The organism is Streptomyces sp. NPDC088747, from assembly GCF_044751025.1.
Lineage (GTDB): Bacteria > Actinomycetota > Actinomycetes > Streptomycetales > Streptomycetaceae > Streptomyces.
Genome location: NZ_JBIVKZ010000007.1, coordinates 260,982 through 317,742, shown reverse-complemented (window position 1 = coordinate 317,742; position 56,761 = coordinate 260,982). Strand labels below are relative to the sequence as shown.

Below are 56,761 nucleotides of genomic sequence, written 5' to 3'. Positions count from 1 at the left end.
GGGTGGTGCGCAGCCGGTGATAGGCGTCCAGGGCCTCGCCACGCCTGCCCGAGCGGTGCAGCGCCAGCATGAACTGGGCGTGCAGGTTCTCGTGGGTGCGGTAACGGCTGGTCAGCACGGTGAGCTCGGCGAGGAGTTCACGGTGGCGGCCCAGCCGCAGGTCGGCCTCGATGCGCTGGTCCAGCGCGCACAGCCGGCTCTCCTCCAGCCGCATGGCCTCCATCTGCAGCCGTGCGCCGGCCTGTACGTCGGCGAAGGCCGCGCCGCCCCACAGGGCCAGCGCCTCGCGCAGCAGACGGGCGGCGTCCTTGACGTCCCCCGCGTCCAGCGCCCGGTAGCCCATCCCGGCGAGCCGGTCGAACTCCCGCACGTCACTGCTCCCGCCGCCGGAGACCAGCATGTAGCCGCCCGGCGCGGTCACCAGCACGTCCTTCGCGCTGCGCCGCCCGGCAGCAGCCGCCGCGGACACGGCGGGAACGGCCGCGGAGACGGGGGCGGGGGCGGGGGGTGTGTCCTGTTCGAGCGCGAGGGTGATGAGGTCGCGCAGCTGCAGGACGTAGGTCTGCAGGGTGGTGCGTCCGCTGCGCGGCGGGCGCCCGGCCCACAGCTCGTCGATGAGAGCGGAGACCGGCACCACCTGGTCGGCGTGCAGCGCCAGAAGCGCGAGCACCTGCCGGGGTTTCGGCGCGGACGGAGCGATGCACACCCCGTTCTCCCTGACGTCCAATATGCCCAGTACGTCGATCTGCACGCCGCTGCCCCCTAGATGAGTGTGCACGTGGTGTCCGGCACTTCACGAGTACAAAACAGGCCGGACGGTTTGTCAACAGCAAACCAGCCATGCTGTTTTGGTGCACCGTACAGCCGTGCGAGCCCCGTCTCCGTGTACCCGTCGTTGACGTGGGGATTCCTTCTTCTCCTGTCGTGGGGGCGGAATTCAGGGGACGGATCTCCGCCGCTTACGCCGGGAGATCCACCCCGGGAAACGGGCACCGGAAGCGGTGAATCGGGTGGGCGGGGGGCTGGTAACAGAACCGGTGTGCGGTTGAGTTGACGGGTGGCGGGGTGTTGACGGGGCGGCGGCACACCGCGGGTACGGCGGCTGCGGATACGGCACGCGGGGCGGCGTACGGGCGCGGGTGCGGCGCGGGGCCGGTCACAGGCGCGGGCGGGCGGGAGTCCGGCACGGGGGTGGGCTCTGTGCGGGCAGTTGGGGCTGCGGGGGTTGGCCGGGGGCGTGCTCGCGGGCCGCGGAACGGGGCAGGGGCGGGGTGGGGGCGCCGTACCCGCCGGGCGGGCGTGCAGCCGGGTGGCCGGGACCGGCGGGCCGCTGCCGGTGCCGTGATTCCCGCGCGTACAGCCCTGGTTGGCCGTTCCGGGCCGCATCTGGCCGTTTCGGGCTGGGGGTCCGTGTTCGCCGGCCGTCCCCGGCGGGGCCGGGGCGCAGGGAGGCGGCGGCGGCCAGGGGCGGGAGAGGCTGCCGGGCTCATGGAGGTGCCGGCCGGAGGGGACATCACCCAGGGCGGCGCCGGGCCGATGGCGCAGCGGTGCAAGGTCCTGGACCTTCGCAGCCGGGGGTGCCCTGCCGCGCGAGGGCGTCTCCGTGCGGGCGGGGCGCGTCGGTGGGGCAGTGCGTTGCCGTGTGCCTGCCCCGCCGGCGCGGAGCGGGTCTTCTCGTTGCCCGGGCAACCGACAGTCCGGTTGGCCACGGCCGACGGGCGGGGGCGAGGCGAGGCGAGGCGAGGCGAGGGTGGGGTACCGGTTCCAGGCCTCGACGGCTCGGGCGGTCGTGGGGACTTCTCCGTCGGGCCTCCGCGCCGGCCACCCCCGGCCGGCCCCCTGTCCGTGCCTGGAGGCAGGGACAGGGGGCCGCGTTCCCTCGTAGACCTTCGAGCGGACTGCGGGCGGCCGGGAGCTCCCGCCCCTCCCCCGCGTCCGCGTCCGCGATCCGCCCCGGGGGTGTGGCGTGCGGCCGGGAGCCGTACCGGGCCGGCGGCCGGTACGGCTCCCGCAGGGCGTGCGGGCCGCTCAGTTCACGCCCAGGGCGTGCAGGAGCGCCGCGGAGACATGGTCGGCGGCGTTCCGGTGGCCCTGGGCGTTGGGGTGCACGAAGGCCACGTCGTTCGGGAAGGCGGTGAAGACGCCCTCCGCCCACTTGCCCGCGTCACAGACGCTGTGGCTGCGGGAGGAGTCGGTGAGGCCGACGAAGGTGTCCCCGTGCTCGCCGGCCGCCTTCGCGATGGTGGAGTTGAGCGGGTTCAGGACGTCGTCGCGGAGCCAGTCCAGGTCTCCCGGGGTGATCGAGGCGAACTGCTCCCAGTCGTTGTAGCGGCACTTGGAGGTGTCCTGGGGGATGACCGTGGGGTAGCCGACGTTCACGACCTTGGCGTGCGGGGCGCGTTCGTGGAGGGCGCCGAGCATGTCGCCGTAGTCGCGGCCCACCTTGGCCAGCCGGGCGGGGATGTCGTCGGCGAGGCCGTCCCGGCAGGGGGTGCCCACCCCGCCGCTGCCGTCGCCCAGTTGCAGGCAGGTGAAGAGGATGCCGGCGAACCCGAGGGTGTTGCCGCCCGCGCCGACGGTGATCACGTCGGTGCCGGGGCCGACCGCCTCGGACTGCGGGGGCACCGGCGGGAAGGGGTAGTCCGGATCCTCGGACAGCGGGGGCAGGTGGCGGCCGATCGGCTGCTGGGCGCTGAAGGCGATGTCCTCGACGGTGGCGGCCCCGCAGCTGACGTTGGTGAGCTCGATCAGGGAGCTGAGGTCGCGGTCGATGACCTGGGGGTAGGACCGGTCGGTGCGCTCACAGCCGTCCCGGGGCACTTCGAACGTCTCCCCCGCCGCCGGGATGACCCCGGCGGTGTAGGAGTCGCCCAGCGCGACCCAGTCGTAGGCCGGCCCGGCCGCCGCGGCGGCCGCGGGCGTTGCGCCGGCGAACTGCGCGGGGACGAGAGCGGCGGCGGCCAGAGCTGCGGCGGAACCGAGCACGGCCAGTCGAGTACGCACGTTTGCCACGAATCCTCCAGAGATACGGTGTTGACGGCGCTATGACCGTACGAAGAGAGTCACTCACTGCACTAGATCCAATACGGACAGTTACTTTGCGTGGAGCCTCCCCGGGTTCCCCGCACCCCCGGCGGCCCGTTCCGAACAGACCCGCCCGCCATAGCGATCACACCCGACCGCCTCCCGGCCAATCCGCCACCACCTCTGACCACCCCACCCCGCCTCCCCGCCCGGCCCGCCGGCACCGCACACCGCGCACCCCTCACCCCGCTGTCCTGTTCACGCCCGTCCACCACACCCGCCCCCGCCCAGCGGCCCACGGCAACAGCCCACGGGTCACTGCGGCAACTCACGGCCCACAGCGGCGGTACACGGCCCGCAACGCCGCGCCCGGACACCGGGCACCGCGCCCGGCCGGCCGGGCCCTTGCGTGCGGCACGGCCACGGCAGCCTCACCGCGGGCGGGCGCTCACCGGGGGACGCCGCCGGCGGCGCCGGGGAACGGACCGCCACCGGCCGGGCGCCGCCTCCGCAGCACGGCGGCGCGGCTGACCGCCGCGGCGACGGCCTGCTGTCACCGTGGCGGAGGCCTGCTCCAGAGTGCGGGATCCGCCCGAGAGCCGGTGAAACCGGTGAAGCCGTGGGCGGCTTGACGGTCTGCCGGCCCTCCACGGGGCCGGCGGCCCGCGCGGCTGCCGACGGCTCCCCCCGAGAAGCCCGGGCCGCAGCGCCGCTCCCCTGGGCGGGACACCGGCGGCCCAGCTGCCAGGAGCCCGTGGCCAGTTGCCAGTTGCCAGTTGCCAGTTGCCAGTTGCCGAGATCCGACACCCCTCGGTCCTGGCAACTCCCGGTGGGGCAAGGCAAACCGGGAACCCTCCAGCCTCAGTCCGCAACCGCGCGGGCCTGCATGCAGCGCGGCCCGTGAGAGGCGGGGGCCGTGGAGGGGCCGCTGGGGCCTGCTTCAGACCGGGGTGTCCACGGGACCGGCGGCAGGACGACGACGAGGAGGAGGGGAGGGGAGGGTGCGAGCCCGAGGGCTTCGGCCGTGATCTCGGCGTCGAGCTTGTGCCGGGGTGCCGGCGCCGTATCCCAGGAGGTCGTAGCCGTCGTCCAGTCAGGCCGGCCGCACGGCCAGGGGCAGCCCGTACCCGAACCGCCGGCGGACCCGCACCGCCGGCTCACGCGGCGTCAGCTCGCCGGCCACCATCCGGCCCGCCAGCGCCCGCACCACGGCCTCCTGCCCGGCCGCACCACCCGCCGGCCACAGGAGGAGACCCAGGTCCTCCCGCGCGGGCGGAAGCAGATCGGGAACGCCGTAGTCCGCTCTCCGCGCGCGTGCACGCCGCCAGGATCCGCAGAGCGGGACCGTCCAGGCCCGCCACCAGGGCATCACAGGCCGCAGCGACGACATCGGCCGCACGGCACTCACCCGCCCCCCACAGGACGGCACGGTCCCCGGACGCGCGGACGGCCACTTCCCCGGCGGCCTCGACTGCGACTGCCGCGGCGGCGGCTGCTCCGGCTGCGGCTGCTGTCCGGGCTGCTGCGGCGGCTGTCCGCGCTGACGGCATCCGCCCATGACCGCGCCCGGAGGGTGAGCAGGCCCAGCGGATTTCCCCGCCCTCCCACCACCACCCCCGTTCCTTTCCTTCCCCTCCCGCCGGCTCCTGCGGAAAAACATCCGGGCGGGGCGGGGAGCCACGCAGCACCCGGCGCACCCCGGCGTCCGGGCCGCCCCGGGCCAGGGCGGAGCGGGACGCCGCCGGCGCCGGCAGCGCCGGGCGGAGGACGCCTGCGGGCAGTTCCCGCCCAAGACGCCCTGCCCGCGGGCGTGGCGGGGCGGGGCGGGTCCTGGCCGGGGTGTACGGGGCTCACGGCACGGGCGTACCGCTGCCGGGGTGCGGATGCGGGGCTCACGGCGGGCCGGCGGGGCGGAGATGCCCCGGCGGTACGCCGAAAGCACAGCCGTAGGCGCAGCCGGGAGCCGCCCGGCTCTATTGCGGGGGGTTGCCGTGTTTGCGGGAGGGCAGGTCGGCGTGTTTGGTGTGGAGCATCTCCAGGGAGCGGATGAGGACCTCGCGGGTCTCGGCCGGGTCGATGACGTCGTCGACCAGCCCGCGTTCGGCCGCGTAGTAGGGGTGCATCAGCTCCGCCTTGTACTCCTTGACCAGCCGGGCCCGCATCGCCTCGGGATCTTCCGCCTCGGCGATCTGCCGGCGGAAGATGACCCCGGCCGCGCCCTCCGCGCCCATCACCGCGATCTCGTTCGCCGGCCACGCGTAGGTGAGGTCCGCACCGATGGACTGACTGTCCATCACGATGTAGGCGCCCCCGTACGCCTTGCGCAGGACCACCGAGATCCGCGGCACCGTCGCACTGCAGTAGGCGTAGAGCAGTTTCGCCCCGTGCCGGATGATCCCGCCGTGCTCCTGGTCGACCCCCGGCAGGAACCCCGGCACGTCCAGGAACGTGACGATCGGGATGTTGAACGCGTCGCACATCTGCACGAAGCGGGCCGCCTTCTCCGAGGCCTCGATGTCCAGCACCCCCGCCAGCGCCTGCGGCTGGTTGGCGACGATCCCCACCACCCGCCCGTCCAGCCGCGCCAGCGCACAGATGATGTTGCGCGCCCACCGCTCGTGGACCTCCAGGAACTCCCCGTCGTCCACCACCTCACCGATCACCGCGGCCATGTCGTAGGGGCGGGAGCCGTCCACCGGAACCTGCTCCAGCAGCACCTCACCACGCCGGTCCACCGGATCCCCCGACCGCACCCGCGGCGCGGCCTCCCGGTTGTTCTGCGGCAGCATCGACAACAGGTAACGGACCTCCGCCAGGCACGTCTCCTCGTCGTCATAGGCGAAATGCGCCACCCCCGACGTCTGCGCATGCACATCCGCACCGCCCAGACCGTCCTGCGAGATCTCCTCCCCCGTCACCGCCCGCACCACATCCGGCCCCGTGATGAACATCTGCGACGTCCGACGCACCATGAACACGAAATCCGTCAGCGCCGGACTGTAGGCAGCGCCCCCCGCACACGGGCCGAGCATCACACTGATCTGCGGAATCACCCCCGACGCCCGGCAGTTGCGCTGAAAAATCCCCCCGTACCCCGCCAGCGCCGACACCCCCTCCTGAATACGCGCCCCCGCACCGTCGTTCAACGACACCAGCGGCGCACCCGCCGCGATCGCCATGTCCATCACCTTATGGATCTTCTCCGCATGCGCCTCCCCCAGCGCCCCGCCGAAAATCCGGAAATCATGCGCATACACGAACACCGTCCGGCCCTCGACCGTCCCCCACCCCGTCACCACCCCGTCGGTGTACGGCCGCTTCGCCTCCAGCCCGAACCCACTGGCCCGGTGCCGCCGCAACTGCTCCACCTCACAGAACGACCCCTCATCCACCAACAACGCGATCCGCTCCCGCGCCGTCAGCTTCCCCTTCCCATGCTGAACAGCAGTCGCCCGCTCCCCCGGCCCCGCCACCGCCACCCCCCGCACCGCCCCCAACTCCGCCACCCGCCGCCCCAACCCACCCGACCCGGCCCCCGCAGACGCCGGCACCGGCCGGGGCGCGGGCGCGGGTGACACCGGCGCCGGCACGGGTGCGGATGTGGGTGCGGGCCCACTCGCCGTGGACGGCGTGGACCCGGACGGCGTGAGCACCGGGGGCACCTCAGCAGGCGCCGCCGCGGCCGGCGCCGGTCCACCCGGGCCTGCGCCCGGGGAAGTCGCTGCCCCAGGCTCTGCCACGGGCACCGTCGGCACCCCGGGCGCAGAACCCGCCGGCGCAGAGGAAAGGGAACCGGGCGACGCGGACGGGGACGTCGTAGCCATGGACACAGTCAACGCGGGCTCCGTAAGCCTGGACGGCGGGGATGCGGGAGTCGTGGGTGCGGGAGTCGTGGGTGCGGGAGTCGTGGGTGCGGGCACCGGCGCAGTCGCCGTCACCACGGCCGCAGGCTCTGCTCCCGCGGACAGCGTGGACATGCGCGGCGCGACCGCCTCAGCAGACGCCGCCGCGACAGGCAAAGGAGGAACGGAGGCCGTGTCCGCAGGAGCTGTCACCGCGGGCGCCACCTCCCCCGGCGCCCCGGCCGCAGACACCGGCCCCGCGGGCACCGGCTGCGCCGCCCGCCCTGCGGACGCCGTGCGGCCGGCCGTTCCTGCCGGGCCCGTCACCGCAACGGCCGCCGGGGCCGCCCCAGCAGACGCCGCCGCGTCAGGCACCGGCCCAACGGCAACCGTGCCCGCGGGAGTTGCCACCGCGGACGTCACCTCGCCGGGCACCACAGTTTCGGACACCGGCCCCGCAGGCACTGCCGGCCCCGCGGACGCAGCCTGGCCGGCCGTTCCTGCCGGGTCCGCCGCCGCAGCAGCCGCGGCCTGCGCGGGAACCGCCCTCATCGCCGTCGCCATCACTGGGCCCCTTCCCGAACACGGCCGGGGCGGTTCCCCGACTCCCTCAACAACATATGCAAACCGCCTATACGGTTTTCTTCATGGTGGTGGAAGGCGTCCGGAGCCGTCCCGGGGGCCTCACCCGGCGCCCGGCCGGATCACCGCCAGCTGTCCGGCGGCGCGTACCCGTGCGGGCGCCGCCACCAGTTCCACCCCAGCCGCGGCCCCGCCGCGCCAGGCCCGCCCACCGGCCCCGCGCCGCGGGCGCGCAGCGCCAGCAGCACCGCCGCCAGCGCGGCGAGTTCCTCCTCGCCGGCCGTCCCGCGTTCCACCCGCAGCACCGCCTGAGCCCTCTCCATCAACACCCCTCCCTCCTCACAGCACTGAGCCAGGGTCGGCGCCGCCACTCGAGAAGCACTGAGGGATCGCTGGAGAACCACCTCACATCCCCCGGCGCGCCGCAGCGGGAGCGGCAGTACTGCACGCGCAGGATCGGGGTAGACGCACCCCGCACACCCCTACCCCGCGACACCCCCCACACCGTCCCGCCAGCACCGCCCCGCGCCACCGCCCCAGCAGCACCGGGCACCGGGACCGCCGGCCGGGAACAGCCGGGGAACGGGCGGTTCCGCAAAACGTGCCGGCGGAAGGCCGCATACCGCTAGATAATAAACCGGGTGGTATGTATCTTCACTGGCCTGAGAAACCCACCACCCTTTCACGCCAACGCCGCTCAGGGGGACCAGCCATGTCTGCGAGCACGTTCCGCGTCACCCACCCGACACCCGCCACCCGCCACCCCGCACCCCACACACCCACCCCACCCGCCACCCCGCACACCGGGAACCACGCACACACCGGCAACAACGGGGCCAGCCCCGCACCCACCACCTCACCGCACCCCCGCACCACCACCCCGGCACCCGTCACCGCCTCCACAGCCACCGCCCCGGCCACGGCGGTCACATCCCCGACGGTCACCACCCCGGCACCGGCCACGGCAGCCCCCGCCCCCGCAGCCACCACACCGGCCCCGACCACCACACCGGTCCCGGCCCCACCCCCCACCCCCGCCACCCCGACAGCCTCACCCCACTACCACCCCACCCTCACCACCACCGTCCCCACCGAATACGTCCACCGCGCCAGCATCGCCGAAGTCCTCCTCACCGGCTGGCAACGCCTCAGCGACCACACCTTCCACGTCACCGCCCAATGGCCCCGCGGACACGCCTTCTACACCCACATCAACGGCTGCCACGACCCCCTCATCGCCGCCGAAACGATCCGCCAGGCCGGCATCCTCCTCACCCACACCGAATACCACGTCCCCCTCGACACCCACCTCCTCATCACCCACCTCAACGTCACCACCCACCCCAGGCACCTCCAAGCCACCCACACCCCCGCCAACCTCCAACTCCACGTCACCTACACCCACATCAAACAACGCCGCAACACCCTCACCGGCGCCACCATCAACGTCACCATCACCCGCAACGGCCACACCGCCGCCACCGGCAACGGCACCTTCACCTGCATCACCCCCACCATCTACCAACGCCTCCGCACCCCCCACCTCACCCCCACCCCACCCGGCACCGGCACCCCCACCACACCCGGCACCGGCATGACCAGCACAACCACCGGCATACCCAGCACCCCCGGCACCCCCAACACACTCACCCTCCCCCCCACCACACCCGTCCCACCCCACACCGTCGGACGCACCCACCCCACCGACGTCGTCCTCGCCCACCACCCCCACCCCCACACCTGGAACCTCCACATCAACCCCCACCACCCCACCCTCTTCGACCACCCCCAAGACCACGTCCCCGGCATGCTCCTCATCGAAGCCGCCCGCCAAGCCACCACCGCCACCCACCACCACCACACCCTCCCCACCACCATCACCACCCACTTCACCCAATACACCGAACTCCACACCCCCACCACCATCACCACCACCACCCACGACCCCAGCACTGGCAGCACCAGCGACGGCGAAGACAACAACAACAGCGCTGGCAGCACCAGCGACCACGGCGACCACGGCGACCACGGCGCCAGCAACAGGAACAGCACTAGGCACAACAACAACCACAACAACGGAAGCAACAACACCCGACCCCACAACGACACCAACCGCAGCAACACCCGCCAACCCCACACCCGCACCACCCACATCACCGCCCACCAAAACAACACCCCCACCTTCCACGCCACCATCACCACCCCCACCACCTAAGAGGACGTTCTCTTTCCGAATCTCGTGTGCGGATTCCGCTGGTCAGACATGGGATTGCGGCTGTTGCGGAAGCCTCGACTCGTTGCTGAGCGAGTTGCGGTGGAGGTGGCGGATGCCGTCGATGCGGGCGGTATTGGAAGCGCGGCGGAAGGCTGCAACGGTGCGAGTGGAGGAACTCGAAGCCGAACTGGTGCGGGTGCGGACGGACTTGGCGGACGCGGAAGAGGTACTCAGGCGTCGGGTGATCGGCCTGGAGCAGTATCTGGAGGCGCTGGCCGAGGATCGAGCGCCCGCCATGGTGGCTGTCGGGTCGTCGTCCCGGAGGAAAGCGGTCGGGCCGCGACGCACGGTGCCGCACCGGGAGAACGCGGCCGGGGTGGAGGACCTGTCGGTGGACCACCAGGTGTTGATGGCCGCCGCCTTGGACGCCAGAGCAGATGCGCTGGGTGCCCGGCGTGCGGCGGTGGTGCTGGGCTGGGACAGCGCGTCGGTCTCCCGCGTCGAGGGCGCGAGGGCCCGGCTGAAGAGGCTGGTGGAACGGGGCTGGCTGGTCGAGGAGAGGCCGGGCAGGTTCATGCCGTCCGCGCTGGAGCAGGACGCTGCTGATGCTGGGCGGCCAGACGGCGGCTCATGAGTGCGGTCATCGACCACCGGATGACGGCTTCGCTGGTGTCGGTGCGCCGTTCGTAGTCACGGACCAGCCGCCGACTGCTCAGGAACCAGGCAAAGAATCTTTCCACGACCCAACGAGCAGGGGCGGGTGCTGCCTGGGTCGGTGTGGCGGCCAACATGCCGCTCGCCAGAGCAGCGGTCAATGCGAGTGCCATCCGGGTTTTTGCGGGTGACGCTGCCGCAGCGTCCTTCTTCTTGATCATTGGGCTGTTCTCCATTCTCCTGGAAACACAGATCGATACGGCCGTTGTCACTGCAGGAGGCCCGCACCGCGCCGCCGCCGGGCACACGACACGGTGCGGGGCGGTGTGCACGAGACGCAGAACTCTGCTGGGCCCTCACGCGGCTGCGGCTGCGGCTGACGGTGTGCTCGCAGGCCACCAACTGACCGCCCCAGCCGGGGGTAGCGGGTCGGCGTGGCCTACCACCAGGCGGAGCACCTGGCCGGCGGGTCCGTGGCCAGCGAGCCACAGACCCGGAACTGGTACGCGGGGTCGGTACTGGTCCGCCGGAAAGGCGTGGTCAGACTCTGCCCCGCGGACCGGACGGTAAAGGGACCGCACTGGAGCCAGGGAGACACCGAGTCGGCGTTGTCCCAGCCCTCTGCCCGCCAGTCCATCCACACCTTGTCGCCCGGTCGGGTCTGACCGCTGATCTTGCCGAAGCCGATCTGCGTGCTGCCGTAGACACCCTTCTCGAGCGTGAAGTGGACGTTGCCGACCCAGAACTCCCGCGGCTTCACTGAATCGCCCGACGCGTTGTCCGGATGGTCGCGGAAGCCGCGCTTGCCTCCCACGCAGTCGGAGGCCGCGGCCGCCGCGGGCTGCGGGGGCTGAGCAAGGACGACACCGGTGGCGACCGTACACAGCACCGCGACCGTGGCGAGGGTGGAACGTAACAGGCGCATGAGAGTCGCCTCTTCCCATCTGTGGAAGGACCCCCGAGATGAGGCCGGGGCCTGGAGAACGACTCGAACTGTAGGCAGGCGGAAGAGCCCGCGGAACCTCAGAACACACAGGGTGGCCCTACGCCGGGTGGCCGCACGCCGCCCAGACCGACACGAAGACCGTGAAGGCGCATCCGCTGCCTGACACCGGTCCCGGAGAAGCGTTCATGCAAGCGCCACGCTTCCGGAAGGGCCCATTCGACTGCCCGACCGCCCGCGGGGACGAACTGTTCGGCCTCGCCGACGCGTTGCTGTGCGCCGACGGCCCGGTGACGACGCCGGTAGACCTGACCACCGCGACGAAAAAGACGGCCACCAAGGCAGCGGGGTCCGCCCCACCAAGGTCAACTTCCGCTGCTGGAGGGGACCGACACTTCTGGTCATGGACCACGCAGTCATCGAGGAACTACGCACCTCGGCCGGCGAGCCCACCGAGCCGAAACGGCGCCTCTACCTCGACGGCGCGGACGTCCACAACCCCTTCGCGGACGCCTACCACAGCGTTCAAGACCTGCGTGGAGGTCATCGAACACGGTGCTGCCGGGCACCTTCCGTAGCTCCCGAAGCGGCCGACAGGATCACGTCCACGAGTCGGTCGGCCGCATCCGGACGGCCCTGCGCCCGGGCCCGCTCCGCCATCGCCTGCCGTAGGTGGGCATCGGCAAGGAGCGGCCCCAACGCGTCCCGCATCCGCTGCGCGGAGACCTCGCCCTCCAGCGCGACCGCAGCACCGGAGTCCTGCAAGTGGCGCGCGTTGTGCACCTGCTCGTTGCCCGCCGAGGTGGCCAGTGGGATGAACACGGCCGCCTTGCCCAGCGCGGTCAGCTCGGCGAGCGTGCCCGCTCCGCAGCGCGAGACCACCACGTCCGCGAGCGCCAGGACGTCCGGCAGCTCTGCGCCGACGAACCCGCTCACGTAGTAGCGGCCGGTACTCTCGGCCGGCAGCGATGCCGCCCGCTCACGCAACGCCTCGAGATGGTCGGGCCCGCACCGGTGGACGACGTTCGCGTGCTCCAGCAGCCACGGCAGTACCTCGGCCACGACCTCGTTGATCTGCTGGGAGCCCTGGGCGCCACCGGTGACGTACACAGTGGACCGACGGCCGTCGAACCCCCGCAGCCCCAGCGCCTCGATCGCCTTCTTCCGTTGCCCCGACAGCATTTGCGGCCGTACCGGATTCCCGGTCACCACGGCGATGGAGCGCGCCTCCGCGGACAGCAGCGGCAGCGTCGACTCCGAAAAGACCGCAATCCTCGTCGCCGACCCGGCCGGCTGACGGTTGGTGACTACTTGGTGAAGGTGGTGGAGGCGACCGGCGAGGTATTGCCGTTGGCGTCGACGGCCGTGAACTCCGCGGTGTACGGGCGACCGGCCACGGCGGACGCGACGGGCACGGCCAGGGTGTTGGTGCGGGGCATGAAGTGGTACTCGGAAGAGACCTTGGTGGAGAAGACCTGAGCCCCGGTGGCCGCGTCCGTGACGGTCACGTCGTAGCGGTGCACCATCTGGTCGTCGGTCGCCTGGGCGATACGCAGGGCGGTGCCGCCTGCGGGGGTGGTGACGCTTTCAGTGGCTACCGGGCGGTGAAGGCCGGGGCGACCTTGTTGTGCGCGGCGGCGGTGTAGGTGAAGCTCTGCCTGATCTCGTCAGCAGTGTCGCCGTCGAGGCGGACGGTCCAGGTGGGTACGGCGAGGGGGCCGCCGCCGAGGTCCGCAGCACGGGGATCACAACCACCAGCGGGAGCAGCTCTGGGCCTAGTAGCAGTGGGGCTCTATGGACGTGAACGGTGATGGTCCCCATGTCCTCTGTCACGGATAACGGCGGCCGGGGGTACCCGCCTGAGCGCCGGACGCCCCCGGTGCCAGTCGCATGGATCTCAGATCTGGTTCACTCCGCCATCGACGTAGATGTTGGCACCGACGATGTAGCTGCTCTGTTCGGACGCGAGGAAGGCCACGGTTGCGGCGACCTCCTCAGGATGGCCTTCACGGCCCTTCGCCACGATCGGGACGATTTGCTTCTTGAAGGCGGCATACGCCTCCTCGCCACCCGCCAGGTCGACGGCCCCGGGAGTCTCGATGACGCCCGGCGAGACCACGTTGACCCGGATGCCGCGGCCTTTCAACTCGTTCGACCACGTCCGCGCGAACGATCGGACGGCGGCCTTGGAGGCCGCGTAGGTAGTGAACGCATGCATGCCTTTGTCGGCCGCGGTGGAACCGGTCAGGATGACCGAGGCGCCGTCATTCAGGAGCGGAAGCGCCTTTTGCACGGTGAACAGCATGCCCCGGACGTTGACCCCGAAGACCTGGTCGTGATGCTCTTCAGTGATCTCCTCCAGCGGCACGAACGCAGCGACGGCCGCGTTCGCGAAGAGCACGTCCAAACCTCGGCCTCGGGCGCGTACCGCGTCGTACAGCCGGTCAAGGTCGGCCATGACGGTGATGTCGCCAGCCACCGCTGTGGCCATGGTCGCGCCGATGGTATCGACGGCGGCATCCAACTCGGTCTTGCGTCGACCTGTGATGAATACGTGTGCGCCCTCAGTCGCCAGCCGCACGGCGGTGGCCAGCCCGATTCCGGTGCCGCCTCCGGTGACCACCGCAGTCTTGCCCTCAAGCTGCCCCATTTGAATACCTCCATAGATGCCGTACTGACTTGCCTCGACAGCAATCCTGCAGCACTGGGCGGTACGATGCATTAGGCAACATCCGTGATTCGTTACGCATCGTCCGAGAGTGGTGGCCAGTGCTCGGCTCCAAGGATTTGATCGCAGACGCCATCGGCCTGCTGCGCCCCCGCACCGTGGTCGAACCCGGCCTCCATGCCGCAGGGGAATGGGCCCTGCGTTTCGATCGGTTTCCGCATGTGAGGCTCGGAGCAGTCGTGCGCGGCGAATGCTGGTTGGTCCTCGACGGGCATGAACCCGTACTACTGGAAGAGGGCGACCTGTACCTTCTGGGCAACCCTCCCCCCTATGTCCTGACCAGCACGCTCACCGCGTCACCGCGTACTGCGAAGTCGGTGTGGGAGAGCGCTACGAACGGCGCTGTCCACATCGGATCGGGGGCTGAGGAAGACACATACCTCTGCGGTGGGTACTTCCTGTGCGAGGGGGCGGGCGCGTCAGTCCTCACTGAGGTTCTGCCGCTGTTCGTGCGTGTACCTGCCTCAGACCCTCGCGGCAGGCTCTTGGCACAGTTGAGTGAACTCCTGGTCGCCGAGCTTGAAGCCGCTGCCATCGGTAGCTCTCTGGTCATGGAGCATCTCGCACAGATGATATTCGTCCACATGCTGCGCGCCCACGCCGACCAGGCCGATCGCCCCAGCGGCTGGCTGGGGGCACTCAGCAACGACGGTATCGGTGCCGCATTGCGCGCCATGCACGCGGACGTGGCCCACTCTTGGACACTCAAAGAGCTTGCAGATGTCAGCCGCATGTCACGTTCCTCGTTCGCCTCGTCTTTCAAGAAGCAGGTCGGAACCGCGCCACTGGATTATTTGATCCAGTGGCGAATCAGCCTTGCCCGCGATGCCCTGAGTCGCGGAACAGGATCAATCTCCGAACTCGCATTCGCGACCGGCTATAAATCTGAGAGTGCGTTCAGCACCGCGTTCCGCCGCGTGACCGGCCTCTCACCCAAACATTTTCGGGAGGCGTCAAACCGTGCGGGTTGACACCGGGCTCCACCAGCGCGGCAACGCACTTGGACACCAGACGCCGTGGGGACCTCGGCCAGGATGGTGCCGAACATTCTCACCGTGCCCACTGCACCGCCCGTCCCATCACCATCGCCGGACGGCGTCTCGCCCGCGCCTGGCTCAGGTTCTTGTTATCGGAACGGCAGAACTGTTCCAGCTCCCCGGGTGACGATTCCGTAGCCAACCGACCATGCGGGTCTATCGGACGGCAGACAGGTACTCACCGAGCATGCCGAGGACCTAGTTCTAGAGCCCGTTGAACAGGAAACTGAAAACCGAAGCGGAACCAAGATTCGGTTGGCATTGCGTGGAAGTTGGGGAAGTACGACAGGACTTCAGGTTGCGACGCCGCGTTCGACCGGTGGCCGTGCTGCGACCAGGGCCCGCATGCGAGTCGTCTCGGTGAGGCTGATTTCCTGCGGTGGCCTGATGTTTGATGCCAGTGGTCACCCAGGGGCCGCCGCCCTGGTAGGCGAGGTCGTCCAGGATGGGTACGTCCGGGCACTCGCAGATGCGGATGATCCGGTGGGTGCAGACTGCGGTCAGGTCGTGGGTCCCACCCGGGAGTACGGATGAGAGCCACAGCAGTCGGCCTCCCGGATCGGTGACCCTTGCACGTTCACCCCGTACCGGCGGTGTTTGTGGGAGTGATCGGGGCCCGTCCGTCACCGGACCGGTCGCATTCGGTGAGCGTGCCGTCCAGCAGGACGAGGCTCGCGTCGGCCTCACGCAAAACCTTCAGTAGACACGGCGCCCGTTCGGCAAGCAGGTGCATGATCCTGCTGGTGTAGGCGTGGGCTGCGGGCTCGCGGATCCCGAACCCGGCGGCGATCTTCGACAGGGCGGTGTGTTCACGCAGGTACACCAGCGCCATCGCATGCTGGGACGGGCGGAGCTTGCAGCGCTGGTTGCCCTCGCGGGTGACGACGAGCATGGTGACCCACTCCAAGATCGCATGGGGCAGGTCGAGTGCGGCAGGACAGATGGCCAACGAGGCCCCAAGCGGCGTGGTTTAGACGTCAGACATCTCGATCAACAGTCGAGGGCCTCGCTCGTCACACTTCCTGGACTGTCGCCTGATCAGTGGCCCGACTCGAAGAAACTCAGTGAGGCTTTTCCATCGTCAGTCCGAACCAGCCAGAGGCACAGAACCGGAGCTCACGGAGGAGTCGCCAGGCCTTGAGGATGCCATGGCCCGCTCGACGAGGGCACGGATCTTGGCGCGGGTACGGTCCACCACCTGCTGGCCGGTGAACAGGATCTGCTCGGTCGTCCCGGAAGGTCGTGACCCTACGCCGGAACAACTACGAGCTTGCCGCTCAGGTGACCGGACTGGCTCACTGCCAGTGCCTCCCCAGCCTTCTCTAGGGGGTAGGCACCCGCGATGGGCATCTGGAGCCGTCCAGCCTCGATGAGGTCGCTGATGTCACCGAGCGCCTTGGGACTCCCTGCTCCCAGCTGGGTCACGTGCACCTGGATTCCGGTGTTCGCGGCATCGAAGGCCACGAGCGAGAGGACGCGTGCCGGCCCGCCGGCGAGTTCGATCGAGTCCGGGATCTCACCCCGACCCGAGGCGTCGAGGACCGCGTCGACTCCGTGGGGGGAAATCGCGCGTACGCGGTCGACCAGACCCTCGCCGTAGGTGATCGGCTCCACACCGAAAGAGCGGAGCCGTTCATGGTTACGCTCGCTCGCGGTCCCGATGACACGCACACCGCGGGCAACGGCCAGCTGCACAGCGAAAGTTCCCACACCACCGGCCGCGGCATGGACCAGCAGCGTCTCCCCCGCAGAGATCTTCAACTCGTTGAGAACCTCCCAGGCGGTGATACCCGTACCGGCTAGGGTCGCGGCCACCTCCCACGGAACGGAGGGGGGCTTGGAAACCAGTGAAGCGGGGTCAGCAAGCGCCGACTGGGCGTAGGAGGGGGTGAGGGACGCCCCCAGCACCTCGTCACCGACACTGAAGGCGGTCACGCCCTCGCCGACCTGCTCGACCACACCGGCCACGTCAGAGCCGAGGCCGCCCGGAAGATCGATGGGCATCACCTGGCGCATGTAGCCGTGCAGGATCTTCCAGTCGATCGGATTGACACCTGCGGCCCGTACCGTGAGCCGTACCTGCCCCGGGCCCGCGGTGAGCGGCGGAACATCGACGACACGTAGCACATCAGGGGTGCCGTACTCGGCGAACTGCACTGCAAGGGGCATCTGTTCGGCTCCAGATCTTGGGTGCTGCATGCACGGAAGCAGGCACGGCCGCGTCACTGACCGCAGGGCCCCGCGTGGTCGCAGTACGGCTGGCGGCGGCTCTGTCCGCAGCCGCACAGCATGACCCTGGTCTCGGCGCGCCGGCCTTGCTCCGTCTCCAGACTCAGCTCCCCGCGTACGGTCAGCTGTCCGGCGGAACTGCGGGCAATCGTGGTGGGCCGGTCAGGCGTTTCCGTCCCGCTGTCCACGAGTTCGTATTGCAGCGCGCCCGAGGGACAGCGCCGCACCACCTCAGCCAGGCGATCGGCCGAAGCCTTGTCCGGCCGGATCCACGGGCGCTTAGTCGTGTCAAACACCTCGGGGAGCCCATGGACGCATTCGGCGGCGTGAAGGCAGCGCCTGGCCTCGAAGGTCACGGTGATGGACTCCGTCTGGTATGCCTTCTGCTCGGATTCGCCGCTCATGTCTGCCTCCGTCACTGCCTTGCTCGGCTTATCAGTCACTGACCTTGCTGCGGGACTGGTACAGCAGGTCTCGGTACTCGGGGTGTCGGCCGATCCAGCCCGCGAAGAAGGGGCAGGTGGCCAGCACCCGCAGGTTCGCTCCACGCGCCTCGTCAAGGGCAGTGCGGGCCAGCGCGGACCCGACGCCCTTGCCCTCGCACTCCGGCTCGACCTCGGTGTGCACGAACGCGATGAGCTCCGTCGTACGAATGTATTCCGCGATGCCCGCCACCTTCGTCTCTCCATCGACGCGGGCCTCATAGCGCTTCGCCTCGGGCACGTCGCTCACTTCGACCGTCATGTGTCCTCCTCGTAGGGTGCGATCCCGCTCAACTCGGCAGAATCTCGGCAGCCGTCGCATCAGCCTAACCCCATAAGGTTGATGTATCAACTTAACCCTCAGTGAGGGCATACGCAGCACAGAACGAGCACAGGACGCCGGCCTCCGAGCCTGCAGGAGACACGGCTCGCCCCGCTCACTCCGCCCTTGTGGACGCACAGCCGCGCTGGCTCGACGCCGAAAAGAAGGGGCCTCCTGGGGCAGCTGCATCCGAACGCAGGAGACGCTCATCGGACGGCTGCCCGACCACGTCCAGGCCGAGTCCGGCATTCGCTTTCGAGATCTGGCCAAACTCGTGGAGTGGAAAAAATCCGGATGTCCCACCTGGTCACGCGGATGGCGAAACGCGGGTTCCTGACCGAGGAGAAGTGCCCGATGGCGGACGCGGAGCATTCATCCTCGCCACCCTGGACGGCTACAGGACAAGCGAAGAGTCCGCACCCCATCAGGTCGAGCACGTCCGCCGCCTCTTCACCGATGCCCTGACCCCGAACCACCTCAGCACACTCGGCCGGATCTCCAAGCATGTCCTGAACCAGCATGTCCTGGACCGCATGGAGAAGCGGCCGGACCGACCGGGCAGGGGGCGCGACTGCCTGGATCCCGACGGGTCAGCCCCGTGCCGACCGGAAGGGGCATCCTGGTGCGCGGGGCCGCCGGCCGATTTCGCGACAGACTCCCCGACTGCCGAACCACCCGGTTCATGGCATCGAGAAAGGCCGCCGCCATGGCTTACGCAGTCGCGCAGTTGATCGGTAGTGACGGCGGTCGCTGTCGGCGGCCGCCGCGGCCGCCGACAAGCCGGCCCAACCGCGTCGGCCCCCCGGACCACAGGCTTCGTACCCAACTCGATGCTCGGCCGTCACCGCCAGTCAGAGCACTCCCTGCCGCGGCGTACCGGCCGCGTGGGGTCGCAGGACCTGTCCGTCCAGCTCGCCGACGATCTTCCCCTCGAGCTCCTTCAGGAGTTGGCCCACTGCGGGTCCTTTGAGGTGCGCGTCCAGCGCCTCGGGACTGGACCACTTCTCGATCTCGACAAGGCGGTCCTGGCCCTCGTGCAACGCGTAGAGGAGACAGCCCTCATCTTCGACGTGAGCGCGGGTGATCGCCCGTTCGAGGGCAGTGATCACTGCTGATCTGTGCTCCGGGACCGGGATGATCGTCACCACAACCACGACTGCGCTCATGGTCTCTCCTTCGCATGCTTGCTGGTTCGATGGGCCGGCCGCAAGGGATCCGTTCGCTCTTGCCGAGTAGCCATGTCAGCTCAGCATTGGATTCCCGCTGGCGGTCTGGTCGTCCGGCACGTACGGCTGGAGGATGTCCCAGTGCTCGGCTATGCGGCCGTTCTCGAAGCGGAAGACGTCTGCCACAGCGGCATCGCCTCCAGGAAGGAAGCCGCTGACTATGGCGAGCGCGATGACATGGTCGCCGTCCTCGAACGTTCGCAGCATCGTGTAATGAAAATGGTCAGGGAGAGTTGGCACGATCGCCCGAAGGCCTTCAGGGCCGTCGGCAATCGCCGGGTTGTGCTGAATGTAGTTCTGGGTGAAGTGTCGATCCAATGCCGTCAAGTCCCGGTGGTTGAGTAGTTCGTCCATGGCCTTGCGCGCGGTTTCTTTGTTGGTCGACATACGAGGTCTCCATTCTCTGGCGCTCCCCGCGGCGACAAGGCCTGTCTCGGGCGGCGCCTCGGGGTCTACACCATTGTGTTGCCGTTGACAGATTCTTCGGGAGAGACGATGTCCTGGACGACGTCCCAGTGTTCGACGATGCGTCCGCCGTCCAGCCGGAAGATATCGACGATGACCACCGGGTTCGGGGCCCAGCCGTGGACGATGCTGTGGGTGAAGACCAGATCACCCTGGGCGGCGATCCGCTGCGGCTCCCAGGAGAAGCCCTCCAGGCTGGGAACGACATTGCGCAGGGTGTCGAGCCCATTGGGCATCTGCGGACTGTGCTGAATGTAGGGTTCAGCCCAGTATCGATCTATCGCGGTGAGGTCCTTGTCGGCGAACAACTCCCGCATCGCGGTGAGCACGATGTCGACGTTGCTTTTCTCCTGATCGCCCTGGGCGGCGGTGTTCTGGGTCATGATCAGGCCTCCTTAATCGTTCCGGTGAAGTGGTAGAGCTTGCCGTCGACGGTCACGTTGGAATACACCGTCCCGTTCTCAAAGTCCTCCAGGTGCGTCACCGTGGCCCCGCTCTCCTCGGTCCAGGAATTCAGATAGACACCTTTGCGGATCTCTCGCAGGTTCAGAGCCACTGTTTCGGCGTGACCGTCAGGGGCGAGCCCCGCACCGTGCACGACCACGAAGCTGCCCTGGGTCGGCGAATCGAACGTGAACCGCACCTTCAGATCACCTAGGTCGAACCGGTAGCTGCGCCCGGTCAGTTGCTTGGTCATGCCATGTCCTCCAGATAAAAGATCACATCCCCGATTGTGAGTTGAAGTCTCAACTCACAATCGGTGTTTGCACAAGTCGTCTGAGACGTGGAACACACTCAAGCGCTTGTCGAGCCGCTCACATCAGACGGTGAACCACGCAGCGAGCGACTTCGACCCGGTCGGCAATCGTCAGACCCTTCCCGCCGCCAGGGTGCGTGACGTGGCAATCGCGGGGCGAGGGCACGAACGGCGGCTGGCGGTGCTCGCCGGTCGCGAAACGTCCAGGCCGACCTCCTCCGCCTTCAGTGCGATGGCGACCATGACCTTGATCCGCACATGCTCGGTCGGCGTACGGCCCGTGGCCGGGCCCAGTGTGACGTGACGCCGCCCATGGTGGTGATCCCGAACTGCATGGTCGTACACCCTTCCATGTAGTTGATGTATCACCATTGTAGCGAACGGGACCCGCGCCGCATCCATTCCCTCCACACGGCGGCCAGGCCTGGGGTACAGCCGGCGATCACCACGGCGACTCGGCCTTTGTTTTGCCGAAGTGCCTCCTCCCGGCCAACGCTCGGACTTATCCCTGGATGGCATCCGGCCCGCCGCACCTGCATCGGGTGCCGGCCACCTGGACCGCGATGGACCCTCCACCCGGAAGGCTGCGGCTTCCACCGATCTTGCCGCAGGTCCGGGCTATGGCTGTCACCCGGAGCGCGGCAAGGAACTGACCGATCAGGGCGGCGAGTTCACCCAGGCGACGATTAGGCGGGCTCGGTCAGGAGTCAGATCCTGGTGAGGTGGAAGATCCGGATGGTCCGCTGCGGGGCGCGCTCGGCGTACTTCTCGTACGCCGGCCAGTGGGCGACGAGCGCCGCCCATGCCTCCGCGCGTTCCGGGTCCCCGAGCAGCCGTGCCCGCACTGACCACGTGCTGCCGGCATGGGTGACCGTTGCCCGCGGCTCTGCCAGCAAATTGGCCGACCATCCCGGATGCCGCTGCCCACCCCAGTTCGTGGCGACCACCACCAGGCCACCACCGTGGCGGACGTACAGCAGGGGAACTTGCCGCGGCTGTCCGCTACTCCGGCCCGTCGTCGTCAGCAGCACTGTGCTCATCCCGGCCGCTGTTCCCACCCCGAGGCGCCCCCGCGTCACTTTCAGAAGGACGCGGTCCGCAGGCGCCAGGAAACGTCCCACCGCAGACCATGCGCGGGTCGCTCCCAGCCTCCGGACTGCCCTCTGGAACGTCGACATACCGCCTCCTCAGATATTTCATTCAGTTCGTCGGTTCAATTGACCTGCCGTGTCGTCGATTGGCGCCAGGCACACGTACACCGCCCCCCTCTCGGACTTGGACGAATGCCGTGTAATTCGCCTCGCCGTCGTCCGCGCAGACCTGGGCATAAGGGATTGCGCCAGCGCTCGTGAAATCGCCGGTGACACGAAACGCCGGACCTCGGTGAAGAGAGCGACGGTCTCAGGGGCGAGGAATGTTCCGCAGGTTGGCACGGGCCAGGTCGAGCATCTTGCCGACGCCTCCGTCGAGCACTGTCCTGCCCGCGGCGAAGGCGAACCCCTTGACCTGGGCGACCGAGATGTGTGGCGGAATCGACAGCGCATTAGGGTCGGTCACCAGGTCGACCAGGAACGATCCGTCATGGGCGAGCGCTTGCTTGAGCCCCTCGACGACATCCCCGGGGCACTCAATGCGGATCGCCTCGATGCCTGCGCCGCGGGCGATCGCCGCATAGTCCACCGGCTCGTGGTCGGTCTCGTGCTCAGGCAGCCCCTCGACCAGCATCTCCAACTTCACCATGCCCAAAGAGGAGTTGTTGAAGACGATCGTCTTCACCGGCAGATCGTGCAGCTTCACGGTGAGCAACTCGCCCATCAGCATGCCTAGTCCACCGTCACCCGACATCGAGATCACCTGACGGCCGGGGTAGGCGAACTGCGCGCCGATGGCGTGCGGCAGCGCGTTGGCCATCGTGCCGTGCAGGAACGAACCGATCACCCGGCGCCGCCCATTGGGGGTCAGATAACGCGCCGCCCACACGTTGGACATACCGGTGTCCACTGTGAACACGGCCTCGTCGGAAGCAAGTTCGTCCAGAACCGAGGCCGCGTACTCGGGATGGATCGGGGTGCGGCGCCCCACGTCGTGGGTATAGGCCGAGACCACCGTCTCCAGCGACTTAGCATGCTTGTGCAGCGCCCGGTCCAGGTAGGTACGGTCCCGCTTCGCCTCGACCAACGGCAGCACACCCCGCAACGTCTCCCGGACATCACCGTGCACCCCGAGTTCCAGAAGGGTGCGACGGCCGAGGCGGCCGGCATCGTGGTCGATCTGCACGGTCCGTTCCTGCGGGAGGAAGTCGTTGTACGGGAAGTCGGTGCCGAGCAGGACGACCAGGTCAGCCTCGTGCATCGCGTCGAAGCAGGCACCGTAGCCCAGCAGGCCGCTCATGCCCACGTCGTACGGGTTGTCGAACTGAATCCACTCCTTGCCCCGCAGGGTGTGCCCGATGGGGGCGGCAGCCTTCTCAGCGAGGGCCATGACCTCGGCGTGCGCGTCCCGCACTCCCGCACCACAGAACAGCATCACCTTCCGAGCCGCGTTCAGCTTCTCGGCCAGCCCCCGAATCTGTGTGTCCGGCGCGATGACCCGGCCGCGCTCAGTAACCAAGTCGCTGCTTCCCGTCGGGTGAGTCGCCTCGCCGTGCGCGACATCGCCAGGTATCACCAGGACCGACACCGCGCTGTTGCCAAGAGCCCGCTGCATGGCGATCCGTAGAACCCGGGGCATCTGCCCGGGGGTGCTGATCATCTCGCAGTAATCGCTGCATTCGGTGAACAGCCGTTCCGGGTGGGTCTCTTGGAAGAAGCCGGTACCGATCTGGTGAGACGGGATGTGCGAGGCGAGTGCCAGCACGGGCGCACCAGAGCGGTGCGCGTCGTACAGTCCCTGGATCAGATGCGTGTTTCCGGGGCCGCAGCTTCCGGCACATACCGCGAGTCTGCCGGTCAGCTGTGCCTCCGCTGCCGCAGCGAAGGCGGCGGCCTCCTCGTTCCGCACATGCACCCACTCGATGCCGTCGGTACGGCGCACCGCGTCGACCACCGAGTTCAGGCTGTCCCCCACCACACCGTAGATCCGCTCCACGCCCGCTTGGCGCAAGATGTCCACCATCTGCTGAGCGACGGTCAGATTCCGCATCGTCGGACTTCTCCCCTCAGGCTGCACGCCTGTCCCCTATGACTTTCAACGACCTCAATATAGTTGATGCATCCACTTTCAAAGCATGGGCGTCGGGTCGTCGTGGTCTCGGCACTTCGTGACGGGCCGACGAGCCCTAGTACGTCGAACTTCGGCCGCGTGCATGGGAGGCCTCCCGTACACGGAACCGCTGGTCTGACAACGCGTCGCGTCGGCTTGCGACTGAGTGCCCGCTGGAGGGCCTCGCCGCTCCGGCCGCCGGCCGGGTGCGCGTCCCCGCACACGCACGTACGCAGAGCCCCCGGCACAGGGGTCGTGCTCCAAAAGGGCGGTTTCCCTTCCGAGCTGACCGTCACCGAGACCGTGCTGATGTGGGCGGGGTGTGTGGGCAGCGCTCGCCCGTCGGCGGACGTGCTGGGGCCGGTCGGTGCCAGGTCGAGGCGGCGCCCGACAACTGCTTCACGCGGGTGTCGGTCTTTCACTCCAGGCCCACTGGCGTCCCTCCATCGATGGCCCACTTCTGGACCGACCGATGCCGGAGATCAACGCATCCGCGGAACAGCTGGAAGTGCCGACCCCCTCGGCACCAACGGGGACAAGGCTTCGCTCGCTCTGGTCAGACCTCCGACCACCGACGTGGCCAAGTATCAGCAGTCGGTACGCAAGACGCACGGCCCGGACGCGGAGCGCTTACTGCGCCTATACCCCGGCAACAATCAGGACCAACTGCTGGGGTCCCTCCCACAGGCCGACACCGACAAGATCATAACTCGCGCCATGCGCTGCTGGGCCACCGCCAGACGCAGCCGGGCGAGTCGGCCGCGTACTCTACCGGTTACCGACTCGCTGTACGGCTCCTGCGCCCCCTGGCCCGCGACCGTCAGGGCACGTGCCACCTGCGTGGCGGCCTCCGGCCCTACTCAGACACCGGTCAACCACCGCGGCATCTGCCGCGGGATACAGCGCGCTGACGCCTCAGGAAGGCGGGAGAAGCGACTTATCGATCTTGGTTACTTCGCGGCCCACCGAGGCGAGGAAGTACCGTCCCACCGGAAGGGGTCGTCTTCCAGCGCGGAACGGTCCCATTGTCCGCGCACTGCGGCGGCTTCATAGGTCGTGTGGAGAAAATCGGCCACAGCGCGGTCAGGGTCAGGCGCGGCGCGGACGGCCTCGTAGGGCAGAAGAAACTGCTTGAACTCAGAGCTGAAGTAGGCGCCCTTGGGGCCGACCGGGTAGTCGGCGAACCTGTCGGGTTCGGGGTAGGCGTAGGCGTAGAAGGCACCTTCCTCTCCACCGCCGGGCCAGAACCCGCAGCTGGACAGTTCCCGGGAGTAGCCCTCGACCATGACCCAGTCCCCACAGTTGGGTGCGCCGCCGGGGTGCGGAGGTGCCGACCGCCCGGAGAAACGGGTGCAGGCGAGATCCATCGCACCCCAGAAGAAGTGCACCCCGGGCTGACCTTGCCGACGAAGTGCGACCGGAACTCGCCCATGACCCGGTTCGCCTGCAGCAACTGTCGCCAGAACAGGGCCGCCGCCTCACCGTCGTAGGAGGCGTGGTCGTGGTCCTCGGCAAAGGGGATCGCCGGCTCGACCTCGTTGGGGTGCGGATGGATCGGGGCCTCGATCCCGAGCTCATCGAGCGCGTGCAGGATCCGGGCGTAGAACTCCGCGACCGGCATGGGCCGGAGCGGGAAGCTTCGCGCTCCGGCGTCGCTGCTGCGGATTTCGAGCTGGTGGCCGACGAAGTCGAATTCGATCTCGAATGCCCCGGCGCGGTACGGGATGGTCGACGTCGTCAACCCGCGGGGGCTGACGTACAAGGTCACCTGCCACCAGTGGTTGATCAGGGGTGCGTGGGCCATGCGGATCTTGCCCACGATCTGGGTCCACATGTGCAGAGTGTCGCGGGTGGCGGTCCAGTCCGAGACCCGGAGGCTCGGCCAGTTCGTCGCTGACGCGGTCATCGCTTCTCACATCCTTGGCAACGCTTTGGAAGGGTGTCGGACGCTGAGACATGTAAATGTCAATCGTTGCCGGGCAGTAGCCATCGCCCCGGACCGAGCACTGATTCGACGCGAGGTGGAGCAGGTGGTGAACGGGAACAGCAACGTCAGCCGCCACCACGTAGATGATTCATCACCTACGTTAACATCGACACTTGACGCGTCAACTAGATGTCTATTCGCACTCGCCGAGCCTCTCAACGCCACGCTCAAGCACGCAGTGGGTCAGGGCCCACTCGGTCACCCTCCGGCGCATCAGCCACAGCGGCCGGCTGCGATGGGGGCACCGCCCCGGCCGGCTGCGGCGGGCACCGCCTTCTGTACGCCCGACGGGACATAGGTGGCCCAGGCCCGACTGGCACAGTGCCTTGCCCCGAGGGCCGTCGGGTCACTCCCCCAGAGCGTCCAGGTTTGCAGTGATCTTTTCGGCGATAGTGCGCAGTTGCGTGACCTCCGTCGCGGTAAGGCCGGAGAGCACTGTGTCGCGGGCGAAGACGTCCTGCAGCGGTAGCACTCGCTCCACGAGGTCGAGACCACGTCGTGTGAGGACGGCCTGGTAGGCACGGCCCTTTTCGGGAGTGTCCTCGCGGCGGAGCAATCCGGCGGCCTCGAGTGAGCCGAGTGCATGTGACAGCCGGCTCTTGTGGAACCGTAGTGCCCGGCTCAGGCGGGTGAGGCCCATCGTGTGCAGATCCGCGCCGGCGAGCAACGCGAGGATCTTGAAGTGGCTGTGCGGGATACCGGCATCGCACTGCGTCTTTCGCTCGAGCTCGGCTTCGACCCTGTGCGCGAGAATCACCAACGCCTGCCAGTTCTCCCGCTGCTCCTGCGGCACCCGGGGCGTGGCGTCCTCCACGGCGTCGGCGAAAGAGCGGTCCCGCTCCCGCCCGCCGGGCCACGGCGATGTGAGATCAGACAATCGGTCATCCACCTCTCCCGGCTTGCCGAACGGCGAAGCCTGCGAACTCAGAGCCCTCCGTGAGTTAGTGGTTCAACTCATGGGGACAACCACCCTGCCGAGAGAAGTCTCGTCCTGCCAACTTAGCTGTCCCGTGACCGCAACAGCGCACCGCGATCCCAAAGCAGCGCGCAGGTGACCTAACCACGATGGGAACGCGGGTTTCGAAGCGGCCGCAGACCAGACCAGGCGTTACTGGGCCGAGGGCCCCTGCCCGGACTCACCGGGCGGACAGCCACCGTCCACCCACCACGGCCGGGCTCACTCGGATGGACCCCGTCAGTGCGGGGCGATGCCCGTGCCCAAGGAACGGAGGGCCTCATTGAGAAGGCCCGCCCCAGGGCCTGCCAGCCAGCGGTCGAAGCGCAGCAGGAAGGGGAACTCCGTGCGCAACGTGTCGAGGTTCGCGTTTCCCGCCAGCCTGCCGTCGTCTACAAGTGCTTCCAGCTTGCCGAGAACCTCGTCCTGTGCCGGAAGCGTCGTCGACAGACGGCTGTAGCCGATCGTCTGGCCTGCGGCCCGGTCAGATTCGCGGCCAGGGCATTACCGGTGATCGCATCACCGGCAACCTCGATGGTGCGACCGGCATAGCGATCGGGTGAGCCGAAGACAGCGGCGACGATGCGGCCGATGTCGCGTACCGCGATGAACTGCATGGCCTGGTCCGGGCGCATCAGAAAGGACAGGTGTCCCCCGTGGATGCCCGTCTCTGGGGTCACCAGGAGCTCCATGAACGTGGCAGGCCGAATGCTGGTGCTGGCGATGTCCAGATTCCGGACATGGGTCTCGATACGGCTCTTGGTGTCGAGATGGTCCACGCCCGTTGTCGAACCCGCGGTGATCGCCGAGCTGTAGACGAGGTGGGCGACGCCGCACCGTTCGGCGATCTCGGCCACCGTCGCGCCGAAGCGGACCTCGTCCTCGTTGGTCACGTCGGTGCCGGCCTGGCCGGAGTTCGGCTGAACGCTGAAGACGCCGTGCGCGTCGGAGAAGGCCGCGCGGAGCGACTCCGGATCGCCCAGGTCAGCGCGGACGGTTTCGACGCCGGCGGCGGAGAGAAGCCGGGCCCGGCGACCTGCCGGATCCCTCACGACCGCGCGCCCCCCCAGCCGTCGGCCCGCAGCGCCGCGGCGACCGATCCTCCCTGCTGCCCCGTGGCGCCCAAGACGACGACTGTTTTGTTGATGTCGGTCATGCCGACCACACTGCGTTCTCGGTGATCACGACAGTGATCCTGAGAAGCATCGCCGTTTTCCCCTGAGGCCTTGAGAAGTGAGCCGGAGACGTGCTGGTCATAGGCGTGCTCCAAAGTTCGGACGGGATGGTTCCCTTCGGTGTCCGTTACGCTAAAACCTGACGTCAACGTCAGGTGCAAGCGGGACATGGAGCCAAGTCAGGAGGTCGCGATGCGGATCGGGGAGGTCGCCGCGAAAGCGGGCGTCAGCGTCAGGGCCCTGCGCTACTACGAGCAGCAGGACTTGCTCCACTCATCCCGGAATCCGGGTGGCCAGCGTTGGTATCCGGACGGTGCGGTCGAACGGGTCCGGCTGATTCAACAGCTCTATTCCGTGGGCTTGACCAGCAGAACCATTCGCAAGGTGTTGCCGTTCGCTGACTCCGATGGGGCGTCACCAGAACTGCTGGAGCTGCTCGGCGCCGAACGCGACCGCCTCGACCGCCAGATGACGGACCTGAAAGACGTACGCAAGGGGCTCCACGACTGCATCACCAAGGCGCGCGATGCTGGCGGAACAGGAGGTTCATCCTGAAGCGGGCGGCGGCCCGAGTGGGCAGTTGATACGTCGGCGACACCGGGGACGTGCCTGGGAGGCGACCACTTCCCCTACCGGCTGAGGAGAAGCGGTCACGGGTGCGACGGAGTTCCGTTCGACGACTTCCACAGCCGCGCACGCCGGTCTCCGGGCGCCCACTGGCGCTGTGACCACACGGGTTGGCTGGTATGGATGCCTACAGATTGTTGACGTAGAAGTTGGCGAGCCGTTCAACGGCCGCGTCGACGTACTCCGGTTCGTCGTACATCTCATAGTGGCCGGCGTCTTCGATCACCATGAGGTCGACCGGGTTGGGGGCCATCTTCCACAGTTGCATGCCGGACTCGTACTGGCCGGTGTTGCCGACACGTCCGGCGAGGATGACCTGCAGTGGTTGGGTCATGAGCTGGTCGACCAGGTGGAACGCGTCGTACCCCAGCAGGAGCGAGTCGCTGCGTGCGAGGCGGCGGTTGGTGGAGTGCTCGTTACCGCCCCGCTCGGTGCGGTAGTAGGTGATCGCCTGCGTCGTGTCGATGTCGGTCACACCGGCTGCCGCGGCGTCCTCCAGGGAGTCGGGCAGCCATTTCATGCGGGTCATCTCGCCGGAGCGGGCCTCTTCGATGCGCGCGTCAGCGAGGGCGTCCAGTGCTGCGGCCGGGCCGTCGGGCTGGAAGCTGCGGAACGAGGTGCCCATGTTGCCGGGGACTACGGTTCCGACCGCCTTGATGCGATGGTCCGTGCGAGCGGTGTGCACGGCGTAGCCGCCGCCGGCGCAGATGCCGAGGACGCCGATGCGCTGCGGGTCGATGCCGTCGGTCGTGGTGAGTGCGTCGATAGCGTAGGAGATGTCCTCACCGCGGCGGTAGGGGTCTTCGAGGTCGCGGGGTTCGCCTCCGCTCTGACCTTGGTGGGCGGGATCGAACACGAGGGCCGCGATGCCGCGGGCGGCAAGGCGGGAAGCGTAATTCGCGCCGATCTGCTCCTTCACGCTGCTGCCTGGCGTGGAGAGCACCACGGCACGCAGCGGGGCGGCGCTGTCGACAGTGTCGGGCAGGTGAAGGTCGGCGGCGAGTCCGATCGGCCCGCGCGGGATGATGATGTGCTGTATCACGGTTAGCGCCCTTCGAGACCGGTTGTTCCATTGACGGCTAGTACAGGATGCCTGCTGGTACAGTTTGAAACTAATACAGAACCGTACCACTTGCAGACAGGGGACACACATGACTGTTGACGGGGCGCGGTTGTGGACACTGAACCAGCGGTTGCTGAGCGTGGTGATGGATGCCTGCGCGCAGGAACTGGCCGAACTCGGTTTGGAGACGAAGGAGTTCTTCGTCCTGGCCGAGGTGGAGGCTTCGCCGTACCCCGCCGAGGTCGCGACAGCGCTGCTGCTCCCCAAGGCGACCGTGACGGTCTACGTCCGCAACCTCGTCGCCAAAGGGTTCATTCGGCGCGAGATCGACGATGCGGACCTGCGGCGTCACCGGCTCGCACTGACCACGGAAGGTGTGGAGGCGCGGGATCGCGCACTTGCAGCCCTCGCCTCGGAATACGACCGCAGGCTGGCGAGGATCACTCCACAGGACCGCACCGAACTGCAGCGCATCCTTCAGGAGATGCTCACCTTGCCCACCTGAGGCCGTTCTTCCCGGCCGGGGTGACAGCGATGGCGGGTGGCTGCCCCTGCCGATGTCCAGGCCGAGGAAAGCGCGTGTCTACGGCTTCTTGTGCGCACAGCCGTCCGTCAGACGCTGAGACCTCAGGCTCATACGTCAAGCCCCTTCCCTTCCCTTTGCGCCCGGTCCTGCGCTAAGCCACCCTGTGCGGCGGAATCATGGCTTGATCCACATTGTCCACAACGATGACTCGGCCGCCATCGCCGGGATCGGGATTGGGCACGATCGATTCCGGGTCGACGAGGTAGACCTCATGACCATCCAGCGTCAGCCGACGTGCGACCTCCAGCAGCACGCGCCGTGCCACGTCGTCGATCGAATGCACCCTCGTGAGGTCCAGAACCACCCTCACTTCCGCGGGCGAGGTGTCCACAGCTTCCCGAACGATTCTCTCGGCGCCGGCAAAGCCGATGCCGCCTTGCAACTGGAAGACCCGGAGCGCGTTCGGTCCGCTGCCGACGACATGGTTGGATCGCACAACCGCAGACGCAGTGGCAGGGACCTCCATCACATGCAGACCCATGTCTGAAGAGAGTCGCTCGAACAATGACACCCCGCGAACACTGTTTCCGTGGCTATCCAGTCGTGGCGAAAACGTGGCAATGCCGATTTGTCCGGGGAGCGCGCCGATCAGTCCCCCAGCCACCCCGCTCTTAGCCGGAATACCGACCTGGGTCGCCCAGTCACCAGCCGCGTCGTACATTCCACAGCTGAACATGACGCTCAGCACCTGACGCACCACGGGTTCCGGCACCACCTGCTCACCCGAGAGGGGATTCACTCCATGGTTGGCCAACGTCGCGGCCATCATGGCCAGATCTCGCGTGGTGACGAGCACGGAACACTGCCGGGTGTAGCCGTCGACGACGGCCCGCGGGTCCTCGGTAAGAATGTTGTGACTGCGAAGCATGTGCGCAATGGCGAGATTGCGGTGCGCGTGCTCCATCTCCGACGCGCACACCGCCTCATCCATCGTCAGTCGACGACCAGCGAAGGCCGAGAGGCCGTGAACCACGCGTTCCACGCGCTCGGTCGAATTCAGATCCTCCGCGCCGGCCAGCGAGTGAACGGTGATCGCACCGGCGTTGATCATTGGATTGAGAGGGCGCCCGGTATTGCTTTCGAGGGAGATCTCGTTGAAAGCCTCCCCGGACGGCTCGACACCGACTTTGGCAAGCACAGGATCAAATCCACGATCGGCCAGGGCCAGCGCATACGTAAACGGCTTGGAGATCGACTGGATCGTGAACTCGACATCGATGTCACCGACACCGTAGACCTGTCCGTCAACCATGGCAAAGGCAACGCCGAGGCGCTCGGGGTCCGCCGCTGCCAGCTCAGGGATGTATCCCGCCGGCTCTCCGGACGTGTCCGACTTCACGTCTCCCAGTATCTCGGTCAGATAGTCGGGAATGACTGGCTGCATTCGTCCTCCTCCATACAGAATTGCATCCTCTGCGTCGCGACCTCAGCACTGTCTCTACTATAGTGCGAGGCTTCTTCTGGCGACTCCTCACCGCACCATTTTGTCGATGCACCAGGGAGACTATCGCGAGCCTCCCTCGGCGCAGAGGATGTGATCAATTTGATGTCAGCAGGAATCGACTGGGTGAATTTTTCAAGAATGCTGCCTGAAAGGGATTCCCGCACCAGCAGTGCGGCCAGACCACGTCCACCGAACTCCTGGAATATCGCAGGAGGGAAGGATATCGATTCTCTGCTTACGCCGGGAGAGACGAAAGATTCGGCCGTGTCGATTGGAGTTCAATCGGCATGACAATCAGGACGTGCGAGCCGATCAAGCTGGCGGCGCCGTAACGGATGCGCCGCTATTTTCTCTAAATTCGGGAGCACCGGCCAAAGTAAGCGTGCGAAGCTGCTCGGCGTCGACATTGGCTCCGAAGGCGGGGGTGCCGGGCTCGAGCCGGATGCCCGCGGCGAGGTCACCGATGGGAAGAGGGTCGAAGCCGAGCGTGTCGATCAGTGCATACACGATGGCAAGATCCTCCGGCGAGTCACCAGCGATCGCGATCGCCTTGCGCCCGAGGCTGCCTGTCGGACGAGCCCCGTCTTCGAGGTCGTGGTAGCCCATGTGGTTGAGAGCTTTCACGACACGCGCGCCCGTCAGGAACCGCTGAACGACTTCGCTCGAAGAGATACCGGCCGGGAGGATCGCGTCGCGGGGACCATCGACCTCCCACCAGTGGTTCATCGCATCGATGACCAGCTTTCCCTCCAAGTTCGGAACTGGGAGGTCGCGGTGTCTGCCGAGCGGCAGAGCCAGGACCACCACGTCGGCAGCATCCGCGGCCTGAGCCGGCCACACAGCGGTCGCTCCAGGGGTGAGGACTTTGGTGGTCAGCGCGATCTTGGCGGGATCACCGGACCCGGAGACCAAGACCCGATACCCGGAAGCGACCGCCAAACGCGCCAGGACGGTGCCGATTTTCCCGGCTCCCAGAATCCCGATCGTGGTGACGGGGGCGGTCATCGTGTCACCCGTACAGCAGCCACGGGCTGCTCGGCCAGAAGCTCACGGACCCGAGGAATGACCTGGGTGCCGTACAGCTCGACCGAACGCAGCCGTGCCGAGGCTGAAACGGTGCCGGCGGCGGAGTAGATCATGTCGAACCGCCCCGCATCGAGTACCCGGACAGCATGAGCGATCTTGGTCGCGACCGTCTCGACTGAACCGACATACAGTGACCCACGGTTCACTTCGGCGTCGAATTCCTCCCGGCGGAGCGGCGGCCAACCGCGCTGCGACCCGATCCGGTCGCGGATCTCTCTGTATCCGGGGTAGAAGAGATCCTTGGCTTCTTCGTCAGTAGGGGCGACGAAACCGGGCGAGTGCATCCCGACGGGCTGAGCGGTCGTGCCGAACTCCTTGCTCGCTTTCTGGTACAGGTCCACATAGGGAGCGAACCGATCAGGGGCGCCACCGATGATGGCGAGCATGAGCCGGAAGCCATACTGAGCGGTACGCAGTACGGAATTCGGTGTCCCGCCAACTCCCACTCAGGTGTTGAGACGTCCCGAATCGGTCTTCGGGTACACGTCCGCATCGTGTAGAGCGGCGCGCGTGGTGCCCTCCCAAGTGACTGGCTTCTCGTCCAGGAGCCGATGGAAGAGCTCGACCTTCTCCTCGAACAACACCTCGTAGTCCTTCAGTTCGTACCCGAACAGGGGGAACGACTCGGTAAAGGAACCGCGTCCGAGGATTACCTCAGCGCGGCCGTTGGAGAGCGCATCGACCGTAGCGAACCGCTGGAACACTCGCACCGGATCGTCCGAGGACAGCACCGTCACGCCCGAGGCGAGCCGGATGCGCTTCGTGGCTGTCGCGATGCCCGCCAGCACCGTCTCAGGGCTGGAGATCGCGTACTCAGGCCGGTGGTGCTCGCCCAGCGCGACCACGTCGATACCGACCTCGTCGGCTAGAACCGCTTCAGTCACCGCGGCCCTGATCGCCTCCGCGTGGGAGACGATCTCTCCCCGGTCGTTGCGAGGCCGATCTCCGAAGCTGTCGATACCGAACTCGATTTGCGAAATATCCATTGTGGGAACTTTCTTCAACGTTTTCGCTATTTCGGGGTGTGATGGTGCGTTGTTCGTGATGAGAGGGTGGGCCTCCTTCCCGGCTAATCGGCGCGCGTTCGCTGCCGAGCCGGTCAGGTCTCACGTCTCGTCACCGCCGACCAACAGATCGCGCGCACGAGAGGCGACCCACCGTCTCCACCACACCGACGTGCAGCACCCCGGTGTGGATCTCCAGCACATCCGCTCCCTGGGTGGGCGAGGAGAATCCCCGCTCTTGGCTGACCTGAATCACGACCGGCTTCCGGTACCACCAGTGCGGCTCCCGCTCCTGTACGCCGGTCACGGCGATCACGGCGATCAGTCCGAGAGAGCGTCGCGCGATGGGCAGCTCCGGCGACCGAACGCCGATGCACGGTTCTTCTCAATCCCCACTCACTCCCGGATGCCCCGTCGGACATTCGCGGGTAAAGCCGCACCCGGCGCATGAAGAGTTGCCGGCCCCAGTGGAGCAGCCCTCGTTCATCCTCGGCCGCCTCCCATCATGCAGTTGACACATCAACTATGCCACCCTCTTTGTTGCGTGTCAAAGGCGTGGCGTGGTGGGCGTAAGCGCAGGTCAGCGATCTGGTGAGCAGTCCGCAGCTGGGCTGACCGTGGCCTTGGTCGCATACCTCGCCGGCCAGGGTTTTTGAGCGTTCTCCGGTAGTGCGGAGCCGATTGTGGAGTTGACCGGGACAACCGAGTCCGGGCTGTCCTCGACGTCCGGCTGGGCCTGCAAGGCGGTGAGAACTTGCCCCCGCGGGTCATGGCGCGGCCCGACCTGCAGCCAGTTGTGGGTGCGCAAGCTGCTCCCCTATTCCCAGGCCGGAGGCGTCGCGTTGCTGGAGGCCACCGCGATCCAGGCACGCAGGCAAGCGGTCAACGGCGGCGGACGGCGCGTTCGACCGCGGGAAGGGGAAACGGAATACGGTCCCCGCCGAAGGAATCGGCGTGTGCTTCCTGAGGTCCCCTGGCCGTCGACGTGCCAACCGGCGACAGCCACCCCAAGGTCCGACGACGACCTGGCCGGCGAGGCGACCCCGGGTGGCAAACCAGCTTCACTGCCTGCTGACGCAGATTCAACCTTCACTGGAAGGGGTGCTGGGGCCCACCGCCGGTGGAGCTGAAGAGGAAGTCGCATCTCAGGCCGACAGTTGAGCAGCCACTTACCGTGACGGCCCTCGGCATCAACCACCGCATCTGCGGCCAGGCGCCAATTCCGGCACGGCCAGCGGAGGCCCTGACCTGCTCTCGGCCGCTCGGCTTCGGTGACCGTAGTTCAGGCAATCGGTCACCCTCACTCTCCTGACTTGCCAACCGAGCGGAGTCTTCGTAGTACATTGCCTGTGGGTGAGTTGCAGGTTCAACCCGCCCGCAGGTTACCCTCAGGAGAGAATCCCTGGTCCTGCCAGCTCAGCTCGTCGGCAAGACGTACGCGGCAGACCTCGGTCAGTCGCAGGAGATGGTGACATACGGATCTGACAGGCGAATGGCATTCGCGGTGACTAGTGGTCGCGGGATGTTCGCTGAAAGCCACTGTTTGCCGATATCTCCAGTTGGCCTGCCCTGTCGAACGAGGACACCCTGTGGTCACGGCTGTGCACGCAAGTTTCCCTTGCTGCTGCCAGTGCTGCCACGGGGGCTCGCCTGATGCTCGGCGACGTGAGAGCCCGTCTTAGATATGCTGATTCTGGAGCAGCGCAGCAGGCGCTTCTTCTTCAACTCCTCGATGCCGCGCTTCTCAGTTGAGCAAACTTGGCCGCGGTGGAGTTAACCTCTCAGGGCGTACTTCATACTTCCAGGTCAGCCCGGCTGCCTTCCAGGTCAGTCCGGCTGCTTCGCCATATGGTCCGAGATTTTCTTGGAGATCAGGCCGAGTGTGCTGAGCTCGCCAGGAGGCAGGGCGTCGATAAACAGGCGGCGGACGTGCTCCACATGCATCGGGGCAGCATCTTCAATCGCCTTGTAGCCAGCTGCCGTCACTACAACGAATGCTCCGCGTCCGTCGTCGGGGCAATCCTCCTTCACCAGGAGCCCACGTTTCGTCATCCGCGTGACTTGGTGGGACATCCGGCTCTTCTCCCACTCCACGGTTTGGGCCAGATCCAGAAGGCGCATCCGCCCGGCGCCCCTCTCGGTGAGACTGGCGAGGACGAGGTAGTCGGAAGCGGACATTCCGGAGTCGGCCTGGACTCGGCGGGACAGCCGTCCGATGAGTGTCTCCTGCATACGGATGAAGCTGTCCCAGGCGGCCTTCTCATCCGGATTGAGCCAGATAGGTGTCACGTTCATGAGCGCATCATAACGAAGATGTTGACACCTCATCTACTGGCATGAAACGGTCATGCAGAAGATGTCAACCCAGGTCCAGCGATCGGCGGCGGCTGGCTCACGGAGCCTGGGGCAGTCCACCACAGACAGATCGGCGTGGGACTGGGTTGCTGACGACGGCCCTGGCAAGCGGTTCTGATTCCCGGACGGTCAGCTCTTTGGGCTCACCTGGAGCGGGTCTGCCGCTGGCCCAAAGCTGTTGCAGGTGCCGACGGAGCGTCCGATGCCGCGGTAGCCGAACTCAACGATCTCTGCGTAGAACCGCGACCCGTCTGTGCAGCCCTCGCGCCAGTGCCGGTTGTAGGTAGGGCGTGTGGCTGGGGATTTGACCGCAGCGGCGGGAGCCGGTGCCGCGGGACACGTCGTCGGGTCTAGCGGCGCACGGCCTGGCGGTCGAGCCCGAGAGTCTTGGCGATCACGTCGATCTGCATGCCTTTGCTGTAGAGGGCTTGCACCGCGGCATGGCGCTCGCTTGATCGCGCGCAGTCCCCCACTCGCTCGGGCAAATCGTCTGCTGCCACGCCGGCCTCCATGACGGCGGCGTCAAGGGTGATGCCCCCGCCGCAAGCGCAGCATCATCACCGACACCCTCGACCTGTTACTGGCGGTGCTGGTCACCGCACCCGGCGTCCAGGACTCCATTGCCGGCCGCACCCTCCCGGAACAGGCCGCCGCCGAACACCCCGGCCTGCGAAAGGTCTGGGTCGACGGCGGCTACTGCCAGCCCTTCGTCGAGCACGCGGCCACTCTCGGCATCGCGCCCCCGTAACCAGGGGGTTCACCTCGATCCCGAAACGCCGGACGATCGAGCGGGCCTACGGCTGGCTCACGCTCCACCGCCGCCTGGTCCGCGACCACGAAACCCACCCACACCGCTCCGAAGCCATGATCCACCTCGCCAAGACCGACCTCATGGCCCGCCGCTTCACCGGAAAGAGCACCATCTCCTGGCACGGCCCGACACCAGCAGGGCAGCAGTGGCTGCGCCCCGCGGTCTACGCCGTACTGCTGGCACAGTCACTCCCACCTCGGCGCCCGCTCGTCGCGGGTCGTCGCGCGGGACGGCTGTCAGCCGAAATCGTCGGGGACGATGTGGAGCTTACGTGAATGGTTTGGCGCGCCGAATGGCTCGATCCCGTGTCGATCCAGGGGCCGAGGTTGAGGCATTCGATGGAGCCGCCGTATCCGCGTGAGTCCACCACCACGAAGGCGCGCTCCTTGTCGAACAGGTCTGTGCCCTTCACGAAGTCGTGGAAGCGCGTCGAAGGGCCCAGGCTGTGTCCCTTCGGGCTGTTTCTCTCCGGAGTGGGGGCCGATCGATAAGATCGTCGGTACCCCTTCGCCCTTCGGCAGGTCCTCAAGCAGCAGGTAGGACGTGGGCAGTGCGGCAAGTCCTCGGCGACGCCTCACCGTCCAGCACATCCGGGGTGCGGGCGTCGCGCGGATGGGCCGGCGTCAGCGTGAGCTCCCGTGTCACCGGCCGCCATCGATGAACGCCGTTGTCGCTCAAGGCAGTTGCCCTGGCTCGTTGCCGACGTGGGTCGGCGAACGCACGCCTTACCCAGATGCACGTCCTACGGGCTCAGTCCCAGTTTGGCCAGCGGACGATGGGCACCCCTGGCCCGTACGACGGCGACATCGCTCACGCGTGTACGCTATTTGACCGGCTCGGTAGCGCAGGCCTTGTCGTAAGCGGGGCGCCCCCCGGTGGTCAGGAAGGTGGTGACCGCATCGTTCGCGCACTTGTTGCGGCCGAACGGATAGACGCCGTGGCCACCCTCGTCGGCGGTCACCATCGTGGCCCGCTGACCCAGCGCCCAGCGCAGCTTCCTGGCACCGAGCAGCGGGGTTCCAGGATCACGCTCGTTCTGCACGAGGAGGATGTTCGAGGGGCCGCGACTGCCGATCTTCACCGGCTGTACGGAAGCCCTGTCCGGCCAGAAGGCACAGGGCCCGATGTTGGCCGTGGAGCCGCCCAGCTTCGGATACAGCAACCGGTCCACTGCTACGTCACGCTGGTATTCCCTGATCTTCGTGGGCCAGCGTGTGTCGGCGCACAGGACGTAGAGGCGGGCTGCCATCGAGTTCTCCGCGTTTGGCGGCGCGGCGGGCGGTAGCGGCTCGCCCTTGTCGAGTGCCTGCCAGGTCTTCGCGACCTCCGGCATGAGCACGTCGGCGTAGAGGCCGTCGAGCGTCCGGCCGCGGAACATCGTCCCGTCGACGCCACCGACCGGCTTCTCGTCCAGCCGCTTGGCGAGTTCGAAGAACTTGGCGGTCACCTGCCCGGGCGTGGTGCCCAGTCCATACTGGGGATGGCTGGTCACGAAGGCCGCGAATTCCGGGAAACGTTCTTCCATTCCCCTGGCGACCAGCCGGAAGGCGCCGGTGTCGTAGCCTCGAGGCCCCAAGTTGCTGTCGAGTACGATCCGATCCCCGTGCGTCGGGAAGAGTGTCGCGTAGACCGCACCGAGCGAGGTGCCGTACGAAGCTCCGAGGTAGGAAATCTTGCCCTCGCCCAGAGCCATTCGGATGCGGTCCATGTCCCGCGCAGTGTTCGCGGTGGTGGTGTGCGGCAACATCCAAGCGCTGTGCGAGTCAGCGCACTGCCGGGCGATGGTGCGCGCGTACTTGGCCTCCCGGGTGACGTCCGCGGCGGTGCGGGCATACGCCGGAAACGCGCCCCGTTCCTGCTGCTGCGGAGTCAGGTTGCAGCTCACTGGCGAGCTGTGACCCGCGCCCCGGGGATCGAAGCCAATCAGGTCGTACGAATCCACCACCTCCTTGGGCAGTCCCAAGGCTGCGAGAGCGGCTGGATAGATGAGCCCGGCCGCGCCGGGACCCCCCGGATTCGTGAACAACACCCCCCGACGCTTGGCGGGCTTCTCACTGGCCAATCTGGAGACCGCGATCTCGATCTGGCGGCCGTCGGGCTCACCGTAGTCCAGAGGAACTCGCAGATTTGCACACTCCAGACGGGGCGCGGCGGCTTCCTTCGGGCATGAGCCCCACTTCAGTGGTGCCGCTGTGTCCTCATGCGTTTCCCCCGTCGCTGCGAAAGCGCCCGCCAAGGCGGTCACCGCGACCGCAGCGATGGAGAGAGTGACGGCCAGAGCCTTCCTGTGTGGCCGTTTCCGCCCCCGATGGACACGAGGACGTGAGGGTACTTTCGACGGGGGGCCCGTGTCAGCAGCCGGAAACCCGCGCCTGCCTTCTGGGTCTTCTGATCGTTCCGACACTGGCTATCGCCTCCGGATTGCTTGCGAGTCTCTGCCGGTAGCGGGCCCTCAGGAGCCATGACCATGGTTCGACGGAGCACCCAAGACGCGTGTGCACCCCGGCCGCCGGGCGGACTAGCGCAACGAGCTCAGCCGTACGGATGAATCCAACGGCGCTCGCCGCCTTGGACTTTCCGTCGACGCGGGCCTCGAAACGCTATGCATCGGGCACGTCGCTCACTTTGACCGCCAAACGACCTCTACCTGGATCCGACCTGTGCGACCCGACGTGAGTTCCATCAGGCAGAGCTTCACCCTAGCCACCTTCCGTTGATGTATCAACTTCTTTCCTGTGCTCGGAAAGTGCGGCCTGGAGGAGCGTTACGAACGTACGGAAAAGTCCCAAAAGGGCCCGGTGGTAGTCGATGGGGAAGCCGATGGCACAAGCCTCGCGATCGTCGTCGAGCTGATGGCCGTCGATGACACGGGAATGTACCCACGATGCCAAGGGGATCAGGAGGAGTGGACCGTTCCGGGATCGGTGGAAGCTACAGACGCGGTGCCCGGGCACGCTTCGGTGAGCCCACCAACTACTGGAAGGCAGACGGGGCCATCTCCACCCTGATCGTCGGCCTGGTCCACCTGGCCAAGATGCGCCGGCCCGTCGAGTAGGACTATCGCGAACTGGACGCGGCATGGGCTTGGACCACTTCGATGACGGCACCTGGCGCGGCTGGCACCACCACGTCACTCTCGTCACCGACAGCACAGCTCTTCCTCACCCTGTTGGCGCTGCGACCCAAAGCTCTCTCAGGAGACAGGCTCAGCGACTGAGACGACCGACCAGCGCTCCGCGCTTCGAGCCGTGTCGCCGCAGTCCGCTACGTTGAGCCTGCCATTGCCTCCGCCCGCCCTGCCCCCGTCCACCGCCAGACACAGGTTGCTGGAGGCGGGACGGATCCACAGGACCTCGAAACGTGGCTCCAGTCACCAGCGTTGGTAGCCGAGTCCTTATCGTTGCAGCGGTTCTTCTGAGAGCTTGGCCTCGAGTGTGACGCTGCCGGGCGCGGCCACGTCACGTCCACGCAGAGAGCGTCCAGACGGTTCTTGATCACGAAAAGGCTCGCCCCAGGGGCGCCCTACGGGTCAATCGCCTTGAGATTCCAAAATTGACTGTCCCGGGTAGTGGGTCGACAGTCGACCGCCTCACCGGGTCGGCGGCTGCCCTCCCCCAAGTTTGGGAGATTGGCGCACTTGCCGGTCTCGACGCTCTTGACCTAACGGAGTCCTAGCAGGGCTTGCCGATCAATGAACGCAGACCTACGCCTCAATAGTGCCGAATTTGGCAATTGCTCGATATTGCGGGACCGCAGGTCTTTCGCTCGTAGCAGATTCCGTAGGTGCCGAACCGTAATCGGCGTGCTGGTTCTCCGCGAGCCCGAACTACCCGGCCTTTGGTCAAGGCCCGCCGTCACCGCGGCTGAACTCGCCGCCGCCCTCGCTGCTCCTGGGTCGTAGCACCTTACGCTGTACAGCCACGAAATCCGGAGCCTGCCGCCGATCAAGTCGGCGTGCACCTTCAGCCCGTGCGACTGGAAGTGGTCAGGCGTAAGCGATACGGGAATGTGGTTCTTCGCCCACGCGAAAGGCGGTGCAATGAGTCGGCTCAGATTCAGGGCATTCACCCGAAAATTGAACCACACCTCCGAGCGCGGGCTCCGTTGGATCACCGGAATCCGAGATCTCCAGAACATAGGGTGCGAAGGATCCGATCCAACCCACCGTTTGCAGCACGTTCTGTTCCGGCTGGCCCGCTACCCGCCCATGCCGGAGATCAGCACCGTTTCCGCGATGGCAGTCGCGACCAGCATGGGGTCGCGCGGGCGTCCTACGCCTCGATTCTGGACTGGCGGGCACTGCCGCTATCCGGCTCCGTTGCTCCTGAATTGATCAGCGGACTCCGGTTCGTCGTCCTCCCCTTACTCAGCAGTTAGGGCTTCCGCGTAGGGAAAGACGAGCGCCCCGGAAGAGGATTCCGGCGGCGACACCACGATTTGTCGCGAGCCTTTCCGGAACTGATCGACCTCATGACCGGAAATTCCCTGGAACTGAACCTGCAAAACCCGCGGCTCCGCCCACTCACCGTTCACGCCGAACCGGATATCGCCCATGACGGTCTGGAAGATTTCCTCCCGCGCGTACGCGGAGAGGCTCTTATCGTCGAATCCGCCGGTCGCCTCGATAGCTTGAGCGACTACCTGCATCTGGGCATACGCGAGCGGCACCATGTAATGCCCCAGGAGGTCAACGCCGGCTCTACCAGCACGTTCCTGGTAGGTGTTCAGCAGTTCCTGAACTCCCGGGAACATCATTTTTGGTACTGGCGCCCAGTACTCATAGTTCACGAAGCCGTTGAGCAACGGACCGAGTTCCTTCTTCACCGCATTGTTCTGCGGACCGATCATGGCACCGCCGACCATCTTCGGCCGGAAACTGTGCGACCGGAGGGCTCGGGCGAGGCCGATCGAGTCGGCAAGGTAGGAGCAGAGAAATAGGAGGTCGGCATCTGTTTCCGCGACGGCATCGATGACGGGCGCGAAGTCCTGAGTCGTCAGCGGGTAGGTGGTTTCGTGGACGACCTTGATGCGGTACTTCTCGGCATTCGCCTTGGCACCCAGAATAGGATTGCGGGAGAACTCGGCATCTGCGGAGACGAGCGCCACGGTCGTCGGCCGCGGATGCTGCTGTGCGGCAAGTTCGAAGAATCCCTCGGTGAGTGCGGCGTTCGGGTCCGGCCCGGTCGGGATCATGGCGAAGTAGTCCGGGTAGGCCAGCGCGTTGTTGACGCCGAGGCCCATGAGCCCGACGAAGAAGCGCTGCCGCTTCATGACCAACGGCATTGCCGACATGAGGGTGTTGGTGCCGTAACCACCGATGACGAGATCGACGTTGTCCTCGTCGAGCAGCCGCTTGTAAATCCCGGGAACCAGAGAGGCGTCTGCCTGATCGTCGTAGCAGACGAGTTCGACCGGACGGCCGAGCAGGCCGCCCCGGCGGTTGATGTCCTGCTGCCAGATCTCATGAGTGAGACGGGCCGACCGACTGTTGTCCGCAAGCGGACCGGTCAGCGACAGGCAGTAGCCGATACGGATCGGTGCCGGGGCGGCAGCCATGTCAGGCGTCGCTTCCGACCGGCGCGGGCGTTGCCAGCAGTTGCATTTCCCAGGCGAAGGCCACACCGGTGGCACCACCGTGCTCCAGCTGGACCTCGGCGGCGCCCGGAACGGTCTTCTCGCGGGCCCAGTCGCGCTGCCACTCGCCCAGCACGGCCATCCAGGTGATCGGCGTCACGCCCGCCTGGATCATGCGCTGCACGGCCATGTCGTGGGCTTCCTTCGAGGCGCCGCCCGAGGCGTCGGTGACGGCGAAGACCTCGAAGCCTTCACCCGCCGCCTGTATCGCCGGCATCGCGACACAGATCTCCGTCCAAAGACCGGCGATGATCAGCTTCTTGCGGCCGGTCGCCTTGACAGCATCGACAACACGTTGGTCTTCCCAGGTGTTGATGAACGTGCGGTTGATCGGCTTCTGGTCCGGGAATACGTCCTGCAGCCCCTTGATGAGGTAGCCGCCGCGCTCCTCCAGCACGGTCGTCAGGAGGGTCGGGACGTCGAACACCTTGGCAGCCTTGGCGAGGCCCACCACGTTGTTCACGATCATCGTGGGTTCGTGGCTGTGCAGGTTGGCGAACTGGAACGGCTGGTGGTCGATCAGGACGACAACGCTCTCCTCAGGCGTCAGCAGTGCCTGAAGTCCGGACTTGGCTTCTTTGCTCATGGGGTCCCTCTCTGCGGTATGTGGGATGCGCGCTCAGATGGCGGCAGGTGGATATGGCTTACCGTGTCCGCGCAGTCACCCTGGGACCTAACCGGCCAGCCAACAGTCCGATCGACGGGATTGCCCCGCAAGCCACCTCGGCTTTCAGAGACGGCCCACGAAAACACGCGACCAACGGCCCCAGCTGGGTGACGCGTCACCTAAATTAACGCAGGCAGCGGTTGACATGTCAACTAGATGCTGACCTATCTCCAGCCGCACACCCACCAGGCCAGCTCTCAGCGGTCTTGTCGTATCAGGTGGCGATGCCCCACCACTGCTTCAAACGGTTGAAGCAGGTTTCCACCACGTCGCATCGCTTGTAGATCTGACGGCATAAGGCCGACGGCCGGCCGCCGCGGATACCGCGCGGTGAGTGTCAGGGACGCGGGACGGGCGGCGGGGTGGGCCCGTCCGACGGCACGCGGGGGTTCGGGCTCGTCGGAATGCGGGAGCGGGCCCGCAGCGTGGGCGGCACACTGGACGCCGGTCCGGGGCCCGCCGAGGGCTTCGAGGTGACCGCCACACTGCCGCTGTCCCGGGAGGACGAGGTTCGATGACCATCCGTGTACTGCTGGCCGACGACCAGAACCTCGTACGGGCCTCCTTCGCGATGCTCGTCTCGTCGGCCAGGGACATGGAGGTCGTCGCCGAAGCGGGCACCGGGCGGGAGGCCGTTTCACTGGCCCGGTCGGCGCGGGCCGATCTCATCGCGATGGACATCCGCATGCCCGACCTCGACGGGACCGAGGCGACCCGGCATCGCCGCCGACGAGGATCTCGCGGGGGTGAAGGTGCTCGTCCTGACGACGTACGAGACCGACGAGTACATCGTCGAGAGCCTGCAGGCCGAGGCGTCCGGCTTCCTCGTGTAGGACATCAGGCCGGCCGAACTCTTGGACGCCATCCGGACGGTGGCCGCGGGGGATTCCCTCCTCTCGCCCGGTCCCACCTCGCGGCTGATCGCCCGTTTTCTTCGTACGCCGAACACCGGGACGACATCCGCGGTGGGCGGGCCGAGCGGGCTGCCCGAGCGGGACCGGCAGGTGCTCACGCTGGTCGCGCGCGGTCTCAACAACTCCGAGACCGCCGACGCGTTGGGACTCAGCCCGGTGACCGCGAAGACCCATGTCAGCCGGATCATGGGCAAGTTGGGGGCTCGGGACGGGGCACAACTGGTGATCGTGGCGTACGAGTCGGGGCTTGTGATACCTGGGACTGCCTGAGTTCGGGCCGCCTTCGGGTCGGGTTCAGGTTGCGTTCCGGGGGTCGGCTGTACGGTCCCTCAACTCCCCGTGATTACACAGGCATTGCTCTGTCCCTCGGTGCGGACTGGCCTGCGCGTTTCGCCTACGGCAGTGTCCGAAATCCTGAGCGGAAAGCGAAAGTGCCTTCCAAGCTGGGAAGATGACGGGGGTCAGCCACGCCGGATCCCGCTTGCTGGCCGATCTCTCCGATGTCACCATCCTGACCAGTGCATTCACGGACGCACTCCGCCCACTGAGACCGCATGGCACCGGGCACGATCCCGGCCGGATCGCGGTCGATCTCGCGATCATGCTCGCCGACTGCGGGGAGGCGATGCCCTTGTCTCCGTGGCCGAGCAGGCGTGACTCAGTCGCGTCGTCCTACGCCGTTCAGCAACGTGTCGACGATCCGTGTGGCCAGCGCATCCGGGTCCTGTGCGTCGGGGTCGCGGTCCGCGCCGGGTCCGTGCAGGGCTTCGCCGATGAGGGCGTAGTACACGCGCCGCGTCCACTCCAAGTCGGCGGCTGGATCGAGTAGTCCCTCGCGCTGCGCGCGGCGGAGGAATTCCAGGGACCGCGCGTTGAGGTCGGTCCAGACGTCGGTGGCGAGACCGGTCTCGGCCAAGGGGTTGCCGAGAGTGAATCTCCAGGCGCTCTTGATCCGCAGCGTGTTGGCAATGGCGCGGTGGAGCGCGACGAGCGGAGGAGCGGTGTCGAGGTGGGCATCCTCAATGGCCTCGGTGAGCTGCCGTTTGGCGGATACGGCCAGCGCCTCGATGAGGATCTGACGGTTCGCGAACCGTCGGTGAACTGTCGTTCTGGCCAGGCCCGCCGCGTCGGCGATCTGCTCCATGGACGCGCCGGGATTCTCGGCGAGCACTCTCTCGGCCGCTTCCAGAATCGCTCGCACACTGCGCTCGGCGTCGGCTCGCAGCGCTCGCCCCATGTCTCCCCCGCTCCCGTCGCCGACCTGTCTGCCAAACGATACGCCTCAGGTCCGGATACCCTTGAAACTAGAACACTACTGTTGCAGTTAGAGCCCAAATCGCTACACTGATGATGCAGCTAGATGGAGGCGGTAGCCGTGAGGGTGCCGCCCCATGAGGTCGGAGGTCCCGGGCCACCATGGGCGCCGTGACCGCGATCGAGCACTTCTAAGGGGTTCCTATGGCGACAAGGCGAGCGGTAGCGGTAGTGACTGGGGCATCCTCCGGCATTGGTAGGGCAACGGCCCTGGAGCTTGCCGCAGCGGGCTTCGACGTAGTCGGAACCAGCCGGAACACATCGAAGGTCGCCGCGCTCGACGGCATCACCTTCCTCGACCTTGACGTGACCAGCGACGCGTCGGTCACCGCCCTGATCCAGCAGGTCATCGACCGGTTCGGCCGCATCGACGTCCTGGTCAACAACGCCGGCATCGGCTCCACAGGTGCCGCCGAGGAAAGTTCCCTCGTCCAGGACCAGAACATCTTCGACATCAACGTGTTCGGCGTCATGCGCACGACGAAGGCCGTCCTGCCCCACATGCGCGCCCAGGGCCGGGGACGCATCATCAACACATCGTCGATCTACGGTTTCATCCCCCAGCCCTACATGGCCGTGTATGTCGCTTCCAAGCACGCGCTCGAGGGCTACTCCGAGTCCCTGGACCACGAAGTCCGTGAGCATGGCGTCCGAGTCCTACTTGTTGAGCCCGGCGCCACCAATACCGCGTTCGAGGGCAACATCGTGCAGCCCGACGCGCCACTGGCGGTCTACGCGCAGCAGCGCCGCATCGCTGACCAGCTTGTCGCGGACGCGGTCAAGGGCGGCGATGCCCCCGTCACCGTCGCCAAGGCGATCCTGGCAGCGGCCACCGACTCCACGCCGAAGCTTCGGTACACCGCCGGTCCGCTGGCCGGCCGGCTCAGCTTGCTGCGCCGCATCGTTCCCGCGCGAGCTTTTGACAGGCAGATCCGCAAGTTCAACAAGCTGGCCAGTTGATCTTCCAGCTCATGCGTGGTCGTCCCGCGCCCACCGCATGCGGACGCGCCCAAGTCGCCCGCAAGTCATGATCCGGCTCACAGCGACCGGCGTCAGGGCGCCGCCGCCTGTGCCGACAGCGGCGCCCTCACGCGGAGCCGGATGGCAGGGAGCGGGGATGAATCAGTGGATCAGTGGATCAGCAGTCAGGCCACCGGGCCGCCGGGCAGGCGACGTGCCCCGCGTCACATCATGGCAGGATGCCGAAGATCAGCTCAGAGCCATGCACGGAAGCGGGAACCACGGCTCACGGCTTCTGGTGGGCGTCGGGGGCTCAGCTCGCGAAGATTGATCGGGCCGCACTTCCCCAGCCGCCGTCGACACCGATGACCTGGCCGGTGACATAGCTGCCTGCCGGGGACACCAGGAAGTGGATCAGATTCGCGACTTCCTCAGCCTCACCCAGCCGTGCGAGCGGGACCGAGGTCAAGTACGCCTTGGTGATGCCCTCATCGCTGGTGATGGCTGCCGACATGTCCGAGCGGGTGACGGCGGGGCGTACCGCGTTGACCCGGACCGCGCGATGCCCCCACTCACTGGCCAGGGATCGGGTGGCGGCCTCGAGCGCGCCCTTGGAGGCGGCGTAGACCATGTTCTGCGGCGTGCCCCGCTCGGCCAGCGCTGAGGAGACGTTGACGATGGCGCCGCCGCCTCTCTCGGCGATGACCCGTGCGAAGCGGCCGGCCAGCAGGAGCGGAGCCCGAACATTCAAGGCGTGCACGCTGTCGATGTCCTGCTCGCTCACGTTGTCACTGGGCCCTCCAGCAGCGGCACCAGCGTTGTTGACCAGGACGTCGACGCCGCCGAGCTGGTCGACGACTTCGCGGACCAGCTGCTCAGCAGCCCCCGGCGCGGCCAGGTCAGTGGGAAGGACTGTCGACCGGCCCGGCAGGCTGGTGGCGTGTCGATCGAGGGTGGGCTTGTCACGCCCGACCAGAACGACATGGGCGCCGCTCATGGACAAGGCCAGGCTGACGGCCGCCCCGATGCCCCGACCGCCGCCGGTTACCACCGCGATGGCGTCTTCCAGTCCGGTCGCGGTCTGTGTGGTGGTCATGCGAATCTCCAGTGGGTTCGATTTTCAGACTTACTAGCGCAGTGTTGCATGGTCGGTCTGAAAATCAAACCGACTACGCTTGTGGTCTGGATCGACGAGGAGAAGGAGGTGGTGGTGGTGATGGCAGACTTCGACACGTTCGCCGCTGATGGAACCCGTATCTGCTCGATAGCCGACGCCCTGGACCTGGTCGGCGACCGCTGGTCCCTGCTGGTGGTACGGGAGATTGGCTTCGATGTGCGCCGGTTCGACCAGATTCGGACCAGGACAGGGGCCCCACGTCAGATGCTGGCCGCCCGCCTGCGCAAGCTCGAGGAGGTCGGCGTCGTTCAGCGCCGCAAATACCAGGATCGTCCTGAGCGCTACGAGTACGTCCTGACCGGGGCCGGCCGCGCCTTGCTCCCGGTTCTCGCCGAGCTGCGCCAGTGGGGGCAGCGGCATGCGCCGTCACGCCCAGCCGGCCGAACCAACAGCGTCGAAGGCGGCGATGCGCCGGCGAGCTAGTCCGGACACGGGTTCGGCAGCCGATGACGGCCAAAACCGCGGGAGGCGCTCAACCACACCTGCAGGCCACCACCCCGCTTAAGAGCTTCTGGCCCTTGATCGGTTGCAGCCTCAGCCACTCCCCCGACGACGGTTCCTGCCGCGAGTCCGTGCGGCTGGGCCGGGAAAGCATCCCGGGATACTGAGGGTGGTGTTCAGCGGGTCACAGCGTTCCTGTCGGTCAGTTCTGCTGCCCCGGTGACTGTCCTATTTCGGTCGCAGCGTTGTTCCGCAGAAGTTCGGCCACTACGGAAACACCGTCGCGGTCCCCCAGTCCAGCGGCCATCGCTTGGTCGATGAGCCTGCGGTTCGCCTCCAGTTGGGCCATGGGCGCTCCCACCGATGACGCCAGGGCGTCGATCAGTGTCAGGTCCTTCGCAACTAGAGAAAGCGTCATATGGATGGCCGCTTCGCGTGGTCGTACGAAGTTGTCACGGTTGTACAGCACGAAGGGGGCTGCGGCTGGGCTCTGGGTGAAGGCGTCGTAGGCGGCGGCCCGGTCGATGCCCGCGCGCTCAGCCAGGACGACTGATTCGGCCAGTGCTGTCGCCAGCGATTGAAGCAGCGAATTGATCACCAGCTTCATGACATTGCCGTTGCCCGGCTCCCCGAAGTGGAGGATGCGCGTGGCCAGTACGTCCAGGACGGGACGTACCCGGTCAAGTGCTTCCTTGGGGCCGCCGACCAGGAAGGTGAGTTCACCGCGATCGGCCAGTTCGACGGAACCAGACATCGGCGCGTCAAGGAGTACGGCGCCGCGTTCGCGTACCCGCGGCGCGAGGGCTCTGGCCGTCTGCGGGGCGATGGTGCTGGTCTCCAGCACGGTTGTTCCCGGAAGTACCCCCGCGAGGATGCCGTCGGGCCCGTCGTAGACCTCGCCCACCGCGACGTCGTCGGCCAGACAGACGATGACGATGTCGGCACGGGAGGCCGCCTCGCGCGGGGAACCGACCGCGAAGGCGCCCGTCTCCGCTGCGATATCGAGGGCGTGAGCCTGGGTACGGTTGGTCACGGTGACGCTGTGCCCTGCCCTGCGCAGGCGGACGACCATGGGGCGGCTGATGCGGCCGACGCCGATCACGGCCAACGTGGGCAGGGCGTCGGTCATGCGTAGCCGCCGTTGAGGTCGAGGTTCACGCCGTTCGCGGCCGGGTTCTCCAGCAGGAACAGGCAGCCCTCGACGATGTCCCGCATCGTGGGGACGACACCGGTCAGGATCCGAGTACGTGCTGCCTCCACGACTCGCTCGTTGCCGGCCCAGTACGGGCTGTCGCCGACCATGCCGGGGTGGATGGCATTGACGCGGACCGGCGCCAGCTCCTTGCTCAGCGTCGCCACCAGACCTGTCATAGCCGCGTTCACGGTGGAGACGGTGGTGGAGCCGGGGTAGGGCACATCCTTGGCCAGGCCGCCGAACAGCAGCACCGAGCCATGGGGAGCGATACGGGACTGCAGGGCGTGGACGGTCGCGGTGTAGCCGACGATCTTGACGAGCGCCAACTCCGTTGCCCGGGCGATGTCATAGCCGGCGATCGTGTTGGTGTCGCGCTGAATGCCGGTGAGGACGACCGAGTCGACTTGGTCGATGCCGCTCAACGCCTCCTTGAGGACCTCGGGCTTGGAGAGATCGACCGCGATGCCCCGCACGTGGGCAGTGTCCGCCTCGGTGTTGAGTTCGGCGGCTACCGTCTCGGCACGTATACCGTCGCGGCCGGCGATGACCACCGAGGCGCCCCGGCGGGCATAGGCTGCCGCGAGTTCGCGGCCGATTCCCGACGTACCTCCGACGATTAAGACCTGCTTGCTCATGACCTTCCCTTCGTCAGGCGGTGCAATTCTCCGTCGGCGACAGCCTGACGCGGAAGGCATATCGAGTCCAACGAAAAACATTGACAGGTGTTATCGATGAAACCGATAATTGCCGAGTGGAAATACGGCAGTTGCGCTATTTCATCACGGTGGCGGAAGAACTCAGCTTCACCCGCGCTGCGGCCCGCCTTTTCGCAGCTCAGTCGACCGTGTCGGCAGCTGTCCGCGCCTTGGAGGAGGAGCTCCAGGTGTCGCTCTTCGACCGGTCGACCAGGACCGTGGCCCTGTCCGCGGCGGGCGGGGTGTTTCTGCCCGAGGCCAAGTCGGTCGTGTCGGCCGCGGAGCGAGCGAGGGAAGTGGTCGGCGAAGCGTCGAAAACCCTGCAAGGCAGCTTGCGCATCGGCACCATGACCGGCCTCACCGCGCTGGACCTGCCGCGCCTGGTGGGCGCCTTCCGTCAACGTCACCCGCTGGTGGACATACAGGTCCAGGTCTCCGGATCCGGGTCGGGCGCAATCGCCGAGGACTTACGCCGTGGCCGACTCGACGTCGGTGTCATGGCGCTGGCCGCCACCGAGGCGCACGACCTCGACCTGCGGCAGTTCGCGACCATCCCTTTCGTGGTGATCCTGCCGTCCGAACATCCACTGACGCAGCGCGAACACGTCACGCTCAAGGATCTTTCGCAGGAGAATCTAGTTTCGGAGGCGAGCGGCTTCGGCTCACGGGCCGCCATGGACCGGGCCTTTGGTGAACTGGGCATCAAGCGCCGCGTGTCCGTCGAGATCACGGATATCGCCTCGGCCGCGCCGTACGTGCGCGCCATCGGCGGCGCAGCCGTCGTACCCCGTTACGAGCTGATGGGTGCGGCCGGAGTGGTCATCAAGCCGCTGTCCGGTCCCGTACCCTCGCTCGTCCTGTCGTTCGCGGTCCGCTCGGGACGTGAACCAAGCCCTGCTGTCGCCGCCTTGCTGAATCTCAGCCCCAACTACACGCGCGACAACGGGATGTTCTGAACAGTGGGAGCGAATGCCGGTCTCGCACGCCTCGACATCGCCGGACCACTCCACCACATGGCACGGGCCGACAATCCGGGGAGGGGTGTCTCGTGCCAGGACAAATACGGGCACGGCGGAAATGAGTGTCCCGCGCAGGCGGGGCGCCGCCCTCTGCCCGGCGGGAAGGTCGTCGGAGACGGCGCGCACCCACGGCCGTACCCCCGTGCTCCGCGCGGACCGGGAACGGGAACGGGGTCAGAACGTGTCGGCGGAGTTGAACTTGGCCTTCTGGGTGACGCAGTCCTTCACGCAGACAAGCTCGCGCACCGTGGCGAACCCCGGCCTGGTGATGCTGTTGTCACCGGGCGGCCTCCCAGGCCGCCCACAGTCCGGCGTACACACCACCGGCATCCACCAGCTCTCCGTGGGTGCCGGTCTCGATGATCCGGCCGCGCTCCATCACCATGATCCGGTCGCAGGTTGCCGCTTGGGAGAGACGGTGCGCGACTACGACTGCGGTGCGCCCGGCGAGGACGGCATCAGCAGCGCGGTCGAGCTGTCCGGCGTAGGTGGAGCCGGCCTCGGCGGTCGCTTCGTCGAGAATCACCAGATCGGCGTCGGTGAGCAGCAGGCGGGTCAGGGCGAGTTGCTGCGCCTGTGCGTCGGTGAGCGGGTGTCCGCCGACACCCAGCAGGGTGTCCAACCGGTCGGGGAAAACATCGAGGATCGATGCGGCGCCGGTGGCTTCCAGCGCTGTATGGAGGAGACCACGCCGCTCAGGTTGAGACCAAGTCGCGCCGGGGGTGGCCCGGGCGCAGGCGTGGCGTCTCAGCTGTCCGCCCATCCCTGGACCACCGTCGTTACCGGCGCCTCGGTCCGCGCCGACTCCTCGCAGGCCAACGCCAGCAGATGGTCCTGGCACCCCTGGGCCAGCGGATACGGTTCCGGTCCGGTGTCCCTTACCCAAGCGCCTGTTCGAAACAGCAGGTCCACAACAGCCAGATCGTCCTCGGACAGGTTCAGTCCCACATAGTCGTTGCGCCATACCACTCGCCCGTCGAAGGAGATGTGGTGCACCTCGAACCCCTCAAGATTCAGGTCGGTGCCGGTGCGGCGGCGCATCAGCGTGGACTCCACAGGCGTACGCGGATCGACCATCCGTACCACCGTGTCGTCCACGATCTCACCGAGGGACCCGCGCACCACGATCCGGCGGGCGCGCAACGGATTCCACCACTGGTTGTCCGTGAAATCGTAGACGGCCGTACGGGCCCGGCCGAAGTCCAGCAGAGCAAGGGTGGTGACGGCGTCCTTCGGTGTCAGGTCGTCCGTCCAGCCGCTGGGCGTCAGCGGGTCGGCGAGAGGGGCCGTGAAAGCCCGGGCCGTGACCGTCGCGGGTTCGAAACCGACGCCCAGTGTGTGCCGGATCAACGACATCGCGTGGTACATGTGGGTCGAGGAAACCTGTAGAGAGGTGACCTCGCCGATCACCCCCTCTTCCAAGAGAGCAAGTCGAGCAGCGTGTCCGGGCATCCGCGTGTACTGCTCCGCGACCTGGACAAGAGCGCCTCCTCCTGAGCGCGTCGCGGATCCCACGTCGGCCCACAGTTGCTGAAGCCCTCGGACGTCGGGGGCGGGCGGTGTCTCGGCGAGGACCGGCATGTCGCGCTCGACGAGTTCCCGCACAACTTGCGGCGTGACCTCCCACGGTACCGACGCGATGACGAACTCCGGTGCGCCGTCGCACAGTTCGGCGACTGTCTGGAAAGCAGGCACACCCCACTCCGCTTCCAGTCGGGCAGCGCGTTCAGCGGAGCGGGACACCACGCCGGCCACCGCCAGCCGATCAGGCATCGCCCTCGCCAACCGAACGAAGAACTCGGCTCGCCAGCCAGTTCCCACGATGCCGAACCGTATGGGTGCTCTGGTCACTGCCTGCTCCTCCCGCATCCGGGCAGCGAGTCTAGCTTTCGCGTGGACCACGTCCGCGGCCGCGTCTGCAACATACTCGAACCCGCGGTACGGCCAGCCGTCGAAGTGGGTTTCCCAGATCAACGCGCACTTCGAGTGCCACATCCACTCGCGCCGGGAGTACATCAACTCCTACAAGGACGGCTCCTTCAGGACCTCCTCATCGCCGCTGACCGGGTCTGACCTTCTGCCGCCCGGGAGGGCCCGTCCCAGTCCTCGTTGAGGAAGGCGTGGCCGTGCTCCACGCGCAACCATGTGGGGTGTCATGCCGTGTTGAAGCGCCACTGCTGGCAGGTGTTGTTCAGCCACGTCCACTGGCGGACGTCCGCGCCGTCGGCAGTGGAGCAGTCGGCGACGTCCGCCACTTTTCCGGTGGCCTGGTTGACCACCTGCACATAGCCCCCGCTCGTGACCGGGAACCGGAACCGCTGGCAGGTGTTGTCGAGCCACGACCACTGGCGCAGATCGGCGCCGTCGGCGGTGGAGCAGTCGGCGGTGTCCAGTACCTTGCCGGACGCCACGTTCACCAGTCGGCTCGTGTCGTCGCCCCGGTCCTCAACCCGCCACTTCTGGTTGTTCCCTCCGTTGCAGGTGTACTGCTGGACGTTGGCGCCGTCCGCCGTCGAACTCACGGCCACCTCAAGGCATTTGCCGCTGTTGCGGTTGGTGAGCGTGTACGTGGTCGACGTGCTCGAAGGTTCCCCCGACGGCCCGGCCATGCTCGCCCCGAGCGCGACCGGCGTACCGAGGCTCGGTGACCCGTCGGAGTTCCACGTGAACTTCTGCGCCCGCGTGGTGCGCCCGTTGTCGCAGCCGTCGCTCGCGCTGTCGTTGGCGTGGTAGACGATCCAGCTCTCGGTCCCGTCGGGTGAGCTGAAGAAGCCGTTGTGCCCGGGCCCGTACACCCCTGCGCTGTCGTTGCGCTGGAAGACCGGCGTGGACTTCTTCGTCCAGGAGGACGCGGAGAGCGGGTTGGTGCCGGTCAGCGTCAGCTGCCCGAGTTTGTAGTCGGGCGTCCAGCACCCGCTCGCGGAGTAGATGATCCGGGTGACGCCGCCGCGTTGCAGTACTTCGGGTCCCTCGTTCACTGTGCCGCCCGACCTCTCCCAGGCGTACGTCGGCGTGGAGATCGTCGAGAAGGACCCTTGGAGCGTGTAGGGGTTGGACATGGGCGCGATGACGAGGTTCTGGGTGCCGCCGCTCGCGCTGCCCAGCAGATACAACTGCCCGTTCACATTGAGCACGCTCGGATCCAGCATCCAGGCGCTGTTGAGCTGGTTCTTGTACGTGTACGGGCTCATCGGGTCGGAGCCGGAGCTCTCCAGGACGTGGGTGCGCTGGGTCGGGTTGTAGTCGGCGACGTTCTGTCCGGCCACGAAGTACAGATACCACTTACCGCCGGAGTAGAAGAGTTCCGGCGCCCAGATGTTGCAGCAACGCGAGGCCGCGTCACCCTTCCACACCTGCACGCTGGGCGCGGTCGACAGTCCAGCCAGAGTAGGTGACTTGCGCATGGTGATGACGTCGGTCCAACTCGTCGACACCAGGTAGTAGTTGCCGTCGTAGTAGGTGATCCAGGGGTCGGCACCCTTCACCGACTTGACGGGGTTGGCGAAGGTGGCCGCGCTCGCCGGCGACTGCCCGAGCGAGAGGGCGAGCAGCAGCGCGGCGAACAGGGTCAGTAGGCGACGGGCCATCCGGTGCTCCAGTTCAGGAGGTTGATACCGAGCTTCGGAGTGCCGTTGTCCTGACCGTCGTAGTAGTGGTAGACGATCAGGTCGCCGTCCGAGTCCGCCATGATCGACTGGCCGCCGGGGCCGATGTAGCGGCCGTGCGACTCCAGCACGGGCGTACCGCCGTTGTTCGTCATGGCGACGCCGTTCTTGTCGTAGTACGGCCCGGTGACGCTGGTGGCCCGGCCGACCTTGACCTTGTAGGTCGAGCTGGTGCCGGCGCAGCAGGTGTCGTACGAGGCGAACAGGTAGTAGTAGCCGTTCCGTTTGACGATGGACGGCGCCTCGACGGCCTTGGTACCGGTCGGGCGGGACGCGATGGAGTATCGCGTGGTGTTCGTCGAGAGCTGCTTGCCGGTCGAGGGGTTGATCTGGATCATCTTGAGCCCGGTCCACCAACTGCCGAAGGAAAGCCACCACTTGCCGTCGCTGTCGACGAAGAGATTCGGGTCGATGGCGTTGTAGTCGCTGGAGGCGGTGGACGTGTAGACCGTCCCGTAGTCGCTCCAGGAGCCCGGCAGCCCGGTGGTCGAGGCGGCCAGTCCGATGGCCGACTTGTTCGAGCCGAAGGTCGAGACGGCGTAGTACATCAGGTACTTGCCGCCCTGGTAGGAGATGTCGGGCGCCCACGCCTCGGTCGCGTACGCCGACCACCAGCTCGGCCTGGTGCCGAACGCGTCGGAGCCCGCGCTGAAGGCGATCCGGTTGCTGGAGGTCTTGTAGCCGAGTCCGCCGCCGGTGGCGTACAGCAGGTACTGGCCTGACGAGGTACGGATCATCGTCGGATCATGGACGACGGTCGAGCCCGTGACGGTGCCCGGGTTCGGGTACGCGGAGGCGCTGGTGGGGACGAGGGCGAGCAGGATCGCCGCGGGGAGGGCGAGCAGTGCCGTCCTGCGGCGAGCGCCACTGCGAGCGATGCTGCGGGTGATCCTGCTGGAGGTGCGGCTCACGCGGGTCCTCCTACGAATAGAGTGCGAGGGGGGAGCTGTGCGAGACAGCTCGTTCGAAATCACGGACATTGGTCATGACTTCGAACGGGAACGTAGAATCGAACCCCTTGCGCGTCAACGGTTCACGCAGCACCTCGCACCCCGGTGGGCGCCGAAAGTTTTTCGACAGTTTCTCGACGGTCCGGCTGTCCCACAACGGACTTGACGCGCCATCACTTCGCCCGACATGGAGCGGACGTCGGCACGCAGGGCTGCGATTCCAGGACCTCCCGACGTTCGGTGATCCGACACTGTGCACCGAAGGGCTGCGCTCCGGTGGGCCCGCCCGCCCGGGCACAAGGGTGCCGACAAGCCCATGTCCGGGAGAGCGGGCCCGGGGTGGCGCGCATTAACGGATTCGGCCGCGCCGCAACTGGGCAGTGGACTCCCTGAATGTCATGAGCACGACTGTCATGAGTGCGAACTCCCTTCCCCCACAAGGAGGTCGATCATGTACGTCCGTAAGCTGTCCGGCGGCCTGGCCGCTGCCTGCCTGATGTCGTTGGCCCTGTCCGGCGGACACGCCGCGGCGGCATCCCACGCGACAAGCGCCCCCGCAGCCGCGGCCGCCCGTGTCCTGATCTACGACGCCAGCGGATCCGCGGAGTTCCGGAGTGCCGTCGACCGAGGCGCCGCGATCTGGAACGAGAGCGTCGACGCCGTCGAGCTGCGTCCCGTCGCCTCCGGGCAACGAGCGACCATACGGGTCCTCGCGGACAACGGCTGGCCACGGGCGCTACCCACCGCGCTGGGCAGCGGCACCGTCTACATCGGGCGCCAAGCCGTCGACCAGGGCTACAACACGGTCCGCATCTCCGCACACGAACTCGGGCACATCCTCGGACTGCCGGATCGTAAGCCAGGGCCGTGCTCAAGTCTGATGTCCGGTTCCAGCGCGGGCACCGCGTGCACGAACCCGTACCCGAACTCGGCGGAGAAGGCAGAGGTCGAGAGGAACTTCGGCGCAGCCCTCGCAGGTCAGGCCCCGGCGGTACGCACCGGGGTGATCGTGGACTGACGCGCGCCACGCCGCGGACGCCCGATGGCGGTTCGAGGCAGCGCGTCCGCCTTCGAACCGCCGGACATCCGGCCTCCGACCAAACCTCGATCTCGTCGGGACCGTCGCCTCGCCGGCCTTGGATCGCACCGCCCGGGCGCCGGTGGCCCGCGCTCGAACGTGTCTCGGCCCACGCAGCCCAGCGGACCCGTTCCGAGGCGGCGCGGAGGCGTGGGGGGCGGGGTGGGTACCCGTGGAACCGTGGGGCGCCGCCCCGCCACCCCCCCCCCCAGACCGGGCGGCGGGGCGAGGAGGGCCACCGGGCCGGAGAGC

General features: G+C 67.2%; 48 protein-coding genes and 10 pseudogenes (1 of these 58 running past the window's edge). 16 read left to right on the top strand and 42 right to left on the bottom strand.

Annotated features, from left to right (window positions below; all coding sequences use genetic code 11):
- From ACIP79_RS19430 to ACIP79_RS19410, 5 genes are all read right to left on the bottom strand, one after another.
- Positions 1-751 carry the 5' portion of a BTAD domain-containing putative transcriptional regulator gene (locus tag ACIP79_RS19430; RefSeq protein WP_401224787.1) on the bottom strand. Its footprint begins 146 nt before the window's first position, so the window shows 751 of its 897 coding nt (coding positions 1-751); the start codon lies at positions 749-751; the stop codon falls past the left edge of the window.
- Between the two features lie 1,277 nt (positions 752-2,028).
- The gene (locus tag ACIP79_RS19425) at positions 2,029-3,003 is read right to left on the bottom strand and encodes an SGNH/GDSL hydrolase family protein (protein ID WP_401224785.1); all 975 of its coding nucleotides are present in this window, start codon (positions 3,001-3,003) and stop codon (positions 2,029-2,031) included.
- A 1,114-nt stretch (positions 3,004-4,117) separates the two neighbouring features.
- Entirely contained in the window at positions 4,118-4,414 is a 297-nt protein-coding gene (locus ACIP79_RS19420) for a hypothetical protein (protein WP_401224783.1), read from the bottom strand.
- A 583-nt stretch (positions 4,415-4,997) separates the two neighbouring features.
- Complete coding sequence (locus ACIP79_RS19415) at positions 4,998-6,542, bottom strand: acyl-CoA carboxylase subunit beta (protein WP_401225000.1); 1,545 nt, start codon at positions 6,540-6,542, stop codon at positions 4,998-5,000.
- A 1,028-nt stretch (positions 6,543-7,570) separates the two neighbouring features.
- Positions 7,571-7,771 (bottom strand): acyl-CoA carboxylase epsilon subunit, encoded by a 201-nt coding sequence (locus ACIP79_RS19410; RefSeq protein ID WP_401224781.1) that lies wholly within the window; start codon positions 7,769-7,771, stop codon positions 7,571-7,573.
- Positions 7,772-8,160: 389 nt separating this feature from the next.
- Between ACIP79_RS19410 and ACIP79_RS19405 the strand changes: the two genes are divergently transcribed.
- Both ACIP79_RS19405 and ACIP79_RS19400 read left to right on the top strand, forming a co-directional pair.
- Positions 8,161-9,663, top strand: a complete 1,503-nt coding sequence (locus tag ACIP79_RS19405; protein WP_401224780.1) for a ScbA/BarX family gamma-butyrolactone biosynthesis protein — start codon at positions 8,161-8,163, stop codon at positions 9,661-9,663.
- Between the two features lie 121 nt (positions 9,664-9,784).
- Positions 9,785-10,297 (top strand): hypothetical protein, encoded by a 513-nt coding sequence (locus tag ACIP79_RS19400; protein WP_401224999.1) that lies wholly within the window; start codon positions 9,785-9,787, stop codon positions 10,295-10,297.
- Between the two features lie 459 nt (positions 10,298-10,756).
- Here the strand turns inward: ACIP79_RS19400 and ACIP79_RS19395 are convergent, their stop codons facing one another.
- The 4 genes and pseudogenes from ACIP79_RS19395 to ACIP79_RS19380 form a co-directional block, all read right to left on the bottom strand.
- Positions 10,757-11,242, bottom strand: coding sequence for a hypothetical protein (locus ACIP79_RS19395; RefSeq protein ID WP_401224778.1), 486 nt, complete (start codon positions 11,240-11,242; stop codon positions 10,757-10,759).
- 561 nt (positions 11,243-11,803) lie between these two features.
- Positions 11,804-12,568, bottom strand: a pseudogene (locus ACIP79_RS19390) (UDP-N-acetylglucosamine--N-acetylmuramyl-(pentapeptide) pyrophosphoryl-undecaprenol N-acetylglucosamine transferase); the annotation flags it as partial.
- Entirely contained in the window at positions 12,568-12,786 is a 219-nt protein-coding gene (locus tag ACIP79_RS19385) for a hypothetical protein (RefSeq protein WP_401224776.1), read from the bottom strand. The pseudogene ACIP79_RS19390 and the gene ACIP79_RS19385, both read right to left, overlap by 1 nt.
- 371 nt (positions 12,787-13,157) lie before the next feature.
- On the bottom strand, positions 13,158-13,910 hold the full coding sequence (locus tag ACIP79_RS19380; protein ID WP_401224773.1) for an SDR family oxidoreductase: 753 nt from the start codon (positions 13,908-13,910) through the stop codon (positions 13,158-13,160).
- A 119-nt stretch (positions 13,911-14,029) separates the two neighbouring features.
- Between ACIP79_RS19380 and ACIP79_RS19375 the strand changes: the two genes are divergently transcribed.
- Positions 14,030-14,959, top strand: coding sequence for an AraC family transcriptional regulator (locus ACIP79_RS19375; protein WP_401224771.1), 930 nt, complete (start codon positions 14,030-14,032; stop codon positions 14,957-14,959).
- Positions 14,960-15,324: 365 nt separating this feature from the next.
- On the opposite strand, the pseudogene ACIP79_RS19370 reads toward ACIP79_RS19375, so the two are convergent.
- The 4 genes and pseudogenes from ACIP79_RS19370 to ACIP79_RS19355 form a co-directional block, all read right to left on the bottom strand.
- Positions 15,325-15,974, bottom strand: a pseudogene (locus ACIP79_RS19370) (transposase family protein); the annotation flags it as partial.
- Between the two features lie 299 nt (positions 15,975-16,273).
- Positions 16,274-17,194, bottom strand: coding sequence for an NADP-dependent oxidoreductase (locus tag ACIP79_RS19365; protein WP_401224769.1), 921 nt, complete (start codon positions 17,192-17,194; stop codon positions 16,274-16,276).
- A 53-nt stretch (positions 17,195-17,247) separates the two neighbouring features.
- Positions 17,248-17,658 carry a (4Fe-4S)-binding protein gene (locus tag ACIP79_RS19360; RefSeq protein WP_401224767.1) on the bottom strand — a complete coding sequence of 137 codons (411 nt, stop codon included), beginning with the start codon at positions 17,656-17,658 and terminating at the stop codon, positions 17,248-17,250.
- Between the two features lie 31 nt (positions 17,659-17,689).
- A complete protein-coding gene (locus ACIP79_RS19355; protein WP_401224766.1) occupies positions 17,690-17,998 on the bottom strand; it encodes a GNAT family N-acetyltransferase in 309 nt (102 codons plus the stop codon).
- 188 nt (positions 17,999-18,186) lie between these two features.
- On the opposite strand from ACIP79_RS19355, the pseudogene ACIP79_RS19350 reads away from it, so the two are divergent.
- Positions 18,187-18,609, top strand: a pseudogene (locus tag ACIP79_RS19350) (MarR family transcriptional regulator); the annotation flags it as partial.
- A 300-nt stretch (positions 18,610-18,909) separates the two neighbouring features.
- On the opposite strand, the gene ACIP79_RS19345 reads toward ACIP79_RS19350, so the two are convergent.
- The 10 genes and pseudogenes from ACIP79_RS19345 to ACIP79_RS19300 form a co-directional block, all read right to left on the bottom strand.
- Entirely contained in the window at positions 18,910-19,224 is a 315-nt protein-coding gene (locus ACIP79_RS19345; protein ID WP_401224765.1) for a putative quinol monooxygenase, read from the bottom strand.
- Positions 19,225-19,299: 75 nt separating this feature from the next.
- On the bottom strand, positions 19,300-19,671 hold the full coding sequence (locus tag ACIP79_RS19340) for a nuclear transport factor 2 family protein (RefSeq protein WP_401224763.1): 372 nt from the start codon (positions 19,669-19,671) through the stop codon (positions 19,300-19,302).
- Positions 19,672-19,736: 65 nt separating this feature from the next.
- On the bottom strand, positions 19,737-20,132 hold the full coding sequence (locus ACIP79_RS19335) for a nuclear transport factor 2 family protein (RefSeq protein WP_401224761.1): 396 nt from the start codon (positions 20,130-20,132) through the stop codon (positions 19,737-19,739).
- 2 nt (positions 20,133-20,134) lie between these two features.
- Positions 20,135-20,446, bottom strand: coding sequence for a MoaF-related domain-containing protein (locus tag ACIP79_RS19330; protein WP_401224759.1), 312 nt, complete (start codon positions 20,444-20,446; stop codon positions 20,135-20,137).
- Between the two features lie 217 nt (positions 20,447-20,663).
- Positions 20,664-20,841: pseudogene (locus ACIP79_RS19325) on the bottom strand (5,10-methylene tetrahydromethanopterin reductase); the annotation flags it as partial.
- Between the two features lie 372 nt (positions 20,842-21,213).
- Positions 21,214-21,684 (bottom strand): nitroreductase family deazaflavin-dependent oxidoreductase, encoded by a 471-nt coding sequence (locus tag ACIP79_RS19320; RefSeq protein WP_401224758.1) that lies wholly within the window; start codon positions 21,682-21,684, stop codon positions 21,214-21,216.
- A 223-nt stretch (positions 21,685-21,907) separates the two neighbouring features.
- Complete coding sequence (locus ACIP79_RS19315; RefSeq protein ID WP_401224756.1) at positions 21,908-23,647, bottom strand: pyruvate dehydrogenase; 1,740 nt, start codon at positions 23,645-23,647, stop codon at positions 21,908-21,910.
- 1,010 nt (positions 23,648-24,657) lie between these two features.
- A pseudogene (locus ACIP79_RS19310) lies at positions 24,658-25,613 on the bottom strand (DUF5996 family protein).
- 427 nt (positions 25,614-26,040) lie between these two features.
- A complete protein-coding gene (locus ACIP79_RS19305) occupies positions 26,041-26,583 on the bottom strand; it encodes a MarR family winged helix-turn-helix transcriptional regulator (RefSeq protein ID WP_401224754.1) in 543 nt (180 codons plus the stop codon).
- 458 nt (positions 26,584-27,041) lie between these two features.
- Positions 27,042-27,719: an NmrA family NAD(P)-binding protein gene (locus ACIP79_RS19300; protein WP_401224996.1), complete on the bottom strand. Its 678-nt coding sequence runs from the start codon at positions 27,717-27,719 to the stop codon at positions 27,042-27,044.
- Positions 27,720-28,016: 297 nt separating this feature from the next.
- Here ACIP79_RS19300 and ACIP79_RS19295 point away from each other — a divergent pair, with 297 nt between their 5' ends.
- A complete protein-coding gene (locus ACIP79_RS19295; RefSeq protein WP_401224752.1) occupies positions 28,017-28,379 on the top strand; it encodes a MerR family transcriptional regulator in 363 nt (120 codons plus the stop codon).
- 199 nt (positions 28,380-28,578) lie between these two features.
- Here ACIP79_RS19295 and ACIP79_RS19290 read toward each other — a convergent pair whose 3' ends face one another.
- Positions 28,579-29,493 carry an alpha/beta hydrolase gene (locus ACIP79_RS19290; RefSeq protein WP_401224750.1) on the bottom strand — a complete coding sequence of 305 codons (915 nt, stop codon included), beginning with the start codon at positions 29,491-29,493 and terminating at the stop codon, positions 28,579-28,581.
- A gap of 109 nt (positions 29,494-29,602) precedes the next feature.
- Here ACIP79_RS19290 and ACIP79_RS19285 point away from each other — a divergent pair, with 109 nt between their 5' ends.
- Positions 29,603-30,019 (top strand): MarR family winged helix-turn-helix transcriptional regulator, encoded by a 417-nt coding sequence (locus ACIP79_RS19285; protein WP_401224748.1) that lies wholly within the window; start codon positions 29,603-29,605, stop codon positions 30,017-30,019.
- A gap of 172 nt (positions 30,020-30,191) precedes the next feature.
- Here the strand turns inward: ACIP79_RS19285 and ACIP79_RS19280 are convergent, their stop codons facing one another.
- The 7 genes from ACIP79_RS19280 to ACIP79_RS19250 form a co-directional block, all read right to left on the bottom strand.
- Complete coding sequence (locus ACIP79_RS19280; protein ID WP_401224747.1) at positions 30,192-31,484, bottom strand: glutaminase; 1,293 nt, start codon at positions 31,482-31,484, stop codon at positions 30,192-30,194.
- A gap of 372 nt (positions 31,485-31,856) precedes the next feature.
- Positions 31,857-32,549 (bottom strand): NADPH-dependent F420 reductase, encoded by a 693-nt coding sequence (locus ACIP79_RS19275; protein WP_401224744.1) that lies wholly within the window; start codon positions 32,547-32,549, stop codon positions 31,857-31,859.
- Positions 32,546-33,016, bottom strand: a complete 471-nt coding sequence (locus ACIP79_RS19270) for an LLM class flavin-dependent oxidoreductase (protein WP_401224742.1) — start codon at positions 33,014-33,016, stop codon at positions 32,546-32,548. Before ACIP79_RS19270 ends, ACIP79_RS19275 begins: the two co-directional genes overlap by 4 nt.
- A 60-nt stretch (positions 33,017-33,076) precedes the next feature.
- The gene (locus ACIP79_RS19265; protein ID WP_401224741.1) at positions 33,077-33,616 is read right to left on the bottom strand and encodes an LLM class flavin-dependent oxidoreductase; all 540 of its coding nucleotides are present in this window, start codon (positions 33,614-33,616) and stop codon (positions 33,077-33,079) included.
- A gap of 130 nt (positions 33,617-33,746) precedes the next feature.
- Positions 33,747-33,950 (bottom strand): hypothetical protein, encoded by a 204-nt coding sequence (locus ACIP79_RS19260; protein ID WP_401224740.1) that lies wholly within the window; start codon positions 33,948-33,950, stop codon positions 33,747-33,749.
- A gap of 1,511 nt (positions 33,951-35,461) precedes the next feature.
- Positions 35,462-35,929 carry a MarR family winged helix-turn-helix transcriptional regulator gene (locus ACIP79_RS19255; RefSeq protein ID WP_401224738.1) on the bottom strand — a complete coding sequence of 156 codons (468 nt, stop codon included), beginning with the start codon at positions 35,927-35,929 and terminating at the stop codon, positions 35,462-35,464.
- Between the two features lie 410 nt (positions 35,930-36,339).
- Positions 36,340-36,489 carry a hypothetical protein gene (locus ACIP79_RS19250; RefSeq protein WP_401224736.1) on the bottom strand — a complete coding sequence of 50 codons (150 nt, stop codon included), beginning with the start codon at positions 36,487-36,489 and terminating at the stop codon, positions 36,340-36,342.
- A 41-nt stretch (positions 36,490-36,530) separates the two neighbouring features.
- Between ACIP79_RS19250 and ACIP79_RS19245 the strand changes: the two are divergent.
- Positions 36,531-36,928: pseudogene (locus tag ACIP79_RS19245) on the top strand (IS5/IS1182 family transposase); the annotation flags it as partial.
- Between the two features lie 695 nt (positions 36,929-37,623).
- Here ACIP79_RS19245 and ACIP79_RS19240 read toward each other — a convergent pair.
- Positions 37,624-39,078, bottom strand: a complete 1,455-nt coding sequence (locus ACIP79_RS19240; RefSeq protein WP_401224993.1) for an alpha/beta hydrolase — start codon at positions 39,076-39,078, stop codon at positions 37,624-37,626.
- Between the two features lie 627 nt (positions 39,079-39,705).
- On the opposite strand from ACIP79_RS19240, the gene ACIP79_RS19235 reads away from it, so the two are divergent.
- Positions 39,706-39,855, top strand: a complete 150-nt coding sequence (locus ACIP79_RS19235; protein WP_401224734.1) for a hypothetical protein — start codon at positions 39,706-39,708, stop codon at positions 39,853-39,855.
- A gap of 1,307 nt (positions 39,856-41,162) precedes the next feature.
- On the opposite strand, the gene ACIP79_RS19230 is transcribed toward ACIP79_RS19235, so the two are convergent.
- Both ACIP79_RS19230 and ACIP79_RS19225 read right to left on the bottom strand, forming a co-directional pair.
- The gene (locus ACIP79_RS19230) at positions 41,163-42,356 is read right to left on the bottom strand and encodes an amino acid ABC transporter substrate-binding protein (protein WP_401224732.1); all 1,194 of its coding nucleotides are present in this window, start codon (positions 42,354-42,356) and stop codon (positions 41,163-41,165) included.
- 1 nt (position 42,357) lies between these two features.
- The gene (locus tag ACIP79_RS19225) at positions 42,358-43,020 is read right to left on the bottom strand and encodes a hydrolase (protein WP_401224731.1); all 663 of its coding nucleotides are present in this window, start codon (positions 43,018-43,020) and stop codon (positions 42,358-42,360) included.
- A gap of 431 nt (positions 43,021-43,451) precedes the next feature.
- On the opposite strand from ACIP79_RS19225, the pseudogene ACIP79_RS19220 reads away from it, so the two are divergent.
- The 3 pseudogenes from ACIP79_RS19220 to ACIP79_RS19210 form a co-directional block, all read left to right on the top strand.
- Positions 43,452-43,619, top strand: a pseudogene (locus ACIP79_RS19220) (sensor histidine kinase); the annotation flags it as partial.
- Positions 43,616-44,285 (top strand): annotated as a pseudogene (locus ACIP79_RS19215) (response regulator). The pseudogenes ACIP79_RS19220 and ACIP79_RS19215, both read left to right, overlap by 4 nt.
- A gap of 190 nt (positions 44,286-44,475) precedes the next feature.
- Positions 44,476-44,643: pseudogene (locus ACIP79_RS19210) on the top strand (IS1380 family transposase); the annotation flags it as partial.
- Between the two features lie 30 nt (positions 44,644-44,673).
- Here the strand turns inward: ACIP79_RS19210 and ACIP79_RS19205 are convergent.
- A complete protein-coding gene (locus ACIP79_RS19205; protein WP_401224728.1) occupies positions 44,674-45,252 on the bottom strand; it encodes a TetR/AcrR family transcriptional regulator in 579 nt (192 codons plus the stop codon).
- Between the two features lie 221 nt (positions 45,253-45,473).
- On the opposite strand from ACIP79_RS19205, the gene ACIP79_RS19200 reads away from it, so the two are divergent.
- Entirely contained in the window at positions 45,474-46,289 is an 816-nt protein-coding gene (locus tag ACIP79_RS19200; RefSeq protein ID WP_401224727.1) for an oxidoreductase, read from the top strand.
- A 313-nt stretch (positions 46,290-46,602) separates the two neighbouring features.
- Here the strand turns inward: ACIP79_RS19200 and ACIP79_RS19195 are convergent, their stop codons facing one another.
- A complete protein-coding gene (locus ACIP79_RS19195) occupies positions 46,603-47,385 on the bottom strand; it encodes an SDR family NAD(P)-dependent oxidoreductase (RefSeq protein WP_401224725.1) in 783 nt (260 codons plus the stop codon).
- 48 nt (positions 47,386-47,433) lie between these two features.
- Here ACIP79_RS19195 and ACIP79_RS19190 point away from each other — a divergent pair, with 48 nt between their 5' ends.
- Positions 47,434-47,889: a winged helix-turn-helix transcriptional regulator gene (locus ACIP79_RS19190; protein ID WP_401224723.1), complete on the top strand. Its 456-nt coding sequence runs from the start codon at positions 47,434-47,436 to the stop codon at positions 47,887-47,889.
- Positions 47,890-48,109: 220 nt separating this feature from the next.
- Here the strand turns inward: ACIP79_RS19190 and ACIP79_RS19185 are convergent, their stop codons facing one another.
- Both ACIP79_RS19185 and ACIP79_RS19180 read right to left on the bottom strand, forming a co-directional pair.
- Positions 48,110-49,036 (bottom strand): NAD(P)-dependent oxidoreductase, encoded by a 927-nt coding sequence (locus tag ACIP79_RS19185; protein ID WP_401224720.1) that lies wholly within the window; start codon positions 49,034-49,036, stop codon positions 48,110-48,112.
- A complete protein-coding gene (locus tag ACIP79_RS19180) occupies positions 49,033-49,737 on the bottom strand; it encodes an SDR family NAD(P)-dependent oxidoreductase (RefSeq protein WP_401224717.1) in 705 nt (234 codons plus the stop codon). The genes ACIP79_RS19185 and ACIP79_RS19180 overlap by 4 nt, the downstream gene beginning before the upstream one ends.
- A 116-nt stretch (positions 49,738-49,853) precedes the next feature.
- Here ACIP79_RS19180 and ACIP79_RS19175 point away from each other — a divergent pair, with 116 nt between their 5' ends.
- On the top strand, positions 49,854-50,753 hold the full coding sequence (locus ACIP79_RS19175; RefSeq protein WP_401224715.1) for a LysR family transcriptional regulator: 900 nt from the start codon (positions 49,854-49,856) through the stop codon (positions 50,751-50,753).
- Positions 50,754-51,093: 340 nt separating this feature from the next.
- On the opposite strand, the gene ACIP79_RS19170 is transcribed toward ACIP79_RS19175, so the two are convergent.
- A complete protein-coding gene (locus tag ACIP79_RS19170; protein ID WP_401224712.1) occupies positions 51,094-51,438 on the bottom strand; it encodes a hypothetical protein in 345 nt (114 codons plus the stop codon).
- Positions 51,439-51,563: 125 nt separating this feature from the next.
- Complete coding sequence (locus tag ACIP79_RS19165; RefSeq protein ID WP_401224710.1) at positions 51,564-52,685, bottom strand: Gfo/Idh/MocA family protein; 1,122 nt, start codon at positions 52,683-52,685, stop codon at positions 51,564-51,566.
- 61 nt (positions 52,686-52,746) lie between these two features.
- Here ACIP79_RS19165 and ACIP79_RS19160 point away from each other — a divergent pair.
- Positions 52,747-52,899 (top strand): annotated as a pseudogene (locus ACIP79_RS19160) (SAM-dependent methyltransferase); the annotation flags it as partial.
- A 70-nt stretch (positions 52,900-52,969) separates the two neighbouring features.
- On the opposite strand, the gene ACIP79_RS19155 reads toward ACIP79_RS19160, so the two are convergent.
- Positions 52,970-54,403 carry a family 43 glycosylhydrolase gene (locus ACIP79_RS19155; protein ID WP_401224708.1) on the bottom strand — a complete coding sequence of 478 codons (1,434 nt, stop codon included), beginning with the start codon at positions 54,401-54,403 and terminating at the stop codon, positions 52,970-52,972.
- Complete coding sequence (locus ACIP79_RS19150; protein ID WP_401224705.1) at positions 54,385-55,392, bottom strand: arabinan endo-1,5-alpha-L-arabinosidase; 1,008 nt, start codon at positions 55,390-55,392, stop codon at positions 54,385-54,387. The genes ACIP79_RS19155 and ACIP79_RS19150 overlap by 19 nt, the downstream gene beginning before the upstream one ends.
- A gap of 490 nt (positions 55,393-55,882) precedes the next feature.
- Between ACIP79_RS19150 and ACIP79_RS19145 the strand changes: the two genes are divergently transcribed.
- Entirely contained in the window at positions 55,883-56,449 is a 567-nt protein-coding gene (locus ACIP79_RS19145; RefSeq protein ID WP_401224702.1) for a snapalysin family zinc-dependent metalloprotease, read from the top strand.
- Positions 56,450-56,761: the final 312 nt, after the last annotated feature.

Coding starts and splice junctions, on each gene's coding strand:
- ACIP79_RS19295 (WP_401224752.1), top strand. CDS start 28,017: ATGCGGATCGGGGAGGTCGCCGCGAAAGCGGGCGTCAGCGTCAGGGCC.
- ACIP79_RS19400 (WP_401224999.1), top strand. CDS start 9,785: ATGCGGGCGGTATTGGAAGCGCGGCGGAAGGCTGCAACGGTGCGAGTG.
- ACIP79_RS19320 (WP_401224758.1), bottom strand. CDS start 21,684: ATGTCGACGTTCCAGAGGGCAGTCCGGAGGCTGGGAGCGACCCGCGCA.
- ACIP79_RS19185 (WP_401224720.1), bottom strand. CDS start 49,036: ATGACCGACGCCCTGCCCACGTTGGCCGTGATCGGCGTCGGCCGCATC.
- ACIP79_RS19280 (WP_401224747.1), bottom strand. CDS start 31,484: ATGCAGCCAGTCATTCCCGACTATCTGACCGAGATACTGGGAGACGTG.
- ACIP79_RS19395 (WP_401224778.1), bottom strand. CDS start 11,242: ATGCGCCTGTTACGTTCCACCCTCGCCACGGTCGCGGTGCTGTGTACG.
- ACIP79_RS19340 (WP_401224763.1), bottom strand. CDS start 19,671: ATGTCGACCAACAAAGAAACCGCGCGCAAGGCCATGGACGAACTACTC.
- ACIP79_RS19410 (WP_401224781.1), bottom strand. CDS start 7,771: ATGGAGAGGGCTCAGGCGGTGCTGCGGGTGGAACGCGGGACGGCCGGC.
- ACIP79_RS19355 (WP_401224766.1), bottom strand. CDS start 17,998: ATGACGGTCGAAGTGAGCGACGTGCCCGAGGCGAAGCGCTATGAGGCC.
- ACIP79_RS19195 (WP_401224725.1), bottom strand. CDS start 47,385: ATGACCACCACACAGACCGCGACCGGACTGGAAGACGCCATCGCGGTG.
- ACIP79_RS19180 (WP_401224717.1), bottom strand. CDS start 49,737: ATGAGCAAGCAGGTCTTAATCGTCGGAGGTACGTCGGGAATCGGCCGC.
- ACIP79_RS19265 (WP_401224741.1), bottom strand. CDS start 33,616: ATGGATATTTCGCAAATCGAGTTCGGTATCGACAGCTTCGGAGATCGG.
- ACIP79_RS19330 (WP_401224759.1), bottom strand. CDS start 20,446: ATGACCAAGCAACTGACCGGGCGCAGCTACCGGTTCGACCTAGGTGAT.
- ACIP79_RS19315 (WP_401224756.1), bottom strand. CDS start 23,647: ATGCGGAATCTGACCGTCGCTCAGCAGATGGTGGACATCTTGCGCCAA.
- ACIP79_RS19205 (WP_401224728.1), bottom strand. CDS start 45,252: ATGGGGCGAGCGCTGCGAGCCGACGCCGAGCGCAGTGTGCGAGCGATT.
- ACIP79_RS19405 (WP_401224780.1), top strand. CDS start 8,161: ATGTCTGCGAGCACGTTCCGCGTCACCCACCCGACACCCGCCACCCGC.
- ACIP79_RS19285 (WP_401224748.1), top strand. CDS start 29,603: ATGACTGTTGACGGGGCGCGGTTGTGGACACTGAACCAGCGGTTGCTG.
- ACIP79_RS19200 (WP_401224727.1), top strand. CDS start 45,474: ATGGCGACAAGGCGAGCGGTAGCGGTAGTGACTGGGGCATCCTCCGGC.
- ACIP79_RS19145 (WP_401224702.1), top strand. CDS start 55,883: ATGTACGTCCGTAAGCTGTCCGGCGGCCTGGCCGCTGCCTGCCTGATG.
- ACIP79_RS19335 (WP_401224761.1), bottom strand. CDS start 20,132: ATGACCCAGAACACCGCCGCCCAGGGCGATCAGGAGAAAAGCAACGTC.
- ACIP79_RS19345 (WP_401224765.1), bottom strand. CDS start 19,224: ATGAGCGCAGTCGTGGTTGTGGTGACGATCATCCCGGTCCCGGAGCAC.
- ACIP79_RS19230 (WP_401224732.1), bottom strand. CDS start 42,356: ATGGCTGCCGCCCCGGCACCGATCCGTATCGGCTACTGCCTGTCGCTG.
- ACIP79_RS19190 (WP_401224723.1), top strand. CDS start 47,434: ATGGTCGGTCTGAAAATCAAACCGACTACGCTTGTGGTCTGGATCGAC.
- ACIP79_RS19270 (WP_401224742.1), bottom strand. CDS start 33,016: ATGCTCGCCATCATCGGTGGCGCCCCTGATCGGTTCGCTCCCTATGTG.
- ACIP79_RS19420 (WP_401224783.1), bottom strand. CDS start 4,414: ATGTCGTCGCTGCGGCCTGTGATGCCCTGGTGGCGGGCCTGGACGGTC.
- ACIP79_RS19385 (WP_401224776.1), bottom strand. CDS start 12,786: ATGGTGCACCGCTACGACGTGACCGTCACGGACGCGGCCACCGGGGCT.
- ACIP79_RS19380 (WP_401224773.1), bottom strand. CDS start 13,910: ATGGGGCAGCTTGAGGGCAAGACTGCGGTGGTCACCGGAGGCGGCACC.
- ACIP79_RS19365 (WP_401224769.1), bottom strand. CDS start 17,194: ATGCCCCTTGCAGTGCAGTTCGCCGAGTACGGCACCCCTGATGTGCTA.
- ACIP79_RS19275 (WP_401224744.1), bottom strand. CDS start 32,549: ATGACCGCCCCCGTCACCACGATCGGGATTCTGGGAGCCGGGAAAATC.
- ACIP79_RS19360 (WP_401224767.1), bottom strand. CDS start 17,658: ATGAGCGGCGAATCCGAGCAGAAGGCATACCAGACGGAGTCCATCACC.
- ACIP79_RS19255 (WP_401224738.1), bottom strand. CDS start 35,929: ATGAACGTGACACCTATCTGGCTCAATCCGGATGAGAAGGCCGCCTGG.
- ACIP79_RS19225 (WP_401224731.1), bottom strand. CDS start 43,020: ATGAGCAAAGAAGCCAAGTCCGGACTTCAGGCACTGCTGACGCCTGAG.
- ACIP79_RS19155 (WP_401224708.1), bottom strand. CDS start 54,403: ATGGCCCGTCGCCTACTGACCCTGTTCGCCGCGCTGCTGCTCGCCCTC.
- ACIP79_RS19165 (WP_401224710.1), bottom strand. CDS start 52,685: ATGCGGGAGGAGCAGGCAGTGACCAGAGCACCCATACGGTTCGGCATC.